General features: G+C 63.6%; 54 protein-coding genes (1 of these 54 running past the window's edge). 29 read left to right on the top strand and 25 right to left on the bottom strand.

Translation table 11 applies throughout. The annotated features are described in order from the left end of the window. From AC07X5_RS00815 to rffA, 15 genes are all read left to right on the top strand, one after another. Nucleotides 1–1,376: the 3' portion of a hypothetical protein gene (locus AC07X5_RS00815; protein WP_494768685.1), read on the top strand. 487 nt of this gene lie to the left of the window's left edge; only the last 1,376 of its 1,863 coding nucleotides appear in the window; its start codon lies beyond the left edge, outside the window; the stop codon is at nt 1,374–1,376. Nucleotides 1,377–1,425: 49 nt separating this feature from the next. Beyond that, nucleotides 1,426–2,244 (top strand): TfpX/TfpZ family type IV pilin accessory protein, encoded by an 819-nt coding sequence (locus AC07X5_RS00810; RefSeq protein ID WP_494768684.1) that lies wholly within the window; start codon nt 1,426–1,428, stop codon nt 2,242–2,244. A 73-nt stretch (nt 2,245–2,317) separates the two neighbouring features. Then, nucleotides 2,318–2,854 (top strand): pilin, encoded by a 537-nt coding sequence (locus AC07X5_RS00805; RefSeq protein WP_494768683.1) that lies wholly within the window; start codon nt 2,318–2,320, stop codon nt 2,852–2,854. A 406-nt stretch (nt 2,855–3,260) separates the two neighbouring features. Continuing rightward, nucleotides 3,261–4,643 carry a hypothetical protein gene (locus AC07X5_RS00800; protein WP_494768682.1) on the top strand — a complete coding sequence of 461 codons (1,383 nt, stop codon included), beginning with the start codon at nt 3,261–3,263 and terminating at the stop codon, nt 4,641–4,643. Next, entirely contained in the window at nt 4,630–5,577 is a 948-nt protein-coding gene (locus tag AC07X5_RS00795) for a glycosyltransferase family 2 protein (RefSeq protein ID WP_494768681.1), read from the top strand. Before AC07X5_RS00800 ends, AC07X5_RS00795 begins: the two co-directional genes overlap by 14 nt. A 77-nt stretch (nt 5,578–5,654) precedes the next feature. Further along, nucleotides 5,655–6,416 (top strand): GNAT family N-acetyltransferase, encoded by a 762-nt coding sequence (locus AC07X5_RS00790; RefSeq protein ID WP_494768680.1) that lies wholly within the window; start codon nt 5,655–5,657, stop codon nt 6,414–6,416. Further along, entirely contained in the window at nt 6,413–6,667 is a 255-nt protein-coding gene (locus AC07X5_RS00785) for an acyl carrier protein (RefSeq protein ID WP_494768679.1), read from the top strand. Before AC07X5_RS00790 ends, AC07X5_RS00785 begins: the two co-directional genes overlap by 4 nt. A 3-nt stretch (nt 6,668–6,670) precedes the next feature. Next, nucleotides 6,671–7,414 carry an SDR family NAD(P)-dependent oxidoreductase gene (locus tag AC07X5_RS00780; RefSeq protein ID WP_494768678.1) on the top strand — a complete coding sequence of 248 codons (744 nt, stop codon included), beginning with the start codon at nt 6,671–6,673 and terminating at the stop codon, nt 7,412–7,414. Beyond that, nucleotides 7,415–8,836: an AMP-binding protein gene (locus AC07X5_RS00775; protein ID WP_494768677.1), complete on the top strand. Its 1,422-nt coding sequence runs from the start codon at nt 7,415–7,417 to the stop codon at nt 8,834–8,836. Nucleotides 8,837–8,844: 8 nt separating this feature from the next. Beyond that, entirely contained in the window at nt 8,845–9,945 is a 1,101-nt protein-coding gene (locus AC07X5_RS00770; protein ID WP_494768676.1) for a LuxE/PaaK family acyltransferase, read from the top strand. Beyond that, nucleotides 9,942–11,162 (top strand): acyl-CoA reductase, encoded by a 1,221-nt coding sequence (locus AC07X5_RS00765; RefSeq protein WP_494768675.1) that lies wholly within the window; start codon nt 9,942–9,944, stop codon nt 11,160–11,162. Before AC07X5_RS00770 ends, AC07X5_RS00765 begins: the two co-directional genes overlap by 4 nt. Nucleotides 11,163–11,168: 6 nt before the next feature. Further along, nucleotides 11,169–12,110, top strand: coding sequence for a class I SAM-dependent methyltransferase (locus tag AC07X5_RS00760; protein ID WP_494768674.1), 942 nt, complete (start codon nt 11,169–11,171; stop codon nt 12,108–12,110). 21 nt (nt 12,111–12,131) lie between these two features. Next, the gene (locus AC07X5_RS00755) at nt 12,132–12,506 is read left to right on the top strand and encodes a GtrA family protein (RefSeq protein ID WP_494768673.1); all 375 of its coding nucleotides are present in this window, start codon (nt 12,132–12,134) and stop codon (nt 12,504–12,506) included. A gap of 26 nt (nt 12,507–12,532) precedes the next feature. Beyond that, nucleotides 12,533–13,390 (top strand): class I SAM-dependent methyltransferase, encoded by an 858-nt coding sequence (locus AC07X5_RS00750; protein WP_494768672.1) that lies wholly within the window; start codon nt 12,533–12,535, stop codon nt 13,388–13,390. A gap of 7 nt (nt 13,391–13,397) precedes the next feature. Further along, the gene (gene rffA / locus AC07X5_RS00745) at nt 13,398–14,534 is read left to right on the top strand and encodes a dTDP-4-amino-4,6-dideoxygalactose transaminase (protein WP_494768671.1); all 1,137 of its coding nucleotides are present in this window, start codon (nt 13,398–13,400) and stop codon (nt 14,532–14,534) included. A gap of 8 nt (nt 14,535–14,542) precedes the next feature. On the opposite strand, the gene AC07X5_RS00740 is transcribed toward rffA, so the two are convergent. From AC07X5_RS00740 to AC07X5_RS00730, 3 genes are read right to left on the bottom strand one after another with little or no spacing between them, the layout of a single operon-like run. After that, a complete protein-coding gene (locus AC07X5_RS00740; protein WP_494768670.1) occupies nt 14,543–15,325 on the bottom strand; it encodes an SDR family NAD(P)-dependent oxidoreductase in 783 nt (260 codons plus the stop codon). A 1-nt stretch (nt 15,326) separates the two neighbouring features. Continuing rightward, on the bottom strand, nt 15,327–16,568 hold the full coding sequence (locus AC07X5_RS00735; RefSeq protein WP_494768669.1) for an FAD-binding oxidoreductase: 1,242 nt from the start codon (nt 16,566–16,568) through the stop codon (nt 15,327–15,329). Between the two features lie 53 nt (nt 16,569–16,621). Continuing rightward, on the bottom strand, nt 16,622–17,023 hold the full coding sequence (locus tag AC07X5_RS00730) for a GtrA family protein (RefSeq protein WP_494768668.1): 402 nt from the start codon (nt 17,021–17,023) through the stop codon (nt 16,622–16,624). A 41-nt stretch (nt 17,024–17,064) separates the two neighbouring features. On the opposite strand from AC07X5_RS00730, the gene AC07X5_RS00725 reads away from it, so the two are divergent. Together AC07X5_RS00725 and AC07X5_RS00720 are read left to right on the top strand one after the other, a co-directional pair. Next, nucleotides 17,065–17,949 carry a decaprenyl-phosphate phosphoribosyltransferase gene (locus tag AC07X5_RS00725; protein WP_494768667.1) on the top strand — a complete coding sequence of 295 codons (885 nt, stop codon included), beginning with the start codon at nt 17,065–17,067 and terminating at the stop codon, nt 17,947–17,949. Between the two features lie 15 nt (nt 17,950–17,964). Then, nucleotides 17,965–18,378, top strand: a complete 414-nt coding sequence (locus tag AC07X5_RS00720) for a divergent PAP2 family protein (RefSeq protein ID WP_494768666.1) — start codon at nt 17,965–17,967, stop codon at nt 18,376–18,378. A gap of 120 nt (nt 18,379–18,498) precedes the next feature. Here AC07X5_RS00720 and AC07X5_RS00715 read toward each other — a convergent pair whose 3' ends face one another. Together AC07X5_RS00715 and moaC are read right to left on the bottom strand one after the other, a co-directional pair. Then, nucleotides 18,499–20,328 (bottom strand): hypothetical protein, encoded by a 1,830-nt coding sequence (locus tag AC07X5_RS00715; RefSeq protein ID WP_494768665.1) that lies wholly within the window; start codon nt 20,326–20,328, stop codon nt 18,499–18,501. Between the two features lie 214 nt (nt 20,329–20,542). Beyond that, nucleotides 20,543–21,055 carry a cyclic pyranopterin monophosphate synthase MoaC gene (moaC, locus tag AC07X5_RS00710; protein ID WP_494768664.1) on the bottom strand — a complete coding sequence of 171 codons (513 nt, stop codon included), beginning with the start codon at nt 21,053–21,055 and terminating at the stop codon, nt 20,543–20,545. A 72-nt stretch (nt 21,056–21,127) separates the two neighbouring features. On the opposite strand from moaC, the gene AC07X5_RS00705 reads away from it, so the two are divergent. Continuing rightward, nucleotides 21,128–22,696, top strand: a complete 1,569-nt coding sequence (locus AC07X5_RS00705; protein WP_494768663.1) for a M48 family metalloprotease — start codon at nt 21,128–21,130, stop codon at nt 22,694–22,696. Here AC07X5_RS00705 and AC07X5_RS00700 read toward each other — a convergent pair. The 3 genes from AC07X5_RS00700 to AC07X5_RS00690 form a co-directional block, all read right to left on the bottom strand. Further along, nucleotides 22,664–23,017 carry a phage holin family protein gene (locus tag AC07X5_RS00700; RefSeq protein ID WP_409958170.1) on the bottom strand — a complete coding sequence of 118 codons (354 nt, stop codon included), beginning with the start codon at nt 23,015–23,017 and terminating at the stop codon, nt 22,664–22,666. The two genes, AC07X5_RS00705 and AC07X5_RS00700, sit on opposite strands and share 33 nt — an antisense overlap. Nucleotides 23,018–23,116: 99 nt before the next feature. Further along, nucleotides 23,117–23,581 (bottom strand): hypothetical protein, encoded by a 465-nt coding sequence (locus tag AC07X5_RS00695; RefSeq protein ID WP_494768662.1) that lies wholly within the window; start codon nt 23,579–23,581, stop codon nt 23,117–23,119. A gap of 88 nt (nt 23,582–23,669) precedes the next feature. After that, on the bottom strand, nt 23,670–24,404 hold the full coding sequence (locus AC07X5_RS00690) for a TerC family protein (protein WP_494768661.1): 735 nt from the start codon (nt 24,402–24,404) through the stop codon (nt 23,670–23,672). 547 nt (nt 24,405–24,951) lie between these two features. Here AC07X5_RS00690 and ggt point away from each other — a divergent pair. The 3 genes from ggt to AC07X5_RS00675 all read left to right on the top strand — a co-directional run bounded on the left by ggt (nt 24,952) and on the right by AC07X5_RS00675 (nt 27,715). Next, nucleotides 24,952–26,817 (top strand): gamma-glutamyltransferase, encoded by a 1,866-nt coding sequence (ggt, locus tag AC07X5_RS00685; RefSeq protein WP_494768660.1) that lies wholly within the window; start codon nt 24,952–24,954, stop codon nt 26,815–26,817. 95 nt (nt 26,818–26,912) lie between these two features. After that, nucleotides 26,913–27,362, top strand: coding sequence for a DUF3717 domain-containing protein (locus tag AC07X5_RS00680; protein ID WP_494768659.1), 450 nt, complete (start codon nt 26,913–26,915; stop codon nt 27,360–27,362). Between the two features lie 47 nt (nt 27,363–27,409). Further along, the gene (locus AC07X5_RS00675; protein ID WP_494768658.1) at nt 27,410–27,715 is read left to right on the top strand and encodes a DUF2007 domain-containing protein; all 306 of its coding nucleotides are present in this window, start codon (nt 27,410–27,412) and stop codon (nt 27,713–27,715) included. Between the two features lies 1 nt (nt 27,716). Here AC07X5_RS00675 and AC07X5_RS00670 read toward each other — a convergent pair whose 3' ends face one another. Continuing rightward, on the bottom strand, nt 27,717–28,277 hold the full coding sequence (locus AC07X5_RS00670) for a YaeQ family protein (RefSeq protein ID WP_494768657.1): 561 nt from the start codon (nt 28,275–28,277) through the stop codon (nt 27,717–27,719). An 85-nt stretch (nt 28,278–28,362) separates the two neighbouring features. After that, nucleotides 28,363–29,742 carry an adenylosuccinate lyase gene (gene purB, locus AC07X5_RS00665; protein WP_494768656.1) on the bottom strand — a complete coding sequence of 460 codons (1,380 nt, stop codon included), beginning with the start codon at nt 29,740–29,742 and terminating at the stop codon, nt 28,363–28,365. Between the two features lie 274 nt (nt 29,743–30,016). Between purB and AC07X5_RS00660 the strand changes: the two genes are divergently transcribed. From AC07X5_RS00660 to AC07X5_RS00625, 8 genes are all read left to right on the top strand, one after another. Beyond that, entirely contained in the window at nt 30,017–30,631 is a 615-nt protein-coding gene (locus AC07X5_RS00660; protein WP_494768655.1) for a glutathione S-transferase family protein, read from the top strand. 54 nt (nt 30,632–30,685) lie between these two features. Continuing rightward, the gene (locus AC07X5_RS00655; protein ID WP_494768654.1) at nt 30,686–31,405 is read left to right on the top strand and encodes a TetR/AcrR family transcriptional regulator; all 720 of its coding nucleotides are present in this window, start codon (nt 30,686–30,688) and stop codon (nt 31,403–31,405) included. A 153-nt stretch (nt 31,406–31,558) separates the two neighbouring features. Next, on the top strand, nt 31,559–32,122 hold the full coding sequence (locus AC07X5_RS00650; RefSeq protein WP_494768653.1) for a TRAP transporter small permease: 564 nt from the start codon (nt 31,559–31,561) through the stop codon (nt 32,120–32,122). A gap of 29 nt (nt 32,123–32,151) precedes the next feature. Continuing rightward, complete coding sequence (locus tag AC07X5_RS00645; RefSeq protein WP_494768652.1) at nt 32,152–33,432, top strand: TRAP transporter large permease; 1,281 nt, start codon at nt 32,152–32,154, stop codon at nt 33,430–33,432. A 50-nt stretch (nt 33,433–33,482) separates the two neighbouring features. Further along, nucleotides 33,483–34,487 (top strand): TRAP transporter substrate-binding protein, encoded by a 1,005-nt coding sequence (locus AC07X5_RS00640; protein ID WP_494768651.1) that lies wholly within the window; start codon nt 33,483–33,485, stop codon nt 34,485–34,487. Nucleotides 34,488–34,564: 77 nt separating this feature from the next. Further along, nucleotides 34,565–35,425, top strand: a complete 861-nt coding sequence (locus AC07X5_RS00635; RefSeq protein ID WP_409955801.1) for a shikimate dehydrogenase — start codon at nt 34,565–34,567, stop codon at nt 35,423–35,425. 26 nt (nt 35,426–35,451) lie between these two features. Next, on the top strand, nt 35,452–36,339 hold the full coding sequence (locus AC07X5_RS00630) for a 4-hydroxyphenylpyruvate dioxygenase (RefSeq protein WP_494768650.1): 888 nt from the start codon (nt 35,452–35,454) through the stop codon (nt 36,337–36,339). Between the two features lie 11 nt (nt 36,340–36,350). Continuing rightward, entirely contained in the window at nt 36,351–37,256 is a 906-nt protein-coding gene (locus AC07X5_RS00625; protein ID WP_494768649.1) for a sugar phosphate isomerase/epimerase family protein, read from the top strand. A gap of 6 nt (nt 37,257–37,262) precedes the next feature. On the opposite strand, the gene AC07X5_RS00620 is transcribed toward AC07X5_RS00625, so the two are convergent. The 15 genes from AC07X5_RS00620 to glnE form a co-directional block, all read right to left on the bottom strand. Then, complete coding sequence (locus AC07X5_RS00620) at nt 37,263–37,718, bottom strand: nuclear transport factor 2 family protein (RefSeq protein WP_409955795.1); 456 nt, start codon at nt 37,716–37,718, stop codon at nt 37,263–37,265. A 6-nt stretch (nt 37,719–37,724) separates the two neighbouring features. Further along, nucleotides 37,725–38,507 carry an SDR family NAD(P)-dependent oxidoreductase gene (locus tag AC07X5_RS00615; RefSeq protein ID WP_409955794.1) on the bottom strand — a complete coding sequence of 261 codons (783 nt, stop codon included), beginning with the start codon at nt 38,505–38,507 and terminating at the stop codon, nt 37,725–37,727. Continuing rightward, the gene (locus tag AC07X5_RS00610) at nt 38,504–39,052 is read right to left on the bottom strand and encodes a DUF3833 domain-containing protein (RefSeq protein WP_409955792.1); all 549 of its coding nucleotides are present in this window, start codon (nt 39,050–39,052) and stop codon (nt 38,504–38,506) included. The genes AC07X5_RS00615 and AC07X5_RS00610 overlap by 4 nt, the downstream gene beginning before the upstream one ends. Continuing rightward, nucleotides 39,049–40,341, bottom strand: a complete 1,293-nt coding sequence (locus tag AC07X5_RS00605) for an MFS transporter (protein ID WP_494768648.1) — start codon at nt 40,339–40,341, stop codon at nt 39,049–39,051. The genes AC07X5_RS00610 and AC07X5_RS00605 overlap by 4 nt, the downstream gene beginning before the upstream one ends. Continuing rightward, nucleotides 40,338–40,832: a chalcone isomerase family protein gene (locus tag AC07X5_RS00600; protein WP_494769441.1), complete on the bottom strand. Its 495-nt coding sequence runs from the start codon at nt 40,830–40,832 to the stop codon at nt 40,338–40,340. Before AC07X5_RS00600 ends, AC07X5_RS00605 begins: the two co-directional genes overlap by 4 nt. 83 nt (nt 40,833–40,915) lie before the next feature. Then, nucleotides 40,916–42,136 carry a class I SAM-dependent methyltransferase gene (locus AC07X5_RS00595; protein ID WP_494768647.1) on the bottom strand — a complete coding sequence of 407 codons (1,221 nt, stop codon included), beginning with the start codon at nt 42,134–42,136 and terminating at the stop codon, nt 40,916–40,918. Between the two features lie 47 nt (nt 42,137–42,183). Further along, nucleotides 42,184–42,969 (bottom strand): DUF1365 domain-containing protein, encoded by a 786-nt coding sequence (locus tag AC07X5_RS00590; RefSeq protein WP_494768646.1) that lies wholly within the window; start codon nt 42,967–42,969, stop codon nt 42,184–42,186. Continuing rightward, complete coding sequence (locus tag AC07X5_RS00585) at nt 42,966–44,276, bottom strand: NAD(P)/FAD-dependent oxidoreductase (protein ID WP_494768645.1); 1,311 nt, start codon at nt 44,274–44,276, stop codon at nt 42,966–42,968. The genes AC07X5_RS00590 and AC07X5_RS00585 overlap by 4 nt, the downstream gene beginning before the upstream one ends. Before the next feature lie 245 nt (nt 44,277–44,521). After that, entirely contained in the window at nt 44,522–45,103 is a 582-nt protein-coding gene (locus AC07X5_RS00580; RefSeq protein ID WP_409955783.1) for a glutathione peroxidase, read from the bottom strand. 255 nt (nt 45,104–45,358) lie between these two features. Continuing rightward, nucleotides 45,359–46,567 carry an HD-GYP domain-containing protein gene (locus AC07X5_RS00575; protein WP_494768644.1) on the bottom strand — a complete coding sequence of 403 codons (1,209 nt, stop codon included), beginning with the start codon at nt 46,565–46,567 and terminating at the stop codon, nt 45,359–45,361. A gap of 85 nt (nt 46,568–46,652) precedes the next feature. Then, a complete protein-coding gene (locus AC07X5_RS00570) occupies nt 46,653–49,763 on the bottom strand; it encodes an efflux RND transporter permease subunit (RefSeq protein WP_494768643.1) in 3,111 nt (1,036 codons plus the stop codon). Between the two features lie 21 nt (nt 49,764–49,784). Then, nucleotides 49,785–50,993, bottom strand: coding sequence for an efflux RND transporter periplasmic adaptor subunit (locus AC07X5_RS00565; RefSeq protein ID WP_494768642.1), 1,209 nt, complete (start codon nt 50,991–50,993; stop codon nt 49,785–49,787). Between the two features lie 53 nt (nt 50,994–51,046). Then, a complete protein-coding gene (locus tag AC07X5_RS00560; RefSeq protein ID WP_494768641.1) occupies nt 51,047–52,471 on the bottom strand; it encodes an efflux transporter outer membrane subunit in 1,425 nt (474 codons plus the stop codon). Then, on the bottom strand, nt 52,468–53,202 hold the full coding sequence (locus AC07X5_RS00555) for a TetR/AcrR family transcriptional regulator (RefSeq protein WP_494768640.1): 735 nt from the start codon (nt 53,200–53,202) through the stop codon (nt 52,468–52,470). Before AC07X5_RS00555 ends, AC07X5_RS00560 begins: the two co-directional genes overlap by 4 nt. An 86-nt stretch (nt 53,203–53,288) precedes the next feature. After that, nucleotides 53,289–56,033, bottom strand: a complete 2,745-nt coding sequence (gene glnE, locus AC07X5_RS00550) for a bifunctional [glutamate--ammonia ligase]-adenylyl-L-tyrosine phosphorylase/[glutamate--ammonia-ligase] adenylyltransferase (RefSeq protein ID WP_494768639.1) — start codon at nt 56,031–56,033, stop codon at nt 53,289–53,291. Nucleotides 56,034–56,073: the final 40 nt, after the last annotated feature.

Below are 56,073 nucleotides of genomic sequence, written 5' to 3'. Positions count from 1 at the left end.
TGGGCCCTGCTAGTGTAATTCGTTGTGCAATGGTCGCGTTATTGTCAATGGGTGCCATGCTGTCTAAAGAGACTGGTATATTGTTTGCACCCCTTCTGGGTCTCATTTTCATTGCGCGTGACTCATCGCAATCGCTGCTGGTACCCCTCAGAAAGGCGCTACCCTATTTGTGTTCCTACGCGGTGGCGGTTATTCCGTATCTTTATCTTCGAAGCCATGGAATTGGTTTTGTCTCTTACGAAGCGTTTGGAATTTCACAAGTCATAGAAGCATTACAGGGCTATGACCAGTGGCTCCGCGCGCTCTCATTTTATACTTACACGAGTTTCGTTCCATTTAGCTCCATCAGCCCTCGGCAGGATATTGCTCTTGAGTTGATGTCCATGCGACAGCATCCCGCAGCATTGCTTGGTGCTTTACTCCTTGGTGTTGCCATTTTCGTCTTCGCAGTCAGGCGTAGAGCTTGGGCAGTGCTCTGGTTGGGTTTTTATATTGGAATATTTCCGGTGCTTGGGATATTGAAGATCCGACTGGGTGACACCATAGGTGCTGACAGATTTTTGTATCTGCCATTGATTTTTCTTTCGCTGGGACTTGTCGCCTTGTTCATGGAGCTTCGCGAGAAATTGGCCAGTCGGCCAATGATTCCCCGCCTGCTTGTTGTTCTTGCGTCGCTGTGGATTTTGCTTTCCTTATTGGTGACGTATACCGTTACATCCATGTGGGAAAGCAATCTGCGACTCTGGAGCTGGCAGTATCGGGCAAAGCCAGAAAATTCTGTGGTACGGTCAATGTATCTGATCTCTCTTGCGGACGCCAAGACACCCGAGGCGTCGAAGGAGCTTAATGAGGAGATCGAGAGGATCAAGGCGCGTTTTGGTGGAAGAATGCCTTTGGACGTTCAGATGATCTACTCTTCATTTTTACTTGGGAAAAAAGACCCGGAAGCTCTTCCTTATTTGGAAGGGCTTGTGGTAAATGCCAAGGACGTATGGAAGATGCGCCAAGAGGAGTCCAAGGGGCTGAATGCTGCGTCCTACGCGGGAATCCTCGCCAACTACTCTCAGGCGCTCATGATATTTGAGGGTGATTTGGTTCGAGCCAAAGAAGCTATAGACTCTGCGGAATCAATTGCAATGCGTGGATCAGAATATCAGGTGATTCACCAGAGAATCGCAATTAGTTATCTTGAAGGGCGAAAATCAGACGCAATTCGTATGTATCATGAAAACTATAGTACCCTTAAGGCCTACAATATAGATACCATGCTGAGATCGATGCGTACGCTTGTTCTTCTGACGTGCGAGCGAAAGGGTGAAAAAAATTGTATGGATTATTCTCAGCAGTTTGTGCGTGACCTGAAAGGTGGCGAATAATTGGCGCGATGTTCTTTTTGTATTTAACTATTCATGAATTGATATTTGAATGGGTACTACGATGAATGCGTCCGAATCGAAGATTTTGCGAAGAATTCGATTTGCTGCTCCCTGGGCGCTGCGCCACTTTGCTTTTTCGACCGTTGTCGGCGGCCTGCTTGCATTTTTGATAATAGGCATATGGTTTCCGCAGCCTTTTCTTAATATTTCAGGGGGCTGGAAATTATTTTTTCTAATTATATTTGTTGATGTTGTTTGTGGCCCCATTCTCACGCTGCTGTTGATCGATCCGGATAAATCCCAAAGGGCTATTTGGGTTGATATTGCGCTTATTGTGGCAGTTCAAATGAGCGCGCTGGTCTACGGTGTCTACAGTCTGAGTCAGGCACGGCCGATAGCTCTGCTGTTCGAGGTGGACCGATTCAGGGTGGTCAGCTATGCAGATATCGACACGTCGCGGCCCGAGAGCATTCCCAAGTGGGTGGGCCCCTTGAGCTTCGAGCCCCCTCGCTTGCTTGGAGTTCGCAGTGCCAGGAACTCGGATGAAAAAATGGAGAGCGTGGATGCGTCTTTGCAAGGGGTGGAGCCTGGTCAGCGCCCTGATTGGTGGCAAGACTATGAACTCAATGTAGCTCAGGTCAAGGCCCGGGCAATGTCATTGGACAAGCTGATTTCATTGAATCCCCAGTCGACTGAGCTGATCAACAAACGCGCCGCTCAGGCTGCTGAGAATGCGGGCGGCCTGCGGCCGGACGCGCTGTTGTGGCTTCCCGTGGTGAGCCGCATGTCGATGGACTGGGTAGCATTTGTCGATCCCAATGGCGGGCAGATTCGAGGGTATGTCCAGGCCGATGGGTTCGGTCCATAATTTTTAGCTATCGGGGGCTGCCTTGGAATGCTACTTGCGTAAAAAGGCTACTCAACCGAATTCGGAGCCACATATGTCACACTTTACCTACTCTTACAAAGGTTTTACCTTGATCGAGCTGATGATTGTGGTGGCAATCATTGGGATTCTCGCGGCCGTGGCACTTCCTGCCTACCAGGACTACACCATCCGGGCAAAGATATCCGAAGCATTGGTGGCAACCGGGCCGGGAAAAGAACTGCTTAGCGAGTCTTTTCAGGCCGGTGGCATCGGCGGAATGGATGCTGCAGCCGCAGCTTTCAACTCTGCTTCCCAAAGCCTTCGTGCAAGCAAATATGTCAAAGGTATCAGCATCGCTGGCTCTGTGAGTCCTTGGCCTATTGTCGTATCCATTGCTGCTACTTCAGGCAATGGCATTCCAGTCGGCCTGGATGGAAATACGCTGGTACTGTCCCCCAACGTCAATGGAACAACACCTACGGACTCCTCGCAGGGGCCAATGGATTGGGCCTGCACAAGTGCCACGGATAGACAGGCTTCCAGCAGGAATCTCGCGAACCGGACGCTTGGCTCACTGCCGACAAGGTATGCTCCCTCCGAATGCCGTTGACGAGAAGCCGCAGCATCGCGGCGCGTGGGAATGAGGCATCGTGCTGCACGGTTCTTTTTGTTGCCCTGTCGGCGGGTGCAGCGGTAGTGGCGCGCGCCGCTTGAAGGCCTCGCGACCCGCCGGCAAAGCAGGCATCCAAATCTATCGGAGTAACGGGGAGAGCCAGGCACCGGACGCTCTTTATTGCCTTAATGGATTATAATTCAAGAAAATTCCCAGGGCACCGTTTTTATTATTTGACCCGTTTTTGATTATGAACTGCTAGTCATCGTAGTTTAATGGCCATGACTTCTTTGAAGTATTCCATCTGATCCAAAGCATCCTAATGAAATATTATTCGGATAGGTTTTTTCTCTTGGCATGCTTGTTGTGCGCACTCCCGGTAATGTTACCTCTGTACCCAGCTATGGTGGACGTGCCTCAACATGCCGCACAGGTTGCTGCTCTGAAGTCATTGCTGACGGAAGGTGCATGGCGCTTCTCCGACATGTTCGAGTTGAAGCTGTTTACGCCGTACTGGTTGGGGTATGGCGTGGTGATGTTATTCACGATATTTTTCGATCCCGTAATCGCAATGAAGCTTGTGGTTGCTGGATCACAGTGTCTGTTTGTATGGGCTGCTGCGAGATTTTGTGCTCGGATGAAAATGCCTGCTGAATGGAGATGGCTTTTTTTGCTTCTGCCGTTCGGGTTTGCTTACCAATGGGGTTTTCTCAATTTTATTGTTGCAGCACCGTTTGGGTTTTTATTCTTGCTGCAAGTGCTGAAGCTGAGGGATAAATCAAGTAAAAGGGCCATTTTACAAACAATTGCATGGGTGCATTTTCTGTTCTTTGCCCACTTTTTAATAGCTGCCTTTTTTTGCGCTGTTGCGATATTCATGTTGGCAGACTCCTGCAGAAGTTTTAGGCAGTGGCTGGTGCGAAGCCTTCCCGTTTTTTCAGTGCTGCCTGTCACTATTGCTTGGTTCGTAATAGGCTACAATTCTGCCCCTGAAGCGCGGGGTGCGATTGTCTGGTCGATAGGTATCAATCGATTGATTGAATTTCTGCCGTCGCTGGTTTCTTCGCCTCAGATTGGGATTGGGCAATTGATCGGTTTGCTCTGTCTTTTACTTCCATTTGCTTTTGGTGCAAGACCAAAGTGCTCTGTTCTTGCCTGGAGTCCTTTTGCGTTGTATATTGCCTGGATGCTCTGTGTTCCCCATGCCTTGGGAGGAAATGCGTTTACCTATCAGCGATTCGGTATTTTTGGATTGCCTCTTTACTATATTTGTTTCGATGCGAAGAGCGGTGAAGCGCCGCGACACCAACGACTGGCAGGCATTGGAATGGCATTCATTGCGATCGCGTTTGTCGGTTGGCATTCGGTTCGATCCATGGTATTCGATGCAGAAGCAAGGGGCTATCAAGCGGTAATGAAAAAAGCAGAGCCTGAAAAGAGAGTGCTGATGCTCGCGTTCAATCGCATGAGTCAGGCTTCTTTCGCACCTTTATATCTGCATTTTGCAGGTTGGTACCAGGCGGAGCATGGAGGGTTGGCGGAATTCAGCTTTGCTCGTTTCTGGGGGATGCCGGTGAGATACAAAGCCGATGCTTCTTCGAAAATATACATAGACTTTGAGTGGTCACCTCAATCATTGGATTGGCAGCATCACAGAGGCGAGTTGTTTGACTATTTTCTGGTTCGCCATCCATTGGATGCATCAGAGTGGATTCGTGAAAAGTCTGGCGATACCGTGCGTCTGATCGAGAGAAGTGGAGAGTGGCAGTTGTATGGACGCAAGTAAATTATCCATTGTGGTTCCCTGTTTTCGATCAGGGGAGAACATCGGCATCCTGCACAGTAAGCTTGTGCAGGTTCTTGACCCGCTTTTTTCGGATATTGAGTTCATTCTTGTGGAGGACGGTGGGGGTGATGATACTTGGAAAAAAATCCTGGATGTGATCTCCCATGATGCTCGGGTGCGAGGAATAAAGCTGGCTCGAAATTATGGTCAGCACAATGCATTGCTCTGCGGCATTCGTGCTGCCACGGGGGAAATAATTGTCACGATGGATGATGACCTACAGAATCCTCCGGAGGAAATACCAAAGCTGATTCATAAAATCCGCGAGGGATATGACGTCGTGTACGGATCGCCTGAGAAGGAAACCCATGGCTTCTTCAGAGACCTTGCATCAAAGATTACAAAATTGGCACTCCAGAGTTCGATGGGAGTAGAGTCGGCGAGCAAGGTCAGTGCATTCAGAGCATTTCGTGCAGAAGTGCGAAATGCATTCGCGGACTACAAAAGCCCAACGGTCAATATTGAGGTTCTTTTGACTTGGGGTACCACCAGATTCGCATCTGTAAAAGTCAGGCAGGACAAAAGATTGCTGGGGAGTTCGGGTTATACGCTTGGTAAGTTGATAATTCATGCCATCAATATGATGACGGGATTTTCAACTTTGCCACTGCAGGTGGCTAGTGTCTTGGGGCTGGTGTTTGCGTTCTGTGGGTTTTTGATACTGGCGTATGTGCTTGCTCAGTATATGATTTTTGGCAGCGCAGTTCCAGGCTTCAGTTTTCTGGCTTCAATAATATCTATTTTCTCAGGTGTTCAGTTGTTCGCTTTGGGAATCATTGGGGAATATATTGCAAGAATGCACTTTAGGTCGATGGAGCGACCGCCCTATGCCGTCGGGGAGCAGGCTGGCTGTGCGAGCCGGCAGGAAAATTAAGATGGCTTCCACCGTTCCACATTGAAATCCATTGAGCTTGACGTCGAACTTCCAATATCCTTGTCGTTGGTGAGCCCATGAACAATTTTTCTTTGAGTCAAGACGATGCAAGAATTGTTGCGCGGCTGACGCCATGGGATCAACGTGCCCTCGGGTTTCCCACCGCGGAAATCACCGACGTGGCCGCACACGATCTCCGCAGCGTTGCGTGCTTGCTGGATGCTGTAGAGGAATGGTGCAGAGAGCAATCGGTGCAGTATCTTTTTGGACGGGTCCGCTCCACTGAGCGGCTGGTCAGAGAAGCGCTGCTAGACCGCGGCTACCAGTTTGTGGAAACGTCTTTGGTGGTGTCCCGAAGTGGGTTTCTCAATCTGCCTGTGGTGCCTAAGGGGATGATGCCGTTGTTGCGTCCTGCGAAACGTGCTGACATCAAGGCCTTGCGCGGCATTGCTGCAGAAGACTTTCATCACGGACGGTTCCTGGAAGACCCCGCCATTGATTCGACTTGCGCTGCCACACGAACCGCCAACTGGGTCGAGGATCTTGTCGAAGAAGGGCTGGTCTTTGCGGCAGAATTGCGAGGGCAGGTCATCGGCTTTCACGCTGAGCGGTTGAACCCTGGGTCTTCCAGTGCGGAGTTGTTGCTTACCGGGGCGGCCGCCCCCTATGCTGTCCTCGCACTTCCCCTCTGGATTGCGGCACTGCAGTCCCTGGCAGAGCGTGACATCCGACAATGCACGACACTCATCTCCGTCGCCAACACCGGGGTACTGAACCTGTATGCTCGGCTCGGCTTCCAATTCAATGCCACCTTGTTGGGCTTTCGGAAATTTGTATGAGTATGAACCTCCCTGCATCCGGTGACCGGATCATGTCTGTTTTTGCCACGGTCCTTGGAGTACCCGCGGAAACGGTGACTGACGATCTTCGGTATGCCAGCATTTCCCAATGGGATTCGATTGCCCACATGTCTGTGGTCGTGGCACTCGAAGAGGCCTTCGGCGTCATGATCGATATGGAGGACGTCATCGACATGAGTTCGGTCGGCAAGGCCCGGGAAATCTTGCGCAAGCATGGCGCAGACGTCTGAGCCATGACCGCTGTCCTGCCTGTCGTTCTGATCACTGGCGCGTCCAGGGGTATCGGCAGGGCCGTTGCAGAGTGCCTGTCCACTCAGAACGTGCAGTTGGTCTTGGTCGCACGCGACGAAGCGGCCCTGGGGGCGCTGTCGAGTGAACTGGTGCTCTCGGGCGGCCCCTCCCCTTTGGTGTCCGCGCTAGATGTCACCGACACGGATGCGATGGCGAAGCTGTTCAGGCGGATTTTCAGCGAATTCGGCCGCCTTGACGGGTTGGTGAACAATGCGGGCCTTCTGCACGAAGGATTGCTTGGAATGGTCCGCGCCGAAGACATTGACCGCGTGCTGGCCGTCAATGTGAAGGCGCCCTTGATGGCGATGCAGCACGCGGCGCGCCTGATGGTGCGCGCACGCCGCGGAAGCATCGTCAACTTGGTGTCCATCATGGGCGTCAATGGCGCGGCGGGCCTGAGCCTGTACTCTGCGAGCAAGGCTGCCTTGCTGGGCGCCACGCGATCGGCGGCGAAAGAGCTTGCTCCCAACGGGATACGGGTCAACGCAGTTTCTCCAGGTTTCATCGATACCGACATGACGCGCGCCATGACCGAGGTCGCGCACGCCAAGCGGGTCGCCTCCATCGGAATGGGCCGCGCTGGCTCTCCGCAGGAGGTCGCTGAATTGGTGTCGTTTCTTCTTAGCGATGTCTCGTCTTACGTCACTGGCCAGGTGATCGGTATTGATGGCCAAATGGTGGTTTGAATGCAGTATTTCTGGGAGCTTGAGCATCACGGCCGGCGCATCGCACTGATCGAGGGAAGCAGGGCATGGGGATACCATGAACTGGCGCACATGGCTGACGAACTGGCAGGTCTGCTGCCAGCGGGACGCGGCATGGGGGTGCTGGCCATGCCTGCTTGTGTACCGGCAGTGGCCTTGTACCTGGGGGCCCTCCGTACCCGCCGCCAGGTGCCCCTGCTCATTCAGCCCGACATGCATGCCGATCTCGTGACAGACCTGCTGCGCCATTACCGGCCCGAATGGTTTGCCGCGGCTGGCGAGGCGCCAGAAGGCTACCAGACGATGTACCGCAGCGCCGAACTGTGCCTGCACGTGCGAACGGGTTTTGCCGACAGCACCCCAGTGCTTGATCCGCATGCAGACTTGGCCCTGCTGATGAGCACATCCGGCAGCACAGGCTCCGTCAAGCTGGTGCGCTTGTCGCACTCGGCTATCGGCACCAATGCTCGTTCCATTGGGGACTACCTTGGACTCCAGCCACCCGATCGCGCCATCACCATCCTGCCTCTTGCCTATTCCTTTGGCTTGTCCATCCTCAACAGCCACTTGGCATGCGGCGGTGCCGTTGTGTTGAATGGCGACGGCCTGATGACCCGCTCCTTTTGGGAATCGGCAGGCGCCAATGGAGTCACGTCGCTCTCCGGCGTGCCGGCGACCTACGATGTGCTGCGAAGAATGGGCCTGCCCAGGCTACGTGCTCAGTTGCCAAACCTGCGCATGCTGACTCAGGCGGGGGGCCGTCTTCGCGAAGAGCATATACGCTATTTTGCGACCGCTTGCGTTGAGCACATGGTCCAGTTCTTTGTCATGTATGGGCAGACGGAAGCTTCGCCACGAATCAGCTATGTTCCACCGGAGCGTCTGCTGGACAAGGTCGGAAGCATTGGTATTCCCATCCCCGGGGGACGCATGCATGTGGACTCCACCAATGGAGAGCTGGTGTACGAAGGGCCGAATGCGATGATGGGGTACGCGACGGCTCGTGACGACTTGGGCCGGGCGGACGAAATACACGGCGTGCTTAGAACCGGAGACTTGGGCCGGGCAGACGACGAAGGGTTCTACTTCATCACCGGACGCGCCAAGCGATTTCTGAAAGTCTCGGGCCACCGGATCAACCTTGATGAAGTGGAGGCGATGTTGTCGGCCGCTCTTGGGATGCAGATAACTTGTGTGGGCCGGGACGATGACCTGGTGGCGTTCAGCAGCGGCGATGCCGTTGCTGATATCGCCCAGGTCCGGCTGCTGGTGCAGGCCCGCTACCACCTGTTTGGGGGGCACGTGCGCAGCTTGCACGTGGACGACCTACCCCTTTTGCCCAATGCAAAGCTGGACTATCAACGCCTTCTGGACTGGTCAGCGCCTGGGGCGGCATGCACATGACACCGGCAATGGACAACCTCGATTCTGCATTGGCAGAGGGAGTGGCGGCCGGCATGTTCGGCATGGGCCGCAAATCGAAGCGCCGCTGGTTGCTGGAGGGCTTGCAGCGCCTGACCCTTCATCACCTGAGCCATTGCGCCGCCTACGAGAACATGTTGAATGGGCTGTGGTCAGGTGGACACACCGACTCTCTTGAGCTCCTGCCATGGCTGCCCGTCCGGCTGTTCAAGCTCATCAATCTGAAGAGCGTGGAGGACGGGCAGGTATCCAGGATGCTCGTGTCCAGCGGAACCACGGGTGCCGCGGTATCCCGAATCTTTCTCGATACGGAAACGGCACGTGCGCAAACAGTCGCGCTGACCCGCATCTTCTCTCACTTCGCTGGCACCAAGCGAATGCGGATGCTCGTCATCGATGACGACAGCTTTCTTCGCGACCGAACCCGATTCAATGCCCGCGCAGCAGGCATCCTGGGGTTCTCCAATTTTGGCCGGGACCACATGTACCTTCTCGATGAAGGCATGCGGGCGGACTGGCAAGCGCTGCGAGCCTGGCTTGAGGCACAACCTGACGAGCCTGTACTGCTGTTCGGTTTCACCTTCATCGTTTGGCAGTCGTTCGTGCAGGCTGCGATCCGGGAGGGCGTGCGCATCAGCTTTCCACCGGGCAGCATGCTTGTCCACGGTGGAGGGTGGAAAAAAATGACCGAGCAGCAGGTCGACAACGTAGCTTACAAAGCCGCTTTGAAAGAGACATTTTCGCTGGAGCGGGTCCACAATTACTATGGCATGGTGGAGCAGGTGGGATCGATTTTCTTCGAGTGCGAGCAGGGCCATCTGCACGCACCGGTCTATGCCGATGTGATCGTCCGCAGCCAGACCGACCTCCACCCCGTGCCGCATGGCGCAGCTGGCGTCATCCAGGTGCTGAGCCTGCTTCCCAAGAGTTATCCGGGCCACAGTCTGCTGACGGAAGACCTGGGCGTCATCCATGGGGAGGATGACTGCGCTTGTGGCCGTTTGGGCAAACACTTCAGTGTTCTTGGCCGAATGAAGAATGTCGAAGTGCGCGGCTGCAGCGATACCCGCCAAATCCCCGCCCATCCATGACACAGCTTCTCTTCTCGACCGGCAGCCAGCTTTCGCTGGATGCAAATTTGGCGCGGCTGGCGGCCCAGGCTCCTCTGGGTGCGTTCTCGCAGCCCGTGCGCGAGTTTGTCGCGGATTTTTCCAAACGCCTTTTTGCGCTTCCCACGTTGCGCCAGAATCCGGAACTGGCGACCTTGGCATACTGGTTTCGGAACTCCGCCGTCGAACACCTGGCGCAGCGCATGGCGGGATTGGCATCGGAGCTGTGCGTGGCCCGTGGCTTGGTGTTCCATCTGGCTCCCGCGAACGTGGATGTGCTGTTCGCGTACGCCTGGCTGCTGTCGGTGCTGGCTGGCAACAGCAATGTGGCACGGCTGTCGCAGAAGCCCAGTGTGCAACGGGAAGCCCTGCTGTCGATTCTCCAGGCCATGCACCGTGATGGCACCCATGCACAGGTGCTGGAGCGTGTCTTGCTGGTGACCTATCCCCATGACGATGCGATCACTGCGATGATCTCGTTGCGTTGCCAGGCTCGCATCGTATGGGGAGGGGACGCTACCGTTGCCAAGATCCGCTCCGTTCCGCTGGCACCGCTGGCGCAGGAGCTGGTTTTTCCGGATCGTTTTGGTGTCGCTGTGGTCAAGGCCTCCAGCATGCTGGGGTGTGACGACACGCAGTTGAGCGAGCTCGCGCGTCGCTTCAACAACGACATGCTCTGGTTTGGCCAGCAGGCCTGCTCATCGCCTCGCACGATGTATTGGGTGGGCAGTGCACCCGACATCGCAGCCGCGCAGTCCCGGTTCTGGCCTGAAGTACGCAGGCAATCCTTGTCGATGGCGGACGCGCCGGCCGCCATGGTGGCCCGTCTGACGGATGCGCACCTGATGGCTGCGCGTGTGCATGTAACCGGCACCGCTGGCAACCTGGACGTCTACCCCTTGATCTTGCAGGCCCCATCTGCGGATGGACGCCTGCGAGAGCTGCATAGCGGCAATGGCCTGCTGATTGAAGTCGTGCTGAATCATCTTGAAGAGCTTGTCTCACAACTCGATGATCGCGATCAGACCCTGGTGCAACATGGGTTTGGGCGCGAAGAGCTTGTGAATCTGATGAGCAAGATCGGTAACCGGGCAATTGACCGCGTCGTGCCGTTTGGGCGCGCTCTTGATTTTCATTTTGTATGGGATGGCATCAACCTGATGGAAGTGCTATCCCGCAAAATCACTTTGCACGCATGACTGACAATGATCAATACTACTATCTTTCATCGTTCGCAGCATCTCTCTGAAACGGATCTGCTGCCTGTCCCAAGCCGACCTGCGGGGGACGCGGTGGCGGGAGTTTGTCTATTTTGCCAAAGTACCGATAGAAAGCCCGTATGGAACCTGCAACGTAATCCAGATGTGGAACTCATGGAGTGCGTCCAGTGCCATTCAATCAGCGCTTCTCGCCTGCCCACGGGGAGGGCTCTTGATGAATATTATCAAAGCTACTACAGTTCTGGAGGCTCTTTGGCGGATGAAGGTGAAATAACATTCGCACAACCTCATCGTTTGGCAAAGCATATCGTAAAAAAAATGCCCCGACCCACGCCAAAGATTTTTTCGATACTGGATTTTGGTGGTGGTGATGGCACGATTGCCTATTTGATTGCCAAGGAGCTTGTGGGCCTTGGCGTGACGACTGTTTCGATTGAAGTCATAGATCATTCTAAAAACGTTGTTGTCTCCGATGATTCCAGAATTGATATTAAAAAAATCAAAGGCCTGGTGGATATCGGTCACACAGGTTTCACCTTGGTCATCGCCAGTGCTGTCATCGAGCACTATCCAATGCCTGATGCGCTCATTTCAGACCTTTTGGAAAAAGTCTGCCATGGCGGTGTCTTCTATGCGCGGACTCCCACCATGGTTCCCATCATGAAATTGGCAAAGAAAGCTGGTATTCATCTTGACTTTACTTATCCAGGCCATATGCATGACTTGGGGCAGAAGTTCTGGGAAGCATATTTTCAAAAGCGCTGCCATTTCTCATTGACGGTGAGCCGTCCTTCCATCGTGGAAACTACATTTGGTGGTAATTTCTTGCGCACACTGGCTGCTTATGCCATGAAATTTCCGTGGCATTTCCTGGGAGGGCGCTATGGCTTGGTCGGTGGATGGGAGGTTCTGGCGGTTAAGAAGTAGAAATCAATAACCTGGTCTTATATGCCATCCGCTTTGGGGCAGTTTGTTCGTTATGGCAGCATTGGAATGCTTTTCAATGGTGCTGGCTATTTGCTGTATTTGGTCGTGACATCTGCTGGCATCGGCCACAAATTGGCAATGAGTGTGACTTACGCTCTCGTTTTGCTGCTCGGTTTCTTTGCAAATAGGAAAATTTCGTTCAAGCACCAAGGAAATGCATGGCATGCAGGCTTTAGGTTTCTTTGTGTGAACATTGTCGGTTATGCTGTGAATCTATCAATTTTATTGCTATTTGTCGATAAGTTGAAATTTCCTCATGAAATTGTTCAGATGTTTGCAATAGCGACAGTGGCTATTCTGAATTTTGCGTTGTTGCGATTGTTTGTTTTTGTTTAGTGTATGTGCCTGAATGTTGTGGATGTATGAAAATCTGCCTGAAATGCGAAATGGGGTTCGATTCGGATGGATGGGTATGCCCTGCCTGCGGGTACTCTCCGAAGCACATCCAAGGATTTACCGCGCACGCTCCTCATTTGGCTCATGGGGGCGGTGGTTTCAAGGTGGGACATTTTGAAGCTCTCGCCAAGCTCGAAGGGCAAAATTTTTGGTTCAGATCGCGCAACAAGTTGATAGTCTGGGCTTTAAAAAAATATGGACCCGGAGGAGGAGATTTTTTGGAAATCGGATGCGGGACGGGGTTTGTTCTCTCGGGGCTGCTAAAAAAACTCCCTGAATATCAACTGCATGGTAGTGAAATATTTGTCGCAGGATTTTCATATGCTGCCGCAAGAGTTCCGCAGGCGGATTTCATGCAGATGGATGCCCGAAAAATCCCCTTTTCGTCTGAGTTCGATGCATTGGGGGCATTCGATGTCTTGGAGCATATATCCGAAGATGAGGATGTGCTTGGTGAGGCGTATCGGGCTTTGAAACCGGGAGGCCTTTTGCTGCTTAGCGTGCCGCAGCACAGGTGGCTATGGAGTGCTTCCGATGAGCATGCTTGTCACGTGCGTCGGTATACGGCTAAGGAAATCCATGAGAAATTAACGAGCAAGGGATTTCAAGTTAAACGGAGCACATCATTTGTTTTCTTTCTGCTGCCAATTATGCTGCTATCCAGATTGAAGGCAAAAGAGAAATACAATCCTGACTCTGAATTGAAAATACCCCAAGCACTGAATATGGCCTTTTGGGGGGTAATGCTGCTGGAATTGGCATTTATCCAGCTGGGATTGAATTTTCCGATGGGCGGATCAAGATTGATCGTGGCGAAGAAATGAGGAAGTCATGCAACACAACATTCCCTTCAATAAGCCCTACATGACTGGAAAGGAGCTGTGGTACATCGCACAGGCCCATGCGCAAGGGCATCTTGCGGGGGATGGCAACTTCACCAAGCTTTGCTCACGGTGGCTTGAGGAACGCACAAGGACCGCCAAGGCTCTGTTGACCCATTCGTGCACTGCGGCACTCGAGATGGCAGCCATGCTTGCCAATCTGGGGGCTGGGGATGAGGTGATCATGCCCTCCTACACCTTTGTCTCCACCGCCAACGCCTTTGTGTTGCGCGGGGCGACACCGGTCTTTGTCGATATCCGGCCCGATACGCTCAACATCGATGAAAGCCTGATTGAGGCAGCGATCACACCCCGAACCAGGGCCATTGTGGTGGTGCACTACGCCGGTGTGGGTTGTGAAATGGAGGCGATCATGGAAATCGCTGCCCGTCACGACCTGATCGTGATCGAAGATGCCGCTCAGGGAATCATGTCGACATATAAAGGGCGACCTCTGGGATCAATCGGGCACATGGGATGCCTGAGCTTTCACGAAACCAAGAACATCATTTCCGGTGAGGGCGGTGCGCTACTCATCAACAGCCCCGAGTTCGTGGAAAGGGCAGAGATCATCCGCGAAAAGGGGACCAATCGCAGCCTGTTCTTTCGTGGGCAGGTGGACAAATATACCTGGTGCGACTTGGGCTCCAGCTTTCTTCCGGGAGAGCTGATCGCAGCCTTTCTGTGGGCCCAGATGGAGGCGGCGGACGCCATCACCGCACAGCGCCTTCAGTTGTGGGGCCGGTACCACCAATCTCTCGCTGCGCATGAGCAAGATGGCCGGCTGGTCCGGCCTATTGTTCCCGCGCATTGTGTGCAGAATGCGCACATGTACTATGTGCTCCTGCAAGATCTGCAGGCCCGTACTCGATTCATAGAGCAACTCAAGGGCCTGGGCATTGGTGCCGTGTTCCACTACGTGCCGCTGCATTCGGCCCCCGCAGGGCGGAAATTCGGCCGCACGCATGGTTCGATGGACGTCACTGACAGCCATTCCGCACGGCTGGTGCGGTTGCCTCTGTGGATCGGTTTGGAGACCCATTTCGACGAGGTCGTCACCGCCGTGGGCGATGCGCTCGTCGCCTGAGCCGCCATTCAGATGCGCAGGCGATTGAAGACAGTGCGCGGCAGATGGCGTATCACCAGCATGATGAGCCACCATTTGCCAGGCGTGTAGATCTCGGCTTTCTTCTTGGCGATGGCATCGACAATGGCCTGGGCAACGTCTTCCACGGGCGCCAGGGCCAGACCCTGTACCTCCATATGGACTGTCATGGGAGTAGCGGTGGGGCCGGGCTTGACCAGCAACACGCTCAGATGGCGGCAGCAGCCCGCCACGCGGTGCTGCAGGCCCTGTGCGTACACGCTTAGCATGCCTTTTGCGGCGCCGTAAGCGTAGTTGGATTGGCGGCCACGATCACCAGCCACTGAACTGATGATGGCCAGCGTGCCGTGGTCGGCCGGGATCATGCGCGCAGCGAATGCTTCCGCGAACAGGGCCGGCGATACCCCATTGATCTCCAGGGCATCGCGGCAAGCGCGAAGGTCCGTCTGGCACTTTGCTTGATCGGGCAAGGATCCATGTGCGATCAGTACGATATCTGGCAATCCGGTTTCAAAAATGGCGGCGACCGTTTTGTCGATGGCGGCTTCGTCGACAAAGTCGGTGGTGACTTGCGTAAAGCTGGATGCCGGCGACCGCACTGCCAGATCGGCTGCCATTCTTTGGAGTTTTGCCTCGCTGCGCCCCACCAGGACGAGGTCCGCAGGCCCTGTGCTGATCCACAGTCGGGCGCAGTGCTCGGCCATGGCAGAGGTCGCTCCAACGAGCACGATGCGCTGCCGTGGTTGTTGCAGTAAAGGTTGTGGTGAAGTCACGTCAATTTCCTAGAAGCCGCCGCGACATTGCCGAGCTGATGCCGGGGTCGCGATATGGCAAGAATTCAGTGAGTCGAGGGTACCCCGCCTCGAACATCCGTGCGGGCATCCGCGCATCCTTGGCCGGGTAAAGGGCACCGCCGGCGGCGAGCACGATCTCGTCCAGGCGTGCAAACAGGCGCGCTGTGCCATGCTGGCGATTGGGAAAATCGAGCGCAAGCGTTACACCAGGACGTGGAAAGCTGAGCATGCCGGGGCCAGTGCGGTCACCAAAGGTCTTGAGAACGGCAAGGAACGAGCCCTCACCACTGCGTGCGATTTCGCGCAGCATTTCGCGGGTGGCTTCAAGGCCGGCCGCGCGGGGCACGACGCTTTGATACTGGTAGAACCCTTTGGGACCATACATGCGGTTCCACTCGAGCAGCCCATCCAACGGATAGGAAAATGGCTCGTAGTGCGCGATGGCGCGTCCCGCCTTTCGGCGCTGGTGATGGAAGTAGGCTGCGTTGAACGGCCTCAGTGTTGCCCGGTTGACCAGCGAAATGGGGGGAGTGACAGGCATGCGCCGGGAGCCGGAGCGGGGCGAAGGACCACTCGTCGCAGCCGATGGATTGGCGCGCAGAAAAATTCCCCGAGTGCGTTCGCCAGCCAAGCAGTCGATCCAGGAAACCGTGTGTTCCCAACAGGCTTCGCTGGAGTCCGCCAGCTCAAAGAATTCATCCAGATTTCCGTACGGGATAGTGTCGGTATCCAGCCAGGGGCCGGAGATTCGGCGCAATTGCAGTTGCGCGCGGACAATCACTCCGGTTAGCCCCATTCCCCCGATGGTGGCGAAAAACCACTCACCGGCTTGTTCCCTTGCGCATTCAATGGCCTGTCCGTCGCTGCGCACCAGCCATAGACGCAGCACCTGATCGCCGAAGCTGCCCATGGCGTGGTGGTTCTTGCCATGGACATCGTTTGCGATGGCTCCCCCTACCGTGACGAGTTGGGTCCCAGGCGTCACCGGGAGCATCCATCCCCTTGGAACAAAAGTCTGCTGGATGTCCTTCAGAAGCACGCCTGACTCGCAGGTCAAAATCCCTGTCGTGGCATCCCAGCTGCACAGGCGGTCCATGCCCCTGGCGTGCCAGAGCACCCCTTGTGGATTAAGGCACTGGTCCCCGTAGCTGCGGCCGTTGCCGAAAGCGATTCCGGATGGATGGGACCGCATGACCCGGGCCACTTCCGACGGATCGCTCATGGGTACCACCTCGTGGGGGTATGAATTCAGCCTTCCCCATGACTGCACGGGCCTCATTGCGCTGCCTTGAAGACATAACGCTTGTCCAACTGGTACTTGGTGGCATAGCCAATCGCCAGACCCAATGCACCCCCAAGGTAACGCATCTCGCGCGAACCTTCAAACAGGACATGAAAGCCAAACTCTAAGCACCAAAAGACCAGGGTGGTCAGCAATCCCATTGCGGTATACAGCACAAATGTGCGGCTGTCATGGGCTGCATCGCGTGCCTGGAAGTGAAAGATGAAACGTTTGTCGAGCACGTACTTGAAGAGCAAGCCGATGGCTGTGCCGAAGATGACCGAAGCCAGAACATGCCAAGGGCCGTTGTACATACGCAAGAACGCATCTTGGGAGCCGATGTTCACGGCAGTGGCGATGGCGGCGAGCAAAGCGTACAGCAACGCAATCTTCATGGTGCAGAATCCATGCTTTCTCGCCTCAGGTAACAAACGGCATGCATGATACCCCGCCACCCATCGCACCCCTGAGACGGTTGTCGGGTCTGGTGACGCTCATGAGACCTCGGCAATGGATCAAGAACAGCTTTGTGCTGGCGCCGTTGGTATTTGCAGGCGCTTTCAACGATCAGCATGCCGTATTGCAGGCTCTGCTGGCCATGGCGTTGTTCTGTGCAGCCTCGTCCGCTGCGTACATTCTCAATGACATCAAGGATGTCCAGCGTGATCGGAGCCATCCCAAGAAATCCAAGACACGGCCGCTCGCTGCGGGCATCGTGACCAGGCTTGAGGCCCTGGCTCTAATGGCGGCGCTATACGGTGTGCTCGTCTGGGGATGGTTTGTCCAGCCTGCTGTGGTCGTGGTGATCTGTGGCTATCTGGCGTTGAACTGGGCCTATAGCTTTGGGCTCAAGCACCAGCCAGTGCTGGACATCTTCACTGTAGCCTTCGGCTTCGTACTCCGTGTCTATGCGGGGGCGCAGGCGTTGGCCGTGCCCGTTTCCTCATGGATGTTTGTCACCACGCTGTGTTTGGCGCTGTACCTGGCGGCGGTCAAGCGGCGGCAGGAGCTGAGCCAGCGCGGCAGCGACAGCCGGGAAGTGCTTGAGCGGTACACGGTGGCGTTGGTAGACCGCTATGCGGAGATGGCTGCCACCGGTGCCCTGGTGTTCTACAGCATGTTCGTCATGTCGACACAGCCTGATCTGGTGGTTACCGTACCCGTGGTCTTGTTCGGGTTGTTTCGCTACTGGTTCGTGGTCGAGAAGCTGGAGGGCGGAGAGTCTCCGACCGATGCGTTGCTGTCCGACCTGCCCTTGCTCGCCACCGTGCTGCTGTGGGTCGCTGCATGTGTATGGGTGCTCTGGCCCGCTTCCCGCTAGTCTTCTCTGCCTTCCATGAACTTCTCTTATGCACTGGTGCCATTTCTGGCGTGGCTGGTTTCGGGCTCGTTGAAGTTCATCGTCAACAGCCTCAAAGAGGGACGATGGGCCTTTGGTCTGATAGGTTATGGAGGGCTTCCCAGCACGCACAGCGCCATCGTCAGCGGCATGGCATCGCTGATTGCATTGCGAGAAGGGATTGATCACCCTGCCTTTGGGGTGTCGCTTACCCTAGCCCTCGTGGTCATCATGGATGCACGCAGTTTGCGCCGGCAGGTCGGAAAACAGGCGCAGGCCATCAACAGGTTGGCTGGAGACGCACAAACCCCTTTGCGTGAGCGAATGGGCCACACGGGGCTGGAAATAGCTGCAGGCATGCTAGTTGGGCTGGGCACTGCTGCGGCAGTTCACCAGTGGCCATGGGTGTAGTCCTGGCACAGTCTGCAAGAGCCTCTTGAGTCTCTGTGGGACTGGGCAAATCCAGAAAAACCCACCTTCGCTACCCAACGTCAATGCCCGCCTCTTGGCAACGGCGAGCCATCGAGTTCATTACTGAGATGCAGCTTGCTGGAATGCAAAGGGTGTCAGCAGTCTACGGCACGCGGTCGACGGTGCCCTCGCATCTAGGGCCACAAAAGTGTAAGGGCGGGCCTGGCTGTGTGTCAGTACGCACAATTGGTCGCGGACTTGCTGGGCGGTTGCTGCGTCCTTGGCTTCCAGCGAGATGTCAAATCGCATGACCTGGGTGCCTGGTTTGTCAGGCGAGGCCTGATTGATCAGGCGAGAAGCAGTCAATTTGGCAGGCGACCAGCCCGCCAGGATCAAGATATGTCCTCCGCCCTCGGCTGCTGCTGTTCCGGAGATATACAGATGGCTGCCTTCCACCCGCATCTCCGGCGTCGGTCCTTGGTACTCGTCCGCCAACGGATGAACGCCTGGCAACAGCATGCCTTTGTTGGACCTCAACTGGGCGGATGTAGCGCTCAGTGCTTCCGGCGTGAGTGCCGCCAGCGATTGAAAGCACTGGCACGACGCATCCCAAACCCGGGTCGCCCCTCTTTCTTCAAGGTTGGAGGGAATGGACCTCAGGAGCTTTGGTGGTTCGCCCTGTGAATGGCCTCTGCGACGCCAGGCCTCCTGGGCTGCGTAGGAGACAAATGTGAGGTAGCCCGGGCTATTGAATTCTCCTGGCATCCAATGCGTCACCCCAGATGGGGGTTGCAGTACCATATGTGAGTGGGCGTCAAATAAAGCTTCGATTTCTTGATCCGCGGGACGCAGAATCGTTACTTGCCATAGCGTAAAAATCGCAAAAACCAAGCAGGCGATCCATTGCACTCGCTGAAGCGCCCCGGTCCATGGCATGGCCCAAATCAGGCACAAGAGAAGCCATGGTGCCCAGAGATAGCGTGTGTGCCGCTCCCAGGGCGGATTGCTACCCGCAAGAAACATCAGCGGTACCAACACAACAATCAAGGCGGATGCGCACACCACGCGCTGGGCGCGGGCATGGGGGGACTGATTTCCCGCAAACAGCGCTATGACAGCGAGAAAGAGCGGGACCAGCCCATGCACGCCTTCGCCAAACAAAGCACTGGACAAGGCCCTCATGCTTTGCAGAAGATGGGCGGGTTCCCAGCTATTGCTACCGCCGCCGTAGTAGCCACCCGCCCCCGCGAACACCTTCAGGCGCGCGATGGTGTAGGCCAGAGCCACCAGCAGTGCTGGGATCGTACAAGCCGCCACCTTTCGCGGTGACGGCGTCAGCATCCACGACACAACAAGCCACAGCAGGATCCATGGAACGTAGATTTCCTTGCACAGGCACGCCAATCCATAAAGCAATGCGCTGGCTAGGCTCAGAGCCGCAGTCTTGCTGCCGTGGTTCCCGTACGCTCTCACTGCGCGAATGTGCGCGAGCAGTCCCAGGTTGGCAAACACCAAACCATCCAGGTAGTGGCCGACCATCAGTTGCTGGGCCATTTGAAAGGCAGGAACGCCGATCAGTAGCAGACCTGGAGCAAGCCACGCGCGGGATGTCGGAAGCCATTGCCTCAGGAGGGCGTACAGTGAAGCGGCTGCGGCCCATAGCGAGACGAGATGGTGGGCGTAGTACAGACGTACGTCGGAGCCGAAAAGCGCGCCATTGATGTAGTACAGGAACAGATTCCAGGGCGCGAATTGGTTGCCTGAGACCGACAGCAGCACCTTGGGGTCAAGGAAGACATCGCTCCAAGAGTACTGGGTGGTATGCAGCAGATGCATGCCATCGTCCCAGCGCCAGGAGCCGGACAAGGCGCTATGGTGGAGCGCCAAAGTCAGCAAGGCCAGCAATACGAGTGCCGCAGCATCGGCCCGGCAAGGCCAGTCACGTTTCATGTGCATCCAATGGGATTCAAAGCCACTCGGCACATGAATGAAAGTGCCGGGGGGGCATCAGCAACAGAATGCCATTTGGGGGAAAGCCACTCGTAGCAGGCCTTGCATCGCCTCCTCACCATTGTATCGAGCGCTTTGCGAAGGGCTAGGCTGCGCGAATGCTGGTCCTGTCCACTAAAACAAAGGAATCGGCTGTGCGTGAGGTGCGCTGGCGTCAAGCTTCCGCTGGCATCACAAAGCTACCCGAACGCCCGCCGTGCTTCTCTACCAAGTGCACGCCAGCGATTTCCATGCTCCGATCCACCGCCTTGCACATGTCATATATCGTCAGCAGTGCGACTTGCACAGCGGCCAGGGCTTCGATTTCCACGCCGGTCGGCCCGACGGTTTCCACCGTCGCCGTGCAGGCTATGCCGGTTGTTCCAGGGTGTTTCAAGCCTGCGGCCTCAAACTCCACGGCCACCCGCGTCAGCGCCAGCGGGTGGCACAGCGGAATCAGATCGCTGGTCTTCTTCGCCGCCTGGATGCCGGCAATCCGGGCTATGCCCAGCACGTCGCCCTTTTTGGCGGTGCCGGCTTCGATGATGGCCAGCGTGGCAGGCTGCATCTCGATGCGGCCGGTGGCGACGGCGATGCGGTGGGTGGCGGGTTTGGCGCCCACGTCCACCATGTGGGCCTGGCCCTGGGCGTCGAAGTGGGTGAGTGTGGTCGGATCGGGCTTGGACATGGAACTGGCAATTTCTTGGTAACCAGTTGAATCGCTGGGGAAACACTGGGGCGTCAGGGCATCATACGGTCCATGCGGAAATTCCCAAGCAAAGCGACCTTCCCTGGCCGCAACGAACGGGCGCGGGTGCATGCGGCGCTGGCGTCTGTGGTGCTCGCCCTGGCCTGCAGCGCGGCCCTTCTTCCGGTGCGAACGGCCCATGCCCAGCTCCCTACCCTGGGCGATGGCAGCGAGCTCACCACCAGCGGCGAGCGGCGCCTGGGCGACCGCATCATCCGCGAGCTGTACCGCGACCCGGACTACATCGACGATGCCGTGCTGTCCGAGTATGTGCAAAGCCTGTGGCTGCCGCTGATGGACGCTGCGCGCAAGCGCGGCGAGCTGTCGCCGGAAATGGACGAGCGTTTCGCCTGGGAGATCCTGCTCGGGCGCGACCGCACGGTGAATGCCTTTGCGCTGCCGGGCGGCTACCTGGGCGTGCACCTGGGCCTCATCGGCGTGGTGGCTTCGCGCGACGAACTGGCGTCGGTGCTGGCCCATGAACTCAGCCACGTCACCCAGCGCCATATCTCGCGCCTGATCGCCCAGCAGAGCAAGCAGACGCCGCTGCTGCTGGGTGCCATGATCCTGGGCGCCCTGGCCGCCAGCAAGAACCCGGGCGCCGCCCAGGCCATGGTGGTGGGCGGCCAGGCGCTGGCCATGCAGAACCAGCTGAACTTCTCGCGCGACATGGAACGCGAGGCGGACCGCATCGGCTATGGCCTGATGGAGCCCGCCGGGTTTGCCCCGCAGGGTTTCGTGAGCATGTTCGACAAGCTGCAGCAGGCCAACCGCATCAACGACAACGGCTCCTGGCCCTACCTGCGCAGCCACCCGCTGACCACCCAGCGCATGGCCGATATGCAGTCGCGTCTGCCGCCCGGCAAGGCACAGCAGCCCGCCCCTCCTTCCAGCCAGGAGCATGCCATGGCCTCCGCGCGGGCGCGGGTGCTGTCCAACCCCGGGGTCGACACCCTGCGCCAGTGGATCGCCGAAGCCGGTGGCACCGGCTTCGCCAGCCAGAGCGCACCGCGCAAGGCCGCCATCCTCTATGCCTCGGCGCTGGGCAGCAGCCAGTTGCGCGATGCCCAGGCCGCGCGCACGACGTGGACGCTGCTGGAGGCGCAGGTGCGCGGCGATGCGCCGGCCCAGCGGCTGGCGCAGTTGCTGAAGGCGGAAATCGAACTGGCTGCCGGCGATGCCGAAGCCGCCCTGGCCGCCCTGGCCGCGCTGCCTGCGGGTGCCGGCGAGCACCGGCCGGAACTGCTGCTGCGCACCCGGGCGCTGCTCAAGGCCGGACGTTCGGGCGAAGTCACCGCTGCGCTGCAGACCTGGATCGCCAACCATCCCAGGGATGCCACGGTCTGGCAGCTCATGGCCACGGTCTGGCAGGCCAACGGCCAGCCCCTGCGTGCCATCCGCGCCGAAGCCGAGGCCCATGCCACCCGCTATGACTACCAGGCAGCGGTGGACCGTTTCAAGGCGGGCCAGGACCTGGCGCGGCGCAGCGGCCCGGCAGCGGACCATTTCGAGGCGTCCATCATCGACACCCGCCTCAAGGCCATGGAATCACTGCTTCGTGAACAGGCCGCCGAGCGCTGATTCGATCACCACGCCCAGCAGGGAGTAGATCAGCGAGCCGATCAGCGCGGCAGCAAAGCCCGTCACCTGGAAGCCGTCCAGCACACTGGCTGCGGCCCAGAACATGAGGGCGTTGATGACGAAGAGGAAGAGCCCGACCGTCACGATGGTCACGGGCAGGGTCAGCACCACGAGGATGGGGCGCAGCACCACATTGAACAGGCCGATCACGAAGGCCGCAATCAGCGCCGACGGAAAGCTCTGCACCACCACACCGCTGTAGACATAGGCCACGAACAGCAGCGCTGCGGCGCTGAGCAGCCATTTCAGAAGAAGTCGGATCATGGGCCACAGGATAGCACCGGCCTGTGGCAAGGGGGTGGGCGGGGGCCGGCGCAGCACGCCGGCCCCCGCCCACCCCGAAAGCGAAGTGCTTGCCTGCTACTCGGTGCCCAGCACCATGAGCAGCCCCACGCTGGCGAACAGGCTGCTCAGCGTGCCCGGCAGCGACCAGCGCCCGCCGGGCGGCACGGCAGCGCCGGTCTCGGGGGCCGCCACGTCGAGCTTGGGCCGGCGCGCATCGACCACCTGGGCCTTGGTGCTGCCCATCTCGGCCTGCAGCTTGTCCGTCAGCTCCGGCAGCGGGCCCTTGGCCAGCACCGTGGTGACGTGGTCGGGGTGGGCGCGCAAGCTGGGCACCACCTGGGCAAACAGCTTGTCGGCCCATTTGGCGCGCCAGTTCTCGCGCGCGCTGTGGCTCACCCACTTGCTGATGCGGTGGGTCATGCGGGGTGCGCATGCCACCAGTACCCAGTGCGTATTGCCCGCCGAGCCGCGCGCAAACAGGGGCGCGAGGATCTGCTGCGCATGGGCTGCGTCGTCCACGTACACGATGACTTTGTCCATAAGGCTAACTCCCTTGTCAGGGGCCGCATCGGGGCGCCCGGCGGGCGCCCCATGGTCAGCCCATGGGATTACTGAACTACAAGACCGCTCAACCATGCTCCGCGGGGGTGGCGGCAGCGGTACGGCGTGCCAGAACCATCTTGCCGACAGCCAGCACCAGCAGGGCACCGGCCACGCTCGCGCCATAACGGATCACATCGGTTTGCGGGATCTTGAGCATCCACTGCCACTTGTCGGCATTGGCGAAGACCGGGTCGGTCACCAGCATGCCGCCGGCGATCCAGCCCAGCAGCATGCCGCCTGCCGTGATGATCAGGGGGAAGCGTTCCATGAGCTTGATGACCAGCTGGCTGCCCCAGACGATGATCGGGATCGAGATCAACAGGCCCAGCACCACCAGCAGGAACTGGTGCTCGCCGGCGTTCTGAGCGGCACCGGCGATGGCGATCACGTTGTCCACGCTCATCACCAGGTCGGCCACGATGATGGTCTTGATGGCGGCCAGCAGCTTGTCGCTGCCCTGCACGTCGCCATGGCCATCTTCATCGGGGGCCAGCAGCTTTACGCCGATCCACACCAGCAGGATGGCACCCACGAACTTGAGGAAGGGCAGGGCCAGCAAGGTCATGGCGAAGGCGATCAGGATCACGCGCAGGATGATGGCACCTGCGGTGCCCCAGATGATGCCCTTGGTACGCTGGGCAGGGGGCAGCTTGCGGCAGGCCAGGGCAATCACCACCGCATTGTCGCCACCCAGCAGGATGTCGATGATGATGATCTGTCCCAGTGCAACCCAAAACTCGGGCGAAGCCAAAAATTCCATAAATTCCTCAATATCAGTGGGCAAAAGGAAGGCTTGGCGCCAATGTAGCGCCAAGTCCATCCGGGGGATAGAGGGCCTGCGGTCGGAGGATCAAGGGCTCGCCCGCGTTGCGCGGGTTGGTCGAAATCGGGGAGGCGGCCTTGATCAGCCCACAGAAGGGCCCATCAAAGGTCTTGCTCGATCCGGCGCCTGGTGCGCACGCCGGACCCGGGCTGCCGGAAGCGATGCTTCGTACTGACGACAGGCCGATGCCACGCGGGTGCAACACCCCTGCAGGGTGGGCTGTACATGCGCGGCGGGAGCTACTCCCCTTCGAAGCCGCAATTGGACCATCGCACGGCCATGAACGCAAGCCCTGCAGAGGGTGGAGAGCATGGCTCCAAGGGATAACGAGCACATGCAGCTCCACATGCCAGGATGCCGCTTTTTTTGCCTGGACGCTGTGACAGAACCGTGACTATCATGTGTTTCTTCGCAGTGCGCTTGCGCCGTGGGCGCAGGCTGCATCCATCCCCTCCTGCTCTTCACTGGACCGAGGACCACACCCATGACCATCTCCACCACCGGGCGCCGCTGGCGGCTCGCCCTGCTCAGCGCCGCCGCCGTGGCCGCACTGGTTGCCTGCGGAGGCAACGACGACACCCCTCTCGCCGAGCCGGTGGAGCAGTATGTGCCGCCCGAACCGCCCTCGGGCTACACGCCCAAGGCCATCGCCTATGCCAACAAGGACATGGTCGCTGCCGCCAACCCCCTGGCCGTGCAGACCGGCAGGGACATCCTGGCCAAGGGCGGCAGCGCCATCGATGCGGCCATTGCCGTGCAGATGGTGCTCAACCTGGTGGAGCCGCAGTCGTCGGGCATCGGCGGTGGCGCCTTCATGCTGCATTTCGACAAGGGTGCCAACCGGCTGCTGGCCTATGACGGCCGCGAGACCGCGCCCATGGCCGCCACGCCCAACCTGTTTATCGGTGCCGATGGCAATCCGCTGGCCTTCCTGACCGCCGTCGATGGTGGCCTGTCGGTCGGCACGCCTGGCGTCTTGCGCATGCTCGAAGCCGCACACAAGGCCCATGGCAAGCTGCCGTGGAAGGACCTGTTCGATCCCGCCATCAAGCTCAGCGAAGACGGCTTCGCGATCTCCGAGCGCATGAGCGTCTCCGTTGCCGGCTCGGCTGCGCGCATCAAGGCGCAGGGCGAGCCCGGCGCCAGCTATTTCCTCCGGGCCGATGGCACGGCCAAGCCCACCGGCACCCTGCTCAAGAACCCCGAGCTGGCCGCGACCCTGCGCGCCATTGCCGCTGGTGGTGCGGATGCGTTCTACAAAGGCGCCATCGCGGCCGACATCGTTGCCAAGGTCACGGGGCATCCCACCAACCCCGGCAAGCTCGCGCTGTCCGACCTGAACAACTACACCGCCAAGGTGCGCGAGCCCGTGTGCGGCGTCTACCGCACCAAGTACCGCGTCTGCGGCATGCCGGCCCCGAGCTCGGGCGGCATCGCCGTGCTGCAGACCCTGGGCATGCTCGAGAGCTTCGACCTCGCGGCGATGAAGCCCAACACGCTCGATTCGGTGCACGTGGTCTCCGAGGCCTACCGCCTGGCCTATGCCGACCGCGCGCTCTATGTCGCCGATCCGGACTTCGTGTCCGTGCCCCAGGCCGGCATGATCAATGCCGACTACCTCAAGGGCCGCGCGCGCCTGATCGACATGCAGCGCAGCATCGGCACGCCGGTGGCTGGCACGCCGCCCGGGGTGGTCGCCGCGCGTGGTGCCGACAGCTCCCTGAACCTGCCCTCCACCACCCACCTGTCCATCGTGGACAGCTCGGGCAATGCCGTGTCGATGACCACCACCATCGAGAACGGTTTCGGCAGCCTGCAGATGGTGCGCGGTTTCCTGCTCAACAACCAGCTCACCGATTTCTCGTTCACGCCCACGGACTCGGCCGGCAAGGCCATCGCCAACAGCGTTCAGCCCGGCAAGCGGCCACGCAGCTCCATGGCGCCGACCATCATCTTCAATGCCGCCACCGGCGACTTCGAAGGGGCCATCGGTTCGCCGGGCGGCAGCGCCATCATCCAGTACACGGCCAAGAGCATCCTGGGCATGACCGACTGGGGGCTGAACGTGCAGCAGGCCATCAACCTGCCCAACTTCGGCGCGCAGACCAATGCCACCACCTCCATCGAGAAGGGCTCGGTGATCGACACCGCCGCCATCCGCGACGGCTTGCGCGCGCGTGGCCACACCGTGGCGCAGACCGACACCTTTGCCAGCGGCCTGCACGGCGTGGTGTTCAACGGCGTGCGTGCCAACGGCACCCCCGGTCTGCTCTCGCGCAACCCCGCCGCGGGTACCTACGCCGGTGGCGCCGATCCGCGCCGCGAAGGCATTGCGCTGGGCAACAACTGAGCCGGATGGATTAACCCCCCTGCCCGCATGCCGGGCCAGGCCGGTTATCCTCCGGGCCCCCGCCAGGCAGAAGCTGGCGGGGGCTTTTTCTCTCTATGCCCTCGTCCCGCATCCACATCACCGACATCGAAGCCGCCATCAACCACTGGCGCGCGCGTTTCCCGTCGCCCGACGGCTTTACCCTGGCGCCACAGACCCGCGCCCTGGCCCGGGTGTACGCGCTGATGGTGTTCGGGCACGAGGACGAGATCGATGAGGCGGACTTTCCCCTGGAAGCCCTGGCCGCATGGCAGGGCTGGTACGAGACCACGCCCGATACCCCGTGCATCGCCATCTGCTCCACCAGCCAGGGCGATGACCAGTGCAAGGGCTGCGGGCGCAGCTTCGACGAGGTGCAGCACTGGCTGGCCTACACCCCGGCCGAAAAGCGCAGCGTGTGGCGCCGCATCACGCTGGAGCATTCCGCCTGGCGCTTCAACCGCTATGCCGAGCGCGCTGCGGAGGGCCCCTCCACCGTGGGACAGCCCGCCGTGGTGGAGAGCTGAGCCGCGTCCCACTGTACGCCGTGCGCCCAAACCGGTATGGTGGGGCCATGCTGCGACTGACCCAGGCCCCCAACATCGCGATCGCCACGGTCTGGGCCGACATCCTGTGCGAGGCCGGCATGAGCGCATCGGTGCAGCGCCAGTACCTGGGCGCTGCCGCTGGCCAACTGCCGCCCGACCAATGCCTGCCAGAGATATGGCTCGAATACGACGAGCACGCCGCCCGTGCACGCACCCTGCTGCAACAGCTGCAGCAGATTCCCCAGCGCCGCTGGGTGTGCCGCTGCGGTGAAATGGTGGAGGGCGGCTTCGAGCAGTGCTGGCACTGCGGCGCCCTGATGCCCTTGGACTGAGTTACTTCCAGCGCACCGGCTCCACGACCACACTGCCCAGGTTGCTGCTCAGCGTCAGGGCGCCTTCCTGGATGGTGGCCTGCAGCTGCATGCTGCGCTCGGCCAGGGCCGCCAGGGCCTGCGAGGCCTCGGTGGGGATACGCCAGACCTGCAGTTTTTCCAGGCGCGAGAGCTTGTTCTCGATGCCTTTCCACCAGATCTCGGCCGCGTGGTTGAAGCAGTACACGACCACGCTGTCCGCCTTGCTGCAGGCCTTGGTGAGCGGCTTGTCCTCGGGCTGGCCGACCTCGATCCACACCCGCTTGCGCCCTGTGAAGTCGGTCAGCGAGGCGTCCGGGTCATCCGGGTCCGACAGCCCTGCGCCAAAGGCCAGGGTGGCGTCACCGTTGCAGATGTCGTTGAGGTCGTGCGCGTGGATGGCCAGCGCCGCCAGGCGCACCATCATGCGCTCGTCGGTCTCGCTCGGATGGCGTGCCAGCGTCAGCGCGTGGTCGGCGTAGTAGCCGTGGTCGATGTCGGCGATCTGCAGATGCGCCTTGAAGATGGTGGATTTGATGGCCATGCAGCCTCACTGGGAAATAGGATGGAGACCGCAGCCGGCACGCTGTGCCGGTGCGCGAGGGCCTTGACGGAAAATGGCGGGCTGCTTACGCCCTGCGGGCCAGTGCGGCGGCCTTGCCTGTGTAGCTGCCCGGCGTCATCGCCAGCAAGCGGTCCTTCTCTTCCTGGGGAATCTCCAGCGAGCGGATCAGGCCGTGCAGTGCCTCGGCCGTCACGGTCTTGCCGCGCGTGACTTCCTTGAGCTTCTCGTATGCGCCCTGCACACCGTAGCGGCGCATGACGGTCTGGATGGGCTCGGCCAGCACTTCCCAGGCAGCGTCCAGGTCCTCGGCCAGGGCCTCCTCGTTGAGTTCGAGCTTGTTCAGGCCGGTCAGCAGCGAGGCGTAGGCCAGCGCGGCATAGCCCAGGGCCACGCCCATGTTGCGCAGCACCGTGCTGTCCGTCAGGTCGCGCTGCCAGCGGCTGATGGGCAGCTTTTCCGAGAGGTGGCGCAGCAGCGCGTTGGCCAGGCCCAGGTTACCTTCGGCGTTCTCGAAATCGATCGGGTTGACCTTGTGCGGCATGGTGCTGGAGCCGATCTCGCCCGCCTTCAGGCGCTGCTTGAAGTAGCCCAGGCTCACATAGCCCCAGATGTCGCGCGACAGGTCGACGAGGATGGTGTTGGCGCGGGCCACGGCGTCGAACAGCTCGGCCATGTAGTCGTGCGGCTCGATCTGGATGCTGTAGGGCTGGAAGGTCAGGCCCAGGCCCAGCGGCTCGGGCGTCTCGATGACCTTCTTGCTGAAGGCCTCCCAGTCGAAGTCGGGCCAGGCCGACATGTGGGCGTTGTAGTTGCCCACGGCACCGTTCATCTTGCCCAGGATCTTCACGGCGGCAATGCGGTCGCAGGCGGCCTGCAGGCGCACCACCACGTTGGCCATCTCCTTGCCCACGGTGGTGGGGCTCGCGGTCTGGCCGTGCGTGCGGCTCAGCATGGGCACGTCGGCATAGGCGTGCGCCATCTCGCGCAGCTTGAGGACCACGCGGTCCAGGCCCGGCAGCACGACCTGGTCGCGGCCCGAGCGCAGCTGCAGCGCGTGGCTGGTGTTGTTGATGTCTTCGCTGGTGCAGGCGAAGTGCACGAACTCCGCAGCCTTCTCCAGCTCGGGGCGCGCCTCGAACTTGCTCTTGATCCAGTACTCCACGGCCTTCACGTCGTGGTTGGTGGTCTTCTCGATGTCCTTGATCGCGGCCGAATCGGCCTCCGAGAAATTCTTTACCAGGCCCAACAGGTAGGCGCGCGCACCCGTGGTCAGCGGCTTGAACTCGGCGAAGCCCGCGTCCGACAGCGCGATGAACCAAGCCACTTCCACCTGCACGCGCCGGTGCATGTAGCCGTGCTCGCTCATGATGGGGCGCAGCGCGGCCAGTTTGTTGGAATAGCGGCCGTCGAGCGGCGACAGGGCGGTGATGGTGGACAGGCTCATGGACCCGGATTGTAGGCGCCACGCGCGGGAAAACCCCGATCCTGTCCATTGCAGGGCCGTCCGGCCGGCGGCATGGGACTGTGGATGCAAGTGTTGCAAATCTGCACCAAATCTGCCCGCGCGCAGGCCATTTGCCCGTGTGCGGGCGCCGCTCGGGCCTTTGTCACCCATTTGCGGGGGCATGCCGGGCCGGTCCCTCGGGCGCCAGCCGATAGAATCGGTCGCGTACCCGTACCGTTGTCACGTATCCCCGCGCACTGGAAGAAATCTCGCCATGAAATTGATCGGAGCCTCCGCCAGCCCTTATGTACGCAAGGTGCGCGTCGTCATGGCCGAAAAGAAGCTCGACTACCAATTCGTGCAGGAAAACGTCTGGGCCGATGAAACCACCATCGCCACGTCCAACCCCCTGGGCAAGGTGCCCTGCCTGGTGATGGAAGGCGGCGAGGCCGTGTTCGACTCGCGCGTGATCGTCGAGTACCTGGACACCCTCTCTCCCGTCGGCAAGCTCATTCCGAGCCAGGGCCGCGAACGTGCCGAGGTCAAGACCTGGGAGGCCCTGGCCGACGGGGTGGTGGATGCCGCCATCCTGGCCCGCCTCGAAGCCACCTGGGCCCACCGCAAGGACAGCGAGCGCAGCCAGGCGTGGATCGAGCGCCAGATGCGCAAGGTCAACGACAGCCTCAAGTCCATGAGCCAGGGCCTGGGCGACAAGCCTTATTGCAGCGGCATCCACCTGAGCCTGTCGGACATCGCCGTGGGCTGCGCCCTGGGCTGGCTGGAGTTCCGTTTTCCCGACATCGCCTGGCGCAGCGAGTACCCCAACCTGGGCAGGCTGATGGACAAGCTCATGCTGCGCCCGAGCTTCGCGGACACCAAGCCCTCCTGATCCAGCAAGCCGGAGGGGCCGGCCGGGCCGGCCCTTGCCGTATGCTTGGCGCATATGGACGAAACGGTTCAAAACACCCCGCACCCCGCCGGTGACAGCCGCCCGGCACGTCAGCGCGCTGCGCGCGAGGCGGCGGCCACGCCTGGTGCCGAACGCGTGCGCGTGAACGACCCCGACCGCACCATGGCCAACATCCTGCAGGTGGCCACGGCGGAGTTCGCGGACAAGGGTCTGGCCGGTGCGCGCATCGACGAAATCGCGGCGCTCACCAGCACCAGCAAGCGCATGATCTACTACTATTTTGGTAGCAAGGAAGGCTTGTACGTAAGGGTACTCGAAGAAGCCTACCGCCGCATCCGGCAGATCGAATCGGACCTGCACCTGGAAGACCTGGCGCCCGAGCAGGCCTTGCGCACCCTGGTCGGCTTCACCTTCGACTACCAGTTGGCCAACCCCGACTTCATCCGCCTGGTGATGAACGAGAACATGCACCGCGGCGAATACATCAGCCGCTCCACGACCATCCAGGAACTCAACATCCCGGTCATCCACGCCGTGCACAAGGTCTACCAGCGCGGTGTGGCCGCGGGCGTCTTCCGCCCCGATGTGGACCCGGTCGATCTGCACATGTCGATCTCGGCCCTGTGCTTCTTCAACGTCTCCAACCGGCACACTTTCGGCGCCATCTTCAAGCGCACCCTCGATGCCCCCGCCGCCATGGCCGAGCGTCGCGCCTCCATCGTCGAGATGATCGTGCGCTTCCTGCGGCCCTAGCCACTTCGGTCCCTTTGGATTGCCCGCCCTGCCGAAAAGGGGCGGTGTGCGTTGCCGTGCCCGTGTGGCGCCGTGGCAGGGTTTGCACCTAGATTAAATACTAACCAGTTCGTACAAAATTCTTTCCATACCGAACAAGAACGGAGACACACCATGTTTGCACTGGCCGATCGCGTGCTGCGGGGATACACCCGTGTGCTGGACGTGCTCTCGGGCGCCTGTCTGGCCGTCATGGTGGTGCTGGTCTTCGGCAATGTGGTGGCGCGCTACGCCTTCAATTCGGGCATCACGGTGTCGGAGGAACTCTCGCGCTGGCTCTTCGTGTGGTTGACCTTCATGGGCTCCGTCGTGGCGTTGCGGGAGCGCGGCCACCTGGGCACGGACATGCTGGTCGCGCGCCTGCCCGCCGCCGGCAAGCGCGCCTGCCTGGCGGTGGCGCAACTGGCGATGCTGTACGTGTCGTGGCTGCTGTTGTCGGGCAGCTGGGCGCAGATGCTGATCAATTGGGAGACCGAAGCGCCGGTGACGGGTGCTTCGGTCGCCATCTTCTATGCCAGCGGGGTGCTCATGGGGGGCTCGGGCATCGCCATCCTCTTGCGCGACTTGCTGCGCACGCTGTTCGCACCCCTGTCGGAGCAAGACCTGGTCATGGTCCAGGAAAGCGAAGAGCTGGCCGCCCTCGGGCAACACGGCGATGACGCGCCCAAGCGCCCCTGACCCCAAACGGCCCAAAGGACACCTACCCCATGACCGTCGCCATCTTCCTCGGTTCCCTGCTGATCGCCATGGCGATCGGCGTTCCCATCGCCTATGCGCTGCTGCTCAGCGGCGTGGCCCTCATGTGGCACCTGGACCTGTTCGATGCGCAGATCCTGGCCCAGAACGTCATCAACGGGGCCGACAGCTTTCCGCTGCTGGCCGTGCCCTTCTTCATGCTGGCCGGTGAGATCATGAACGTCGGAGGCCTGTCGCGCCGCATCGTCAAGCTGGCGCTGACCCTGGTCGGTCATGTGCCCGGCGGCCTGGGCTACGTGACCATCATGGCGGCCGTGATCCTGGCGGCCGTGTCGGGCTCGGCCGTGGCCGATGCCGCGGCGCTGGCCTCGCTGCTGCTGCCGATGATGGTGGCCGCAGGCCACGACAAGGCGCGCTCGGCGGGCCTGATCGCGTCCGCGGGCATCATCGCGCCGGTCATTCCGCCCTCCATCGGCTTCGTGATCTTCGGCGTGGCCGCCAATGTGTCCATCAGCAAGCTGTTCCTCGCCGGCATCGTGCCGGGCATCCTGCTGGGGCTGGCGCTGGCCGTCACCTGGTGGTGGCTGGTGCGCCATGAAAAGGTGAAGCCGCCACCGAAAGCCAGCAGGGCGGAGCTGATTCTGGCCCTGCGCGAAGCCGCCTGGGCACTCGGCCTGCCGGTCATCATCCTGGTCGGCCTGCGCATGGGCGTCTTCACGCCCACCGAGGCCGCCGTGGTGGCCGCCGTCTATGCGCTGTTGGTGGCCATGTTCGTCTACCGCGAGATCAGCGTGCGCCAGTTGGCGCAGATCTTCCAGGCGTCCGCCCGCACCAGCGCCATCGTGATGTTCCTGGTGGCCGCCGCCATGGTGTCGGCCTGGCTCATCACCGTGGCCGATCTGCCTACCAAGGTCATTGGCATGCTGGAGCCCTTCATGGGCAACCAGACCCTGCTGCTGATTGCCATCATGGTCCTCGTCATGGTCGTGGGCACGGCCATGGACATGACGCCCACCATCCTCATCCTGACCCCCGTGCTGATGCCCGTGGTCAAGGCCGCCGGCATCGATCCCGTGTACTTCGGCGTGCTGTTCATCATCAACAACGCCATCGGCCTGATCACCCCGCCCGTGGGTACCGTGCTCAACGTGGTGGCCGGCGTGGGGCGCATCACCATGGACCAGGTCACCCGCGGCGTGCTGCCCTTCATGCTGGCCCAGTTCTTCGTCATGTTCCTGCTGGTGCTGTTCCCGTCCATCGTGATGGTGCCCCTGCGCTGGCTGGCCGGCTGAGGCGCCTGCCAACGATCTGCTTTGCCCGCTCAACCCCAAGGAGACAAACCATGAAACTCTTGAAGACCCTGCTTGCCACGGCCCTGGTTGCCGCCTCGCTGCTGCCCGGCGCCCATGCGCAGGAGCGCACCATCAAGTTCGCCTTCCAGAACCAGAAGGAGCACCCGCAGGCGCAGGGCGCGCAGAAGTTCGCCGACCTCGTGGCGGCCAAGACCAATGGGCGCATCGCCGTCAAGCTGTTCCCCGGCGGCACGCTCGGAGGCGATCTGCAGACCGTCTCGGCACTGCAGGGCGGCACGGTGGAGATGACGGTGCTCAATGCCGGCATCCTCTCGGCCCAGGCCAAGGAGTTTGGCATCTACGACTTCCCCTTCCTGTTCGCCACGCCGCAGGAGGCCGATGCCGTGACCGACGGCCCTTTCGGCAAGAAGCTGCTCGACAAGCTGCAGTCCAAGAACCTGGTGGGCCTGGGTTACTGGGAGCTGGGCTTTCGCAACCTGACCAACAGCAAGAAGCCCATCACCAAGGCCGAGGACATCGCCGGCCTCAAGATCCGCGTGATCCAGTCGCCGATCTACATCGACATGTTCAACGCCCTGGGTGCCAATGCCGTGCCCATGCCCTTCCCCGAGCTGTACTCGGCCATGGAGCAGAAGGCTGTGGACGGCCAGGAGAACCCGTTCTCCACCATCCTGTCGTCCAAGTTCGCCGAGGTGCAAAAGCACCTCACGGTCACGCGCCACATGTACAACCCCCAGGCCGTCATCGTCAGCAAGAAGTTCTGGGACAGCCTGAACCCCGCCGACCAGAAGGCCGTGACCGAGGCCATGGCGGAAGCCACCACGTTCCAGCGCAGTGTCTCGCGCTCGCAGGCCGACGTGGCGCTGGAAGACCTCAAGAAGGCCGGCATGCAGGTGACCGAGTTCTCGCCCGCCGAGCTCGACAAGCTGCGCGCCAAGGTCAAGCCCGTGGTCGACAAGCACAGCGACAAGGTCGGTGCCGACACGGTGCAGGAGGTCTACGCCACGCTGGCCAAGCTGCGCGGCGGCAAGTAAGCAGACCTGCGGGGCGCTTCGCTGAGGCCCTGCACCCATCCCCCATGAGCCCATCGCTTTCCGAGCCGCCTTCCGCCATGTCTTCCACGAGCCCCCGCAAGGTACTGATCGGGCTGATCGGTGCCGGTATCCAGCAATCGCTGTCGCCCGCGCTGCATGAAGAAGAGGCGCGCCACCACGGCATGCGCCTGCACTACCAGCTGATCGACCTGGACCGCTCGGCCTCCTCGCCCGAACAACTGCCGACCTTGCTGTCTGCCGCGCGCATCATGGGGTACGCCGGCTGCAACGTGACCTACCCCTGCAAGCAGGCGGTGATCCCGCACCTGGACGATCTGTCCGAGCAGGCCCGCGCGATGGGGGCCGTGAACACGGTAGTCGTGGAAAACGGGAGGCTGGTGGGCCACAACACGGACGGATCCGGCTGGGCCTGGGGATTCCAGCGTGCACTGCCGGAGGCCGACCTGGGCCGCGTGGTGTTGCTGGGTGCCGGTGGCGCCGGTGCTGCGATTGCCCATGCCGTGCTGCGGCTGGGCGCGCAGCGCCTCGCCATCGTCGATGCCCAGCCCGAGCGCGCAGCGCAGCTCGCGGCGGATGTGAATGCGCTCTACGGCATGCGGGCCGAAGCCTGCGACATTGCCGGCGCCATGGCCCAGGCCACGGGACTGATCCACGCCACGCCCACGGGCATGGACAAGCTGCCGGGCCTGCCGCTGGACGTGGGCCTGTTGCGTCCTGCGATGTGGGTCTCGGAGGTCGTTTACTTCCCGCTCGAAACGGCCCTGGTGCGCGCCGCGCGTGCCCTGGGCTGCCCGGTATCGGACGGCGGCGGCATGGCCGTGGGCCAGGCTGTGGGCGCGTTCGAGCTGTTCACGGGTGTGGTACCCGATGCGGCGCGCATGGACGCCCATTTCCGCCGGCTGGTGGCCGCCCGCTGATCCTTTCTTCTTCTGGAGCACATGCCATGAGCACACCGATGGCGGCCGACCGCGAATCCCTGGGCACCCTGCCCAATCCCCTGGGCCTGCAGGGCGTGGAGTTCATCGAATACGCCACCGCCCGCCCCCAGGCGCTGGGCCAGGCCCTGGAGCGCATGGGCTTCAAGCCCGTGGCGCGCCACCGCTCGCGCGAGGTGCTGCTGTACCGCCAGGGCGGCATGAACATCATCGTCAACGCCCACCAGGGCGTGGGCGACAACGGCCCGGCCCCGGGCGATACCCCTGTGCTCTCTGCCATCGCCTTCCGCGTGGGCAATGCCGCTGCCGCCTACCGCCGCGTGCTGGAGCTGGGCGCCTGGGCCGTGCACACCGAGGTGCAGGTGATGGAGCTCAATATCCCGGCCATTCATGGCGTGGGCACCAGCCGCATCTACTTCGTCGACCGGCACCGCGAGTTCTCGATCTACGACGTGGACTTCGTGCCCATCCCCACGGTGGACCCGCACCCGCCCGCGCAGCACGGCCTGCACCTGTTCGGCCTGGTGCAGTACATCGGCCTGGATCGCCTGGCCGACTGGACCGCCTTCTATGGCGCGCTGTTCGGCTTTGCCGAGCTCCCGCCGGGACAGACCTTCGGTGTGCTGACCCAGGGGCGCATCCTCGCCAGCCCCTGCGGCACGCTGTACTGGCAGCTCATCGAGCCGCTGATCGACGCGCTCGATGCCGATCCCGGCGAGCTGCTGCAGCGCGTGGCCTTCGGCACCGGCGATGTGCTGGCCACCGTGGCAGCGCTGCGTGCCCAGGGGGTGGACTTCGTCGAATCGCCCACGGGCGTGCACAGCGAAGTGCGTGGCGCGCTGACGCGGGCCGAGGCCGGTGGCGCCAGCTTCGAGCTGGTGCTCGACCCCCGCTGAAGGAGCCCGCCATGCGCAGCCAGGCCATGCAACGCAACGTCGCCGATTTCGGCATGGACACCATCAGCCTCGCCGGCCCGCTGGAGGCCAAGCTGGCGGCCGTGAAGGCGGCCGGCTTCGGCCAGATCATGCTGGCCGCACGGGACATCGTAGGCCATCCACAGGGCATCGACGCGGCCGTGAGTGCCGTGCGCGGCAGCGGCCTGCGCGTCACCGGCTTCCAGGTGCTGCGCGACTTCGAGGGGCTCTCGGGCCACCTGCACAGCTACAAGCTGGGCATCGCCCAGCAGATGATCCTCATGGCGCGGGCCCTGGGCACACGGGTGCTGCTGGCCTGCAGCTCCACCTCGCTGCACGCCACCGACGATCCGGACGCCATTGCACGCGACCTGCGCAAGCTGGCCATGCTGGCGCTGCCGCACGGCATCCGCATCGCGTTCGAGGGCCTGTCCTGGGGCCGGCACATCAACGAGGTGCACCAGGCCTGGGCCGCGGTGCTGCGGGCCGACTGCCCCAACCTCGGCCTGGCCATCGACTCCTACCACCAGTTCGCCACGGGCACACCCCTGTCGGCCCTCGACGGCATCGACCCGGAGCGCATCTACCTCGTGCAGTTGTCGGACTTCATGTGGCAGGAGACGCGCACGGTGCAGGAGCGCATCGACACGGCGCGGCACTTTCGCGTGTTCCCGGGCGAGGGCGTGCACAGCCAGGCGCTGGTGGAGCTGGTGCGCAAACTCGACGGCATGGGCTACCGCGGCGACTACAGCTTCGAGGTCTTCAACGACGACTACCAGCAACTGCCTTTGCCCTACGTGGCCGGCCGGGCCTGGAACAGTGCCGTGTGGCTGGCCGAAGGGGTGCTGCAGCGCGCCGTGCCCCTGCCCGGCCACTTGCGCCTGCGGGATCGCGCGTGACAGGCTTCAGCTGTTGGCGCGTTGCTTGAGCCAGCGCATCAGTCCACCCACTACGGGCAGCTTTTCGTACAGCTCCTCGGCCGCGTCCCAGTAGTCGCGGTGTAACGTGACCAGGCCCTGGTCGTCGAACACCAGGTGCGAGGCGCCGCGCACCGTTTGCGCCACGCCCTTGTGAAAACTGCGGAAGGAGAACAGGAACTCCCAGGTCAGGAAGCACTGCGACCCCTGCACCACACGGCCGGTGACCACGAAGCGCGGCCCGTCGAGCGCCACGAACATGTGCTCGAAGATGTGCCGGATGGCGGGAAGCCCCTGCACCTCGTTGAACGGGTCCTTGAAGCGCGCATCGGCCGCATACAGGTGGCCCAGCGCCGCCACGTCGGCCGGGGCCAGGGTCTCGAAGAAGGCGATCACGCGGGTGACGGCTTCTTCGGTGGATGGGGGAGTGTCTGGTGGCGGCATGGGCGCTCAAAGGCCGGTGAACTTGCGGATGGCCGGAAAGTACCACCCATACGGCAGCACGCGCAGCATCTTCATCACGCGCGTGAAGCGCTTGGGGAAGTGGATGTCGAACGCGCCTTGCCCCCAGCCCTTGAGGATGGCCGTGGCCGCCTCTTCGGGGGTGATCAGCGCGGGCATGCGGAAGTCGTTGCCCTCGGTGAGCGGTGTCGCCACGAAGCCGGGGTTGACCACGCTCACACCCATTCCCAGGCCATGCAGGTCCAGGTACAGCGCCTCGGCCAGGTTGATCAGTGCCGCCTTGGTCGGGCCGTAGGCCAGGCTCTTGGGCAGTCCGCGAAAGCCGGCCACGCTGCTGACCAGGCTCACGTGCCCGGGGCGGCCCGACTGTGCGGCGGCCAGCATGTCTGGCAGCACGGCGGCCAGCAGGTGCAGCACGCCCGTGTAGTTCACCTGCTCGTGGCGCAGCATCACGGACAGGTCGAACTCCGTGGCGCGCATATGGTGGTAGGTGCCAGCGCAGTAGCACACCAGGTCCAGCGGTCCACCCGCCAGCACCTGGGCTGCGGCCGCCTTCACGGCCTCCGGTACCGCAGTGTCCAGCGGCAGGGCGACGCTGCCGGGGTGCTGCACGGCGAACGCGTTGAGCGCCGCTTCGCTGCGCGCCGAGACGATGACCTCGGCCCCGCGCGCATGCAGGGCCGAGGCCGTCGCCCGGCCAATGCCGCTGGAGGCGCCAACGAGCCAGGCTCGGCGGCCCTGCCAGTCGCGCAGTCGGGGGTTCAGGCTCATGGCGCCCGCCGGGTGAACGACAGCGTGATCTCGCCCAGCCGCACGCCGAACTTGCTCATGGTGGCGCGGTTGAGCATCACGCGCTCGTCCATGAGGTACATCCAGTCGTCCAGGTCCACGTGGTAGACCGTGCCATCCACGGGCAGGGCCAGGGTGTAGTTCCAGCGGAAGGCGTTGCCGCGCACCTGGCCCACGGCCTGGCCGATCACATCGCCGGCCGTGCCGGTGTAGCGGCCATCGGCTTCTCGCGTGAGGCGCCAGATGCGCCGCTCCGTGCTGCCGTCCGAATAGGTGAAAGCCTCGTCCAGAACGCCCTGGTTGCCGGTCCACTGGCAGTTCATGACCACGGTGAAGCGTTTGACGATCTTGCCGCTGCGGTCCTGGAACATGCCGTGGGCATCGATCACGCCATTGAAATACTGCGCGAGGTCGAGCACGGGCTTTTCGGCCGCGTAGTCGGCCAGATTCTGGCCCGCGCAGCCCGACAGCGCCACGGGGGCGCCCACGGCTGCTGCCGAAAGGAGTAACAAGCGTCGCTGCATCATGGTTTGCCTTGGAGGGATGGAATGGCTGCAGCAACGGGTTGCCGCAGGATCAGGAAGTACAGAACTGCAGCGGCCACCAGCTTCAACGCGCACGGCAGCACGGCATAGGCTAGGCCCAGGGTGTGCAAGCCCTCTGCGCTGCGCGTGCCGGGCGCATAGCCCAGCGCGCCGAGCAGGGGCAGGGCCAGGCCTGCGGCGAGTGCCAGGTTGAGCTTGGTGGCGAAGTTCCACCAGCCGAAGTACGCGCCTTCGTGCTGGCCGCTGTCGCCTTCGGCCGCCACCACTCCGGCCAGCAGGGCGCCGGGCAGGGCAAGGTCCGTGCCCAGGGCCACACCCGAGAGCGCGCACACCGCCAGGAAGGGCATGCTGTCGCCCGTGCCGAGCGCAGCCGTCCAGCCAAACACCGCTACAGCCAGCAGCATGCCTGCCAGCCACGTTCGGGCCAGGCCCCAGCGCGCCACGGCACGCAGCCACAGCGGGATCGAGAGCGCCGCGCAGAAGAAATATGCGGCCAGGAACATCGGCTCCTGGCCTGGCGGGGCCTGCAGCCGGTCCTGGATGAAAAACAGCACCAGCGTGGCCGGTATGGCGCTGGCGATTCCGTTGAGCACGAACACCGCAAGAAGGCGGCGAAAGGCGGGCCGCGTCCAGGGCCGCCACAGGTCTGCATGGTCGGTGGCGTGTAGCGCCACTGGCGCAGGCCGGGGCGCGCGCAGCCATGCCAGCCAGCCCAGCACCAGGGCTGCCGCGAACACGCCCAGCATCACCGGCAGGCCCAGCAGCGCGGGCAGCACCGAAGCGAGCACCACGCCCACCAGGGCCGCGCCCTCGCGCCAGGCGACGATGCGGCTGCGCTGCAGCTCGTCGCCGCCCAGGCGCGCGCCCCAGGACTGGTGCGCAATGCCGAGCTGGCTGTAGGCCAGGTAGGTGACCATTAGGCAGGCCAGGGCCCAGGCAGTGAGCGCGCCCTGCCCCTGTACCCGCGGAAAGAACAGCGCCGTCAGCCCGACGGCCAGCACCACGGCCGACACCGCGCCCGTGGAGAGAACGGCCAGGGGCGAGCGCGCGAACAGCCGGTCGGCCCAGCGCCCGAGCAGCGGGTCCGACACGGCGTCGAACAGCCGCGCGGCCAGCAGCACGCCACCCAGCGTGGCCAGTGGCATGCCGAATTCGCGCGCATAGTGGTGGGGCAGCAGAACGTACAGCGGCAGCGCCACGAAGGCCAGGGGCAGCCCGAGCAGGCCGTAGGCCAGACCTTGTTGCCAGGGCAGCGCCGAGCCGGGGGTCATGGGGCCTCGGCGGTGGGTGGCGGGCCGATGAGCGCCTGGCGCAGCGCGGGCTCGGAGGTTTGCGGCGACAGCCAGATGCCGAAGAACAGGCGCGAGAACTCGGGGTCCTTCACCTCGCCCACAGTCTGCCCGCCCATGCGGAACACGGCGCCCGCGCCAGGCTCGTAGAGGCCCATCAGGCGGTCGCCTTCCTTGACGTCGGGCAGGGCCGCCTGCAGGGCCTGCTGCCAGCGCACTGCCTGCTCTTCGCTGAAGCGGCCCACGCGGCGCATCTCCTGGATCGAACGGGCCGCGATGGCCTGGGCCGTGAAGTCGCGGTGGTAGTGCAGCTCCAGCGCCAGGGGCCGCGCCGCATAGTCCGACGCCTGGAAGCCGGGGGCCACCCAGAGCCTTGCCTCGTAGATGCGAAGCCCCAGGAACCGCAGCGTTCCCTGTCCTGCGGGCTGCAGCCCTTTTTGCGAAACGGCCCCGGCGGGCGCGGACTGCGCCATGGCCTGCCCGGCCGGCAGCAGCAATCCACCTGCCAGGGCCAGGGTGAACGCGAGTTGAGGTGAGGGCATGGAGCGCTTTCGGGTCAATCGCGCACCAGGGTGTACTGCACCAGATCGATGTTGTTCATCGCGAAGGCCGCCTCGCAGTAGGCCAGGTAGAACTCCCAGATGTGCAGGAAGCGCTCATCGAACCCCAGCTGCAGGATCTGCGTGCGCTGGGCCAGAAAGCGCTCGCGCCAGCGCCTGAGGGTCTCGGCATAGTCCTGGCCGAAGGCGAACTCGTCCACCACGCGCAGGCCGGCGGCCTCGGCCTCGCGGCGGAACTCGCGCGGGCAGGGCAGGCAGCCGCCCGGAAAGATGTACTGCTGGATGAAGTCCGTGGAGCTGATGTAGCGCTCGAATAGGCCGTCGTCGATCACGATGCTCTGGATGCAGGCCTTGCCGCCGGGCTTGAGCAGGCGCCGCACGGCCTGGAAATAGGTCGGCCAGTATTCACGGCCCACGGCTTCGACCATCTCGATGGAGCAGATGGCGTCGTAGGGCCCGTCGGCGATGTCGCGGTAGTCCTGCAGGCGGAGGTCTGCCCGGTTGGCGGCACCGCTCGCTTGCATGCGCTGGCGCGCGAACTCCAGTTGCTCGGTGGACAGCGTCACACCGGTGAGCGCGGCACCGAATTCGACAGTGGCCATTTCCGCCAGGGCGCCCCAGCCGCAGCCGATCTCCAGCACCCGGTCGCCCGCCTGCACGCCGGCCATGCGCAGGGCGCGGCGCACCTTGGCGAGCTGGGCCGTGCGCATGTCGCCGCCTGCGTCGCCCTCGAACCAGGCCGATGAATAGTTCATCGTGTCGTCCAGCCACAGCGTGTAGAAGGCGTTGCCCAGGTCGTAGTGGGCGTGGATGTTCTTCTGGCTGTTGGCGCGCGTATTGCGGTTGAGCAGGTGCTTGATGCGGTACAGCAGGCGCCCGGCCCAGCTGCCGTAGATCACGCCTTCGACCTGCTGGCGGTTGGCGATGAAGACCTTGAGCAGGTCGGTGAGGTTCGGCGTGGTCCAGTCGCCCGCGATATAACTTTCGGCAAAGCCGATGTCGCCGGACTTGAGCGCTGCCTTGCAGACATTCCAGTTCCTGAGCGTGATGGCCGCGGCCGGCCCGCCGCCCTGGTGGTCGCCGAAATGCTGCAGCGTGCCGTCGGGCAACTGCACGGTGAGACTGCCATGCTGCAGGCGCTGCATCAGGCGCAATGCCGTTCGGGCGGCAGCCGGGGTGCCTGGCGGCAGGGTGGTTGCGATGGTGGTGCTGTTCATGGCGGGCCAGGATGTAGAAGGGATTTCAGGTCGTCGGCGCTGAGGACTCAGCGGGTGACGGCGGATGCCGGTGCGTCGGGCTTGCGGTGAAAGCGCACCCGCTTGGCCCACAGCCGAAGGGCCTGCCAGTGGATGCGCGCGATCAGGGCCAGCGTCATCGCCGGATAGCCCCACAGGGCGTGGCGCAGCGACGCGCGGGTGATGGGTTCGAGCGTGCCACTCACGCTGGTCTGCAGCAGCGGGCCCTGGGCGTCGTCATGGTCGATGCGCACCACGGTGCGTTCCGGGCCTGTGCCGGCCGTGCGCAGGAAGCGAAAGCGGTAGCCCCCGCTGATCTCGCAGAACGGGGAGACGTGGAAGACCTTGCGCGCATGCTGCTCGGCGCCGTAGCGCGGCGCATCCAGCAGGTAGCAGTGGCGCTCGCCGAAGGTGTTGTTGACCTCGACCACGATGGCGCGCAGGCTGCCGTCGGCACGGTGGCAGTACCAGAAGCTCACCGGCTTGAAGGTGTAGCCCAGCACGCGCGGGTAGCAGTGCAGCCAGACCTCGCCGGTGGCGTCCACGATGCCTTCGGTGCGCAGCAGTTCGTCGACCCAGGCAAGCGCCCCGCCCTGTGCCGGGCCGCGGCCATCGCCATGGTCGGCGTCGTGAAAGCTGATGGCGCCGGGCCGGTTCACGGCCAGCAGGCCTGCTGGCTGCGCACGCAGTGTGCGCAGTGGCAGCATCAGGAAGAAGGTGGGGTAGGCAAATGCATGCCGCCTGGGGCGCAGCCGCGTGTGGCGCACTTGGCCAAAGCCCAGCAGCGGTTCGGCGGCGCGCGGGGCGGCGGTCATGCAGCCTCCGCCAGGGGGGCCGGCATGCGGGCCAGCAGCTGCTCGGCCACGGCCAGGCCCGACTTCAGCCCGTCTTCATGGAAGCCGTAGCCTGTCCAGGCGCCGCAGAACCAGGTGCGCTCGCGCCCCTGCAGTTGGCCGACCTGTTTTTGCGCGCGGATGGCCGCCAGGTCGAAGACCGGGTGGGCATAGTCGTAGCTGCCGATCACCGCAGCGGGCGCGATCTCGCCCACCGGGTTGAGCGAGACGATCACCGGCTGCGCGAAGGGCACGGGCTGCAACTGGTTGATGAGGTAGTGCAGGCACACACTGGCCTGCTCGCGGCTGCGCAACTGGGCGCGCTCGTAGTTCCAGGCCGCCCAGGCGGCGCGGCGTTCGGGCAGCACCGAGGTGTCGGTGTGCAGCACGGCGCGATTGGCCTGGTAGCGGATGGCGCCCAGCACCGTGCGCTCCTGCAGCGTGGGCTGGGCCAGCAGGGCCAGCGACTGGTCGGAGTGGGTGGCCAGCACCACCTGGTCGAAGCGCTCGGTGTTGCCGGTGGTCACCACGCGCACGCCCGCGGCATCGCGCTCGATCCGGCGCACGGGGGTGGCGAGGCGCTTGTCCGCGATGCCCGCGACGATCTTCTCCACATAGTGGCGCGCACCGCCGGCCACGGTCCACCACTGGGGCCGCTGGCTCACCTGGATCAGGCCGTGGTTGTGGCAAAAGCGGATCATGGTGGCCACCGGGAATTTCAGCATCTGGTCCGTCGGGCAGCTCCAGATGCAACCCAGCATGGGCAGGAAGTACCAGTCGCGAAACGCCTCGCCAAAACCGTGCTGCTGCAGGAAGTCGCCCAGCGGCTGCGTCAGCGTGGCGTCGCTGCCCTCTTCGGCGATGCGGGTGCACAGCTTGTTGAAGCGCAGCAGATCGCGCAGCATGCCCAGAAAGCGCGGGTTCACCAGGTTGCCGCGCTGGGCGAAGACGGTGGCCAGGCTGGTGCCGCTCCATTCCAGCGCACGCCCCCCGCTCAGGGCGCGCGGCACCTGCACGGAAAACGACATGTCCGATTTGGCGGTTTCCACGCCCAGCTCGGCCAGCAGGCGGATGAGATTCGGGTAGGTGCGCTCGTTGAACACCAGGAACCCGGTGTCCACGCCACATTGCACGTCCTGGCCCTGGGGCCCGGGCAGCGTGACGTCCACCGTATGCGTGTGACCGCCGAAATAGCTGCCGGCTTCGAAGAGGGTGATGTCGGCTTGGCCGCGCAGCTGGTGGGCCACTGCCAGGCCGGAGATGCCGGAGCCGACGATGGCGACCTTCATGGCCGGCTCCCTCTGGCCGGCTGGCTGAATAAAAAAGTTGCGAAGCGTCCCGAAACGAATAAGAGAGGGAGGGAGGAGAAGCGCTCCAGGAGGACAGTCGGAACCCGTGGGACCGAAAGGCTTCGCAACGTTAAAACGGAGGGACGCTCATCACGTCCTTGCGATGGATAGAGTAAGGGCGTTATGCAGAAGTTCCAGTACTTCCCCTGCATTTTTTTGAAGAAATGTAAAGAAAACATGCGCTTTCACCGGGTTGGTGCGGTCGCCAGCTGTTGTTCGATGGCACGGACCAGGCCTTTGCTGTCCGGCGCCGTGAGGCTGGTGTAGCTGTCCACCAGCTTGCCGTCGCGGCCCAGCAGGTACTTGTGGAAGTTCCAGCGTGGCGGGCCGGACATCTGGGCGAGCTGGCGGAACAAGGGCGAGGCGTCGGCGCCGGTCACCGCGCTCTTGGCGAACATGGGAAATTTCACCCCGAAGGTGCTCTCGCAGAAATCGGCGATCTGCTGGTTGCTGCCGGTTTCCTGCGAGAAATCGTTGCTGGGAAAGCCCAGCACCACCAGCCCCTTGTCTTTGTAGCGGGCATAGAGGTCTTCCAGCCCCTTGTACTGCCCCGTGAAACCGCAGAAGCTGGCGGTGTTGACCACCAGCACCACCTTGCCGCTGTACTGGCACAGCGATTGCGGCTTCTCGTCCTGCAGGCGCAGGTAGGTGTGCTGCAGCGTGGCGGGGCAGGATTCGGACGGCGCCGCGAAGGCGGACGGCATGGCGCCAAAGCACAGCAAGGCTGCCACCGGGGCCAGGGCGAAAAGACGCGAAAACTGGATCATGAGGACACCTCCCGTGTTGTTGGGGGTCAATTTAACCAGTGAATCATATTTTGTCCACATAAGTTTTTATTTGTACTGATCGGTTGCGGTGGGTGGCAGCGCGCGCCGCCGTCCCCTGCCGGCAGGCGAGAGGTCTTGTCAGAGGAATACGCAGCCTAAAGGCTGCCGGATGCGCAGGGCATGGCCCCCCGGTGCCGGGAGCCCTGGCAGATCCAAAAAAGGAGAGGCGCCCGCACAGCCGCGGGTGCCGGGTGCTCAGACCAGCGGCAGCAGCCGGTTGAGCGAGAGCTTGACGCGCACGTCCTTGTGCGCGACCACGCCGACGATCTTCCACTGGGGCTGGGCGGTGTCACGGGGGATCAGCTCGCCCGTGGGCATGCCCAGCCGGTTGGTGACCACGGCCACCCGGGGGGTGGTGCCGCTGGCGCCGCGGCGCAGCACCACGGCGACTTCCTGGCTGGCAAGCTTCACGAAGGCGCCCGGCGGGTAGATGCCCAGGGCCTTGACCAGGGCGGCACCGGCCTCGTCGACCTTCTGCTCCTCATCGTAGTAGCTGGCCTGCATGGCGGCGGTCACCGGCATGGGCGAGCGCGCGGCGCGCGGCGCCAGCCGGGCACCGAAGACGTCGGCACGCTGGATCAGCCGGGCCATCTGCAAGCCGGGGCTTTTCTGGCTGAACGCACCGGGGCTGCGGTGGTGGTGGTGGCGCACGGCCTCCAGCCACAGCTCGCTGTGCACGCCCAGTTCGCGCAGCAGGGCTTCGGAGCGCGCGGCGTGGTCCTCCACGGCGGCGATCTGGGCCGAGGTCAGGGGCTGCATCTGCTGGGCCAACTGGTCCTGCAGTTCGGTCATGGCGATGTTCATGGACAGGGCTGCCTGCCCCACCACCTGGACATGGGCTGCGGGCCAGCGCAGCATCTCCCGGGCCACCACCATGCAGACGCAGGCCACCAGCATCGAATGGGTGCCGCTGTACATGCGCGTCTCCTGCGCCGACAGGTAGATCAGCGCCAGCAGCGTGGCGTCAGGCGACTGTTCGCAGTTGCGTGCCAGTTCCGCGTGCAGAGGCTGGAAGCGGTCCGGAAAATCAAAGGCATGGGGGCTACGCAGCAGCTGGGTCGCGCGCTCCTGCAGGGCCGGCCAGTCCACCACATAGGACGGCGCGTCGCGCTCGCGGGCCGCTGCCTGGGCGCCAGCCGTCATCTTGACCGAGGCCAGCTCCCCGAGATTGGTGTCCTGCCGCAGCATGCGCTGCAACTGGGCCACATAGGCGCGGTAGCTCTCGCCGGACTCTTCCACGTCCACGCACAGCTGGCGGCCCCGGCTGAGCATGGTGCCCAATTCGTCCCGGCTCTGTACCACGAAGCCCTTTTGGGCCAGCAGCGTGCCATCGGCACCCCGCAAGGCGAATGGCAGGGGGTGGCCGAGCTGGATCGATCCGACGTTGATGGTGACGAGGTTCATAGCGGTGCGCCATTATCCCGCCGCCCGGGGACGCCTTAAAGGGCGCAAACCCGGGTGGTTTGCGCCCTTTTGCACAGATGCGTGCTCAGGGTATCGCGGGCGCTTGTTCCGGCCTGGCGGCCGGCGCCTGGGGCGGCAGGCCGCGCAGGCGCCGCTGCATGCGGCCGAACCACTGGCCCACATCGTCCACCCCGGTGAACACGGCCGGGATCACCAGCAGGCTCAGGAAGGTCGAGGTGATCAGCCCGCCGATCACGGCCACCGCCATCGGCGAGCGGAAGCTGGCGTCCGCCGCGCCGAAGCCCACGGCGATCGGCAGCATGCCCGCGCCCATGGCCAGCGTCGTCATGATGATCGGTCGGGCACGCTTGTGGCAGGCGTCGATCAGCGCCTCGAAGCGCGTCATGCCATGTTCGCGCCGTGCCAGGATGGCGTACTCCACCAGCAGGATGGAGTTCTTGGTCGCAATGCCCATGAGCATGATGAGCCCGATCAGCGAGGGCATGGAGAAGCTCTTCTGCGCGATCAACAGGCCCACGAAGGCACCGCCCAGCGACAGCGGCAGCGCCGCCAGGATGGTCACCGGGTGCAGGAAGTCCTTGAACAGCAGCACCAGCACGATGTAGATGCACAGCACGCCGGTGAGCATGGCCAGGCCGAAGCTCGCGAACAGCTCGCCCATCACCTCGGCATCGCCGATGGTGATCTGGCGCACGCCGGGCGGCAGGTTCTTGATCGACGGCAGCGCGTCCACGGCCTTGGTCACGTCGCCCAGAGGCAGGCCCGAGAGCTCGATCTCGAAGTTCACGTTGCGCGCACGGTCGTAGCGGTCCACCACGGCCGGCCCGCCGCTGAACTCCAGCGTGGCCACCTGGCCGAGCATCACCGGGCCCTTGGCGCCGGGCACGGCCAGGCGTTCGAGCAGCGACAGGTCCTTGCGCGCATCGTCCTGCAGCTTGACGACGATGGGCACCTGGCGCGAGGCCAGGTTCAGCTTGGGCAGCGACACGTCGTAGTCGCCCACGGTGGCGATGCGCAAGGTCTCGGCGATGGCGCTGCTGGTCACGCCCAGGTCGGCGGCGCGCGCGAAATCGGGGCGCACCGCGATTTCCGAACGGATCAGGCTCGCGGTCGAGGACACGCTGCCCAGGCCGGGGATGGTGCGCAGGTCCTTCTCGACGGCGAGCGCCGCCGTCTGCAGCGCCTGCGGGTCATCGCCCGTGAGCACCAGCACGTACTTCTCGCCCGAGCCGCCCAGGCCGACCTTGCTGCGCACGCCGGGCAGGCTCTCCAGCGCGGCGCGGATCTGGTTCTCGATGCCCTGCTTGCGCGGGCGCTCGCCCCGGTCGGCCAGCAAGATGGTGAGCGTGGCCTTGCGCGTCTCGGCGTTGGCGCTGCCCATGAAGGGGTCGGAACCGGCCGATCCGCCACCGATGGTGGTGTAGACGCTCTTGACGTGGTTCACCGCCGCCACGCGCTGGCGCGCGTCCTCGGCCACCGCGCGGGTCTGGGCCAGCGTGGCGCCGGGCGGCAGCTCCAGGTAGACCTGGGTCTGGGAGTTATCGTCCGGCGGGATGAAGCCTGTGGGCAGGAGCGGGATCAGCGCCAGCGAGCCGATGAAGAAGGCGCCCGTGGCGATGAAGGTGATCCAGCGGTGCTTGATGCACCAGGCCGCCCAGCGCAGGTACCAGCCCATCCAGCGCGGGTCCTTGTGCTCGTCCACGATGGGTTTGAGGATGTAGGCTGCCATCATCGGGGTCAGCACCCGGGCCACGACCAGCGAGGCGAACACCGCCAGAGCGGCCGTCCAGCCGAACTGCTTGAAGAACTTGCCCGCGATGCCGCTCATGAAGGCCGTGGGCAGGAACACGGCGATCAGCGTGAAGGTGGTGGCCACCACGGCCAGGCCGATCTCGTCGGCCGCCTCCATGGCCGCCTGGTAGGGTGTCTTGCCCATGCGCAGGTGGCGCACGATGTTTTCCACCTCCACGATGGCATCGTCCACCAGGATACCGACCACCAGCGACAGCGCGAGCAGCGTGATCACGTTGATGGAAAAGCCCAGCAGGTACATGCCGATGAAGGCCGGGATCACCGACAGCGGCAGCGCCACGGCCGAGACGAAGGTCGCGCGCCAGTCGCGCAGGAACAGCCAGACCACCAGCACGGCCAGCAGCGCCCCCTCGTACAGCAGGTGCATGGAGCCGTCGTACTCCTCCTGCACCGGCGTCACGAAGTTGAAGGCTTCGGTGATCTCCAGGTCCGGGTGCTGGGTGCGCATTTCGGCGAGGGCCGCCTGCACGGCGCCGCCCACCTCCACCTCGCTCGCCCCCTTGCTGCGGGCCACCTCGAAGCCCACCACGGGTTTGCCGTTGAGCAGGGCCATGGCGCGCGGATCGGCAAAGGTGTCGGACACGGTGGCCACCTGGTCCAGGCGCACATGGCGGCCATCGGACAGGGACAGCGTGAGGCCCGCCAGCTCCTGGGCCGACTGCACGGTGGCCAGGGTGCGCACGGGCTGCTCGCTGCCGCCCAGGTCGGTGCGGCCGCCGGCGCTCTCGGTCTGCACCAGGCGCAGCTGGCGCGACACATCGGCCGCCGTGGCGCCCAGCGCCTGCAGCTTCATGGGGTCGAGCGCCACGTGCACCTGGCGGTCCACGCCACCCACGCGGTTCACTGCGCCCACGCCGCGCACGGCCAGGAGCTTCTTGGCCACGTCGTTGTCGACGAACCAGGACAGGGCCTCATCGTCCATGCGGCGGGAGGCGATGGTGAAGGCCAGCACCGGCTGGGCCGCCAGGTCCATCTTGGTCACGATGGGGTCGCGCACATCGCCCGGCAGGTCACCGCGCACGCGCGCCACGGCCGAGCGCACGTCATCGAGCGCCTCCTGCGTGGGCTTTTCCAGGCGGAACTCGGCCGTGATGGTGGCGCCGCCGTCCTGTACCTTGGTGTAGATGTGCTTGAGGCCCTGAAGCGTGGCGATGGAGCTCTCGACCTTGCGTGCGACATCGTTCTCCAACTGCGCGGGCGAGGCGCCGGGCAGCGAGATGGTGACGGAAATGGTGGGCAGGTCGATGTCCGGGAAGTTCTGCACCTTCATGCCGTTGAACGACAGCAGGCCGCCGAAGGTCAGCAGCACGAACAGCATCAGGGCCGGTATGGGGTTCTTGATCGACCAGGTAGATACATTCATGGTGAATGCTCCTTGCGCTGCTTACTTGGTGGCCGAAGCCGGGGCGGCCGCGGTGGGCACGGTCGCAGTGCCCTGCACCCCGACCGGCGCGGTGTTGGACACGCGCACCAGATCGCCGTCGTTGAGGAAGCCGGCGCCGCGCACGGCGATGGCCGTGGTCGGCTCCAGGCCCGAGAGCACTTCCACCCGGTCTGCCACGCGCCGGCCGGTCTGGATCTTGCGCTGCTGCACGCGCTGGTCGCTGCCCAGCGCGAACACGTAGGAGAAGCCGTCGCGTACCACCAGGGCTTCCTGCGGCACGGTCAGGGCCTCGCTGCTGCCCAGCGCGAACTCGCCGCGCGCGAACATGCCGGGCAGGATGGCCGAGAGCGAGGTCTTGGCGTCGGTCGGCGTGTCCATCGCGGTCGAGGGCAGGTCCACATAGACCAGGGCGTTGCGCGTCTGCGGGTCCACCGTCGGGCCGACCATGCGCACCGTGCCCTGCACGGTGGTGCCGCTGGCGGCCGTCACGCTGACCTTGGCGCCGGGCTGGATGCGCGCCAGCTCGGTCGAGGTGACCTCGGCGCGCCATTCGAGCCGGCCCTTGCGCACCATGCGGAACAGTTCGGTGCCGGCGCCCACGACCGCGCCCACGGTGGCGCTGCGGGCCGAGATGATGCCGCTGTCGGGCGCCACCACCTGGGTGTATTTCAGGCGCAGCTGCTGGGCGTTGAGCTGGGCCTGGGCGGCCTCGACGCGCGCCTGGGCCGTCTTCTCGGCGGTGGTGTACTGCTGGATCTGCTGCTGGCTCAGTGCGCCCGAGGCCTGCAGCGAACGCGCGCGCTCGGCATTGGCGGCGGCCTCGGCCGCCGTGGCCTGGGCTTCGAGCACGCTGGCGCGGCCCTGGGCCACCTCGGCCTGCGTGGTCTCGGCCGAGAAGGTGGCCAGCACCTGGCCGCGCTTGACGACGTCGCCCACGTTCACGCGCACGTCGGTCAGGCGCAGGCCATTGCTTTCGGCACCGATGATGGCCTCCTGCCAGGCGGCGACATTGCCGTTGGCGGCCAGGCGCAGCGGCACGGCGATACGCTGGGGCTGGGCCGTGGTCACGGTCAGCGCCGGGCGGGGCTGGTTGGCCTTGGGCTCGTCGGCCGCGCGCGAAGCGCCCGAGAACACCAGGGCGCCGGTGGCAGCCAGGACGCAGGCGGCAACGACGGCCAGCGTGGAAGCGGAGAGTTTGAACTGGTTCATGAAAGGGGTCCGTTCATCCGGAAGGTGTCAGGAAAAATGGGGTGGGGCCGGGCTCAGCGGGTGCCGGCCTGGGCGGTCTCGGCCAGGTCGGGGGCCGTGGTGTCCCAGCCGCCGCCGGCCGCACGGTACAGCGCGATCCAGGCGGACTGGCGCTCGTGCTGCAGGGCCAGCAGCGCGTTCTGTGCGGCCAGCGCCGTGCGGCGTGCGTCCTCCAGCTCGACCAAGCTGGCCAGGCCACCGCGCCAGCGCGCGTCGGTGGCATCGAAGGACACGCGGTAGCCCTCGGCCGCGGCGCGGGCGCTGGCATTGCGCTCGGCCGTGCTCTGCAGCCGCACCAGGGCCTGCTCCACCTCGCTCACGGCTTGGCGGATGCGGGCGCGGTACAGTGCCACCGATTCGTCGTAGCGTGCGCGGGCGGCGTCGACCTGCGCCGCGCGGCGCCCGCCGTCGAACAGCGGCAGGCTCAGGGTCAGCGGGCCCAGCGTCCAGGCGTCCACGTCAAGGGTGCTGCCGCCGGCGCGGCTCCAGGCCTTGCCGATATTGCCGCTGAGCGACAGGCGCGGGTAGCGCTGGGCCTGGGCGCTGCCCACCTCGGCACTGGCGGCGGCGACCTCGCGCTCGGCGTTGTAGACGTCGGGGCGCTGGGAGATCACCTGCGCCGGCAGGGCGGCAATGGCGAACAGGCTGTCGGGTGCGGGCGTGATGGGCGTGGCCGTGATCAGCTGGCGCAGCGCCGACTCCTCCTGGCCGGTGAGCGCCACGAGGGTCTTGAACTCCACGTCGCACTGCATGCGCTGCTGCGAGGCGCGGGCCGTGGCTTCGGCGGCGCTGGCGCGCGCCAGGGCGGCAGTGGCCGGGGCCGTGAAGCCGGCGCGCTCGCTCAGGTCCGACAGGCGCGAGGTCTCGCCGCGCGAGCGCGCATCGCGCTCGGCCACGTCCAGTTGCTGCAGGCAGGTGCGCAGGCTGCTGGTCTGCAGCGCCACCTCGGCCGCCACGCTCACGCGCGCTTCGTGCCACAGGGCCTGGGCGCCGGCCAGGCGTTCGCTGGCGGCATCGCGCGTGGCGGCATTGGCGCCGAACAGGTCCACTTCCCAGGCCGCCTGCAGGCCGGCCTGGCTGGTGGTGGCCAGTCCGCCGACCTGCGCATTGGCGCCGCGGCTGGTGGTCGCCTGGGCATCGAGCGTGGGTTTCAGGGCGGCGCTGGCGGTGGTCTGCGTGGCACGGGCCTGCAGCAGGCGCGAGCGGGCCTGGGCCACGTTCGGGCTGATGCTTTGCGCCGCCTCGATTAGCGGCACCAGCGCCGGGTCGTTCCACTGGCGCCACCACTGCGCCAGGTCGGCCATCTGCCCGCCGTGCGGCAGGGGGGCGGCCCAGCCCGCAGGCGGCTGCACCGGGACCGTCTGGGGCGGCCGCGCGGTGCTGCAGGCGGCCAGCAGCAGCACGCTGCAGACGCCCAGGGTTCGAACAAACCATGTCATTCCTCTTCCTCCTTGTTCTTGTGCCTGCGCGGTTCGCGCAGTGCCTGGCGGCGTGCCACCTCGCCCTGGATCATGGACATGGCATAGCCGGTCAGGCGTTCGGCCCAGGCATCCGCGGTGGCGGGGCCTGCGAGTTGGGGGGCAATGGCGGCGATGGCGTCGCGCTGGGTCCACAGCAGCATGACCAGGCCGCCGATCGAGAACGCCAGGCGGTGCATGTCGTCGTCGATCTCGGGGACGCCCATGTGCTCGCACAGCAGCTGCACCAGGGCCATGTGCGGGGCTTTGCACTCGCGCTCGATCAGCTCGGGCCAGACATGGGTAGGTTCGAGCAGCTCGCGCACATGCAGGCGTGTGGCCTGCCGGACCAGGTCGTCGTGCTTGAGCGGCTCCAGCAGGCCCGTGAAGTAATGCCCCAAGGCCTGTTGCAGGCTGAGCCCGGGGGCGGCGAACACCGCGATCAGGTCGCTGCCGCTGCCAAAGGGCTCATAGAAGGTGGCCGTGTACAGCTGCGCCTTGTCGCCGAAGTGGTAGCCGATGGCGGCCACATTGGTGCCCGCTGCGACGGCAATGGCACGCACCGAGGTGCGGGCAAAGCCGTTCTCGGAAAACAGCCGCAGCGCGGCCTGCAGCAGGCGGGTACGCGTGTCGTCGCCATCGCTGCGCGCGGCCCGGGGCGGGCGCGCTGCGCGCTTGGGCGCAGGCTCGGGAATGGGCGGGGCAGAATGCATGGCGGTGGATTAGACCACCATAATTCAAACAAGTGTTTAAATTGGCGTGACATTCGGCAACAGGCCGCCGCCGGCCGGGTGGCCGCTCAGCGGCCGCTGCCGAAAACCGCCGCCCAAAGGGCCAGCACGGCATCGCGCTCGGCCTGCAGGGCTGGGGGCGTGACCTGGGTGGGCACTTCGTCGAGCCGCGCCCGGTGCTGCACCCGGCGCAGCTCGCGGTAGGCGTCGGCCGCTGCATGGCCCACTCCGGCCGGCAGCAGGCCGACCTGCTCCGCGCGCTGCAGCAGGGCGATGTTGCCCACGTTGGCCACCAGTTCGGGGTGCGCCCCCGATTGCGAGAGCACCAGGTACTGCACGGCGAATTCCGCGTCCACCATGCCGCCCGGGCTGTGCTTGACGTCGAACTGCCCGTCGCGCGTGGGGTGGGCCTGGGCCACCTTGGCGCGCATGGACACGATCTCCTCGCGCAGGGCCATGGGGTCGCGCGGCGAGGTGATCACGGCCGTGCGCACCGCGTCAAAGCGGGCTTCCAGCTCGGGCGTGCCCATCACGAAGCGGGCGCGCGTCATGGCCTGGTGCTCCCAGGTCCAGGCGGTGTTGCTGCCGCGGCGTTCCTGGTAGTTGGCATAGGCCTCGAAGCGCGTGACCAGCAGGCCCGAGCTGCCGTTGGGCCGCAGCGCGGTGTCGATCTCGTAGAGGTCGCCCTCGCCGGTCTTCACCGTGAGCCAGTTGATCAGCTTGCGCACGAAGGCAGCGTACACCTCGGGCGCGCGCTCGTCGTCGTCATCGAAGACGAACACGATATCGAGGTCGCTGCCGTAGCCCAGCTCCTTGCCGCCGAGCTTGCCATAGCCGATCACGGCGAATTGCGGCACCTCGCGGTGGCGGGTCTTGAGGCGGTTCCAGCACCACTGGGCGGTCACGCGCAGCACGCTGTCGGCCAGGGCGCTCAGGTCGTCGGCCACCTGCTCGACGGTGATGCGGTGCTCCACGTCGCGTGCCAGCGTGCGGAAGGTCTCGGCATGCTGGGCGCGGCGCAGCAGGTTGAGCAGGGTTTCGTCGTCGTCTTCCCCGGTGGAGGTGATCGAGGCCAGGCGCATGGCCAGCTCGCGCTCGAAATCGGCCACCGAGAAGCGTTCGGCCAGCAGGGCGTCGCCCACCAGCTCGTCGATCACGCCGGGGTGCTGCAGCAGGTAGCGGGCGGGCCAGCGCGCGGCGCCCAGCAGGTGCAGCATCTGCTCGTGCACGGATGGGCGCTCCAGCAGCAGGGCCAGGTAGCTGTCGCGGCGCAGCAGGGGCTCGAGCCAGTTGGCCATGCGCACGGCGGCTTCTTCGGTCACCCGGCCTTCAGTGAGCCACTGGGCCGTGCGCTGCACCAGGCGGAACAGGCGCGCGCGGGTCTCATCGCGCAGGCCCTGTACGCGCGGGTGGTTGCGCCACTCGGCCACGCGTTCGCGGAAACCAGGGGGCAGTTGCTCCAGCAGGGCCTCCAGCTCGGGCGGTGGCGCAGCAGATGCGCGCGGGCCGCCGCAGCCGCCCTTGCTGCACTGCTTCTTGGCGTTGCCGCCGAGCAGGGTGTCGAACTCCTGGGCCACCAGTTCGCGGTGGGCGTCGAGCTCGTGCAGGAAGGCGCAGCAGTCCGGGTAGCCCATGGTGCGGGCGATCCATGCCAGGTCGTCGTCGCGCGTGGGCAGCACATGGGTCTGCTGGTCATCGAGGTACTGGATGCGGTGCTCCACCCGGCGCAGGAAGACATAGGCGCGTGCCAGGGCATCGGCCGTCGGCTGCGGCATCAGGCCGGCCTGGGCCAGGCGCTGCAGCGCATCGAGCGTCGGGCGCCGGCGCAGTTCGGGGAACTGGCCGCCGCGCACCACCTGCAACAGCTGCACGGTGAATTCGATCTCGCGGATGCCGCCGCGCGAGAGCTTGACGTCGTTGGCGCGCTCGGGATGGCCGGCGCTGCGCTTGGCCGCATGGTCGCGGATCTGGCTGTGCAGCAGGCGCAGCGCATCGAAGACGTTGTAGTCCAGGTAGCGGCGGAAGACAAAGGGCAGCACCACGCCGCGCAGCGCCTGCACCTCGGTGCCGGCAATGCAGTCGCGTGGCGCCACCACCCGGCTCTTGAGCCAGGCAAAACGCTCCCACTCCCGGCCCTGCACCTGCAGGTATTCCTCCAGCGCCGCCAGCGAAACGGCCGCGGGGCCCGAGTTGCCGTTGGGCCGCAGCGCCAGGTCCACGCGGAACACGAATCCGTGCTCGGTGGTGTCGCCGACCAGGCTGTAGATGGCCTTGACCGCGCGCGCGAAGTACTCGTGGTTGGAAATCCGGCCCCGGCCGTCCGGCGTGCCGGCGGTCTCGCCATCGTGCCCGTAGACGTAGATCAGGTCGATGTCGCTCGACACATTGAGCTCGCGCGCGCCAAGCTTGCCCATGCCGATGATCCACAGCTGCACGGGTTGGCCCTCGGGGCCCTGGGGGGCGCCGTGGCGCGCATCGAGTTCCTGGCGCGCCTGGGCGCAGGCGCGGTCCAGGGCCAGCTCGGCCAGTTCGGTGACGGCGCAGGTGATGTCGGACAGCGGCGCCTGGCCATCGCAGTCGAGCTGGATCAGGCGCTCCATGACCAGCTGGCGCAGCACGCGCAGGGCCGTGCCGGTGTCGTTGCCGCGCGCCAGCAGGGCATCGCAGACGGCATCCATCGCGGCGCGCCGGGGTGCCCCGGCGGGCAGCAGGGTCAAATCGCTGCCGTAGCGCCGGTGCAGACGCTGCAGGAAGCGGGAATGTCCGGCCAGCGGCTCGCCGTCCTTGAAGGGGTCGTTGCAGGACAGGGGCATGGTTTCAGGCGTGGCAGAGGCGGGTGCCCCAGCCGGTTGC

It is taken from the genome of Acidovorax sp. GW458-11-26-14-TSB4, assembly GCF_059423865.1.
The sequence above is the reverse complement of the archived record's forward strand: the minus strand, read 5'-3'. Positions and strand labels throughout refer to the sequence as shown.

Coding starts and splice junctions, on each gene's coding strand:
- AC07X5_RS00705 (WP_494768663.1), top strand. CDS start 21,128: ATGCGGAAATTCCCAAGCAAAGCGACCTTCCCTGGCCGCAACGAACGG.
- AC07X5_RS00570 (WP_494768643.1), bottom strand. CDS start 49,763: ATGAATGTATCTACCTGGTCGATCAAGAACCCCATACCGGCCCTGATG.
- AC07X5_RS00635 (WP_409955801.1), top strand. CDS start 34,565: ATGTCTTCCACGAGCCCCCGCAAGGTACTGATCGGGCTGATCGGTGCC.
- purB (WP_494768656.1), bottom strand. CDS start 29,742: ATGAGCCTGTCCACCATCACCGCCCTGTCGCCGCTCGACGGCCGCTAT.
- AC07X5_RS00610 (WP_409955792.1), bottom strand. CDS start 39,052: ATGATGCAGCGACGCTTGTTACTCCTTTCGGCAGCAGCCGTGGGCGCC.
- AC07X5_RS00785 (WP_494768679.1), top strand. CDS start 6,413: ATGAGTATGAACCTCCCTGCATCCGGTGACCGGATCATGTCTGTTTTT.
- glnE (WP_494768639.1), bottom strand. CDS start 56,033: ATGCCCCTGTCCTGCAACGACCCCTTCAAGGACGGCGAGCCGCTGGCC.
- AC07X5_RS00575 (WP_494768644.1), bottom strand. CDS start 46,567: ATGAACCTCGTCACCATCAACGTCGGATCGATCCAGCTCGGCCACCCC.
- AC07X5_RS00650 (WP_494768653.1), top strand. CDS start 31,559: ATGTTTGCACTGGCCGATCGCGTGCTGCGGGGATACACCCGTGTGCTG.
- AC07X5_RS00715 (WP_494768665.1), bottom strand. CDS start 20,328: ATGAAACGTGACTGGCCTTGCCGGGCCGATGCTGCGGCACTCGTATTG.
- AC07X5_RS00800 (WP_494768682.1), top strand. CDS start 3,261: ATGGTGGACGTGCCTCAACATGCCGCACAGGTTGCTGCTCTGAAGTCA.
- AC07X5_RS00655 (WP_494768654.1), top strand. CDS start 30,686: ATGGACGAAACGGTTCAAAACACCCCGCACCCCGCCGGTGACAGCCGC.
- AC07X5_RS00690 (WP_494768661.1), bottom strand. CDS start 24,404: ATGGAATTTTTGGCTTCGCCCGAGTTTTGGGTTGCACTGGGACAGATC.
- AC07X5_RS00555 (WP_494768640.1), bottom strand. CDS start 53,202: ATGCATTCTGCCCCGCCCATTCCCGAGCCTGCGCCCAAGCGCGCAGCG.
- AC07X5_RS00805 (WP_494768683.1), top strand. CDS start 2,318: ATGTCACACTTTACCTACTCTTACAAAGGTTTTACCTTGATCGAGCTG.
- AC07X5_RS00630 (WP_494768650.1), top strand. CDS start 35,452: ATGAGCACACCGATGGCGGCCGACCGCGAATCCCTGGGCACCCTGCCC.
- moaC (WP_494768664.1), bottom strand. CDS start 21,055: ATGTCCAAGCCCGATCCGACCACACTCACCCACTTCGACGCCCAGGGC.
- AC07X5_RS00695 (WP_494768662.1), bottom strand. CDS start 23,581: ATGGACAAAGTCATCGTGTACGTGGACGACGCAGCCCATGCGCAGCAG.
- AC07X5_RS00620 (WP_409955795.1), bottom strand. CDS start 37,718: ATGCCGCCACCAGACACTCCCCCATCCACCGAAGAAGCCGTCACCCGC.
- AC07X5_RS00600 (WP_494769441.1), bottom strand. CDS start 40,832: ATGGCGCAGTCCGCGCCCGCCGGGGCCGTTTCGCAAAAAGGGCTGCAG.
- rffA (WP_494768671.1), top strand. CDS start 13,398: ATGCAACACAACATTCCCTTCAATAAGCCCTACATGACTGGAAAGGAG.
- AC07X5_RS00580 (WP_409955783.1), bottom strand. CDS start 45,103: ATGATCCAGTTTTCGCGTCTTTTCGCCCTGGCCCCGGTGGCAGCCTTG.
- AC07X5_RS00765 (WP_494768675.1), top strand. CDS start 9,942: ATGACACAGCTTCTCTTCTCGACCGGCAGCCAGCTTTCGCTGGATGCA.
- AC07X5_RS00645 (WP_494768652.1), top strand. CDS start 32,152: ATGACCGTCGCCATCTTCCTCGGTTCCCTGCTGATCGCCATGGCGATC.
- AC07X5_RS00675 (WP_494768658.1), top strand. CDS start 27,410: ATGCTGCGACTGACCCAGGCCCCCAACATCGCGATCGCCACGGTCTGG.
- AC07X5_RS00790 (WP_494768680.1), top strand. CDS start 5,655: ATGAACAATTTTTCTTTGAGTCAAGACGATGCAAGAATTGTTGCGCGG.
- AC07X5_RS00735 (WP_494768669.1), bottom strand. CDS start 16,568: ATGAGCGATCCGTCGGAAGTGGCCCGGGTCATGCGGTCCCATCCATCC.
- AC07X5_RS00565 (WP_494768642.1), bottom strand. CDS start 50,993: ATGAACCAGTTCAAACTCTCCGCTTCCACGCTGGCCGTCGTTGCCGCC.
- AC07X5_RS00625 (WP_494768649.1), top strand. CDS start 36,351: ATGCGCAGCCAGGCCATGCAACGCAACGTCGCCGATTTCGGCATGGAC.
- AC07X5_RS00775 (WP_494768677.1), top strand. CDS start 7,415: ATGCAGTATTTCTGGGAGCTTGAGCATCACGGCCGGCGCATCGCACTG.
- AC07X5_RS00755 (WP_494768673.1), top strand. CDS start 12,132: ATGCCATCCGCTTTGGGGCAGTTTGTTCGTTATGGCAGCATTGGAATG.
- AC07X5_RS00780 (WP_494768678.1), top strand. CDS start 6,671: ATGACCGCTGTCCTGCCTGTCGTTCTGATCACTGGCGCGTCCAGGGGT.
- AC07X5_RS00810 (WP_494768684.1), top strand. CDS start 1,426: ATGGGTACTACGATGAATGCGTCCGAATCGAAGATTTTGCGAAGAATT.
- AC07X5_RS00660 (WP_494768655.1), top strand. CDS start 30,017: ATGAAATTGATCGGAGCCTCCGCCAGCCCTTATGTACGCAAGGTGCGC.
- AC07X5_RS00605 (WP_494768648.1), bottom strand. CDS start 40,341: ATGACCCCCGGCTCGGCGCTGCCCTGGCAACAAGGTCTGGCCTACGGC.
- AC07X5_RS00615 (WP_409955794.1), bottom strand. CDS start 38,507: ATGAGCCTGAACCCCCGACTGCGCGACTGGCAGGGCCGCCGAGCCTGG.
- AC07X5_RS00720 (WP_494768666.1), top strand. CDS start 17,965: ATGAACTTCTCTTATGCACTGGTGCCATTTCTGGCGTGGCTGGTTTCG.
- AC07X5_RS00595 (WP_494768647.1), bottom strand. CDS start 42,136: ATGAACAGCACCACCATCGCAACCACCCTGCCGCCAGGCACCCCGGCT.
- AC07X5_RS00730 (WP_494768668.1), bottom strand. CDS start 17,023: ATGAAGATTGCGTTGCTGTACGCTTTGCTCGCCGCCATCGCCACTGCC.
- ggt (WP_494768660.1), top strand. CDS start 24,952: ATGACCATCTCCACCACCGGGCGCCGCTGGCGGCTCGCCCTGCTCAGC.
- AC07X5_RS00725 (WP_494768667.1), top strand. CDS start 17,065: ATGCATGATACCCCGCCACCCATCGCACCCCTGAGACGGTTGTCGGGT.
- AC07X5_RS00590 (WP_494768646.1), bottom strand. CDS start 42,969: ATGACCGCCGCCCCGCGCGCCGCCGAACCGCTGCTGGGCTTTGGCCAA.
- AC07X5_RS00560 (WP_494768641.1), bottom strand. CDS start 52,471: ATGACATGGTTTGTTCGAACCCTGGGCGTCTGCAGCGTGCTGCTGCTG.
- AC07X5_RS00750 (WP_494768672.1), top strand. CDS start 12,533: ATGAAAATCTGCCTGAAATGCGAAATGGGGTTCGATTCGGATGGATGG.
- AC07X5_RS00680 (WP_494768659.1), top strand. CDS start 26,913: ATGCCCTCGTCCCGCATCCACATCACCGACATCGAAGCCGCCATCAAC.
- AC07X5_RS00770 (WP_494768676.1), top strand. CDS start 8,845: ATGGACAACCTCGATTCTGCATTGGCAGAGGGAGTGGCGGCCGGCATG.
- AC07X5_RS00670 (WP_494768657.1), bottom strand. CDS start 28,277: ATGGCCATCAAATCCACCATCTTCAAGGCGCATCTGCAGATCGCCGAC.
- AC07X5_RS00760 (WP_494768674.1), top strand. CDS start 11,169: ATGATCAATACTACTATCTTTCATCGTTCGCAGCATCTCTCTGAAACG.
- AC07X5_RS00795 (WP_494768681.1), top strand. CDS start 4,630: ATGGACGCAAGTAAATTATCCATTGTGGTTCCCTGTTTTCGATCAGGG.
- AC07X5_RS00640 (WP_494768651.1), top strand. CDS start 33,483: ATGAAACTCTTGAAGACCCTGCTTGCCACGGCCCTGGTTGCCGCCTCG.
- AC07X5_RS00585 (WP_494768645.1), bottom strand. CDS start 44,276: ATGAAGGTCGCCATCGTCGGCTCCGGCATCTCCGGCCTGGCAGTGGCC.